52 protein-coding genes (1 of these 52 running past the window's edge) are annotated in these 57,671 nt (G+C 42.3%); 44 read left to right on the forward strand and 8 right to left on the reverse strand.

The genetic code is table 11. The annotated features are described in order from the left end of the window. Positions 1–449 precede the first annotated feature (449 nt). The 6 genes from EO126_RS08550 (at position 450) to EO126_RS10980 (ending at position 13,072) form a co-directional block, all read left to right on the forward strand. Positions 450–2,924 carry an ESPR domain-containing protein gene (locus EO126_RS08550; protein WP_127008527.1) on the forward strand — a complete coding sequence of 825 codons (2,475 nt, stop codon included), beginning with the start codon at positions 450–452 and terminating at the stop codon, positions 2,922–2,924. Then, entirely contained in the window at positions 2,899–7,524 is a 4,626-nt protein-coding gene (locus EO126_RS08555; RefSeq protein WP_127008501.1) for a beta strand repeat-containing protein, read from the forward strand. The genes EO126_RS08550 and EO126_RS08555 overlap by 26 nt, the downstream gene beginning before the upstream one ends. Further along, positions 7,521–8,462, forward strand: coding sequence for a YadA-like family protein (locus tag EO126_RS08560; protein ID WP_006556005.1), 942 nt, complete (start codon positions 7,521–7,523; stop codon positions 8,460–8,462). The genes EO126_RS08555 and EO126_RS08560 overlap by 4 nt, the downstream gene beginning before the upstream one ends. Before the next feature lie 628 nt (positions 8,463–9,090). Next, entirely contained in the window at positions 9,091–10,578 is a 1,488-nt protein-coding gene (locus EO126_RS11070) for a YadA-like family protein (protein ID WP_127008503.1), read from the forward strand. 778 nt (positions 10,579–11,356) lie between these two features. Next, entirely contained in the window at positions 11,357–11,821 is a 465-nt protein-coding gene (locus EO126_RS10760) for a hypothetical protein (protein ID WP_225723639.1), read from the forward strand. Further along, on the forward strand, positions 11,822–13,072 hold the full coding sequence (locus EO126_RS10980; RefSeq protein ID WP_006556009.1) for a YadA-like family protein: 1,251 nt from the start codon (positions 11,822–11,824) through the stop codon (positions 13,070–13,072). Between the two features lie 117 nt (positions 13,073–13,189). Here the strand turns inward: EO126_RS10980 and EO126_RS08585 are convergent, their stop codons facing one another. Next, positions 13,190–14,074 (reverse strand): LysR family transcriptional regulator, encoded by an 885-nt coding sequence (locus tag EO126_RS08585; protein ID WP_006556010.1) that lies wholly within the window; start codon positions 14,072–14,074, stop codon positions 13,190–13,192. Between the two features lie 259 nt (positions 14,075–14,333). Between EO126_RS08585 and EO126_RS08590 the strand changes: the two genes are divergently transcribed. Further along, complete coding sequence (locus EO126_RS08590) at positions 14,334–14,816, forward strand: flavodoxin (protein ID WP_006556011.1); 483 nt, start codon at positions 14,334–14,336, stop codon at positions 14,814–14,816. Between the two features lie 132 nt (positions 14,817–14,948). After that, complete coding sequence (locus EO126_RS08595) at positions 14,949–15,434, forward strand: cupin domain-containing protein (RefSeq protein WP_006556012.1); 486 nt, start codon at positions 14,949–14,951, stop codon at positions 15,432–15,434. Between the two features lie 80 nt (positions 15,435–15,514). On the opposite strand, the gene EO126_RS08600 is transcribed toward EO126_RS08595, so the two are convergent. The 3 genes from EO126_RS08600 to ispE form a co-directional block, all read right to left on the reverse strand. After that, positions 15,515–17,017 (reverse strand): DASS family sodium-coupled anion symporter, encoded by a 1,503-nt coding sequence (locus EO126_RS08600; RefSeq protein WP_127008505.1) that lies wholly within the window; start codon positions 17,015–17,017, stop codon positions 15,515–15,517. A gap of 627 nt (positions 17,018–17,644) precedes the next feature. Beyond that, positions 17,645–18,334, reverse strand: coding sequence for a GntR family transcriptional regulator (locus tag EO126_RS08605; RefSeq protein WP_006556014.1), 690 nt, complete (start codon positions 18,332–18,334; stop codon positions 17,645–17,647). Next, positions 18,334–19,218, reverse strand: a complete 885-nt coding sequence (ispE, locus tag EO126_RS08610; protein WP_006556015.1) for a 4-(cytidine 5'-diphospho)-2-C-methyl-D-erythritol kinase — start codon at positions 19,216–19,218, stop codon at positions 18,334–18,336. The genes EO126_RS08605 and ispE overlap by 1 nt, the downstream gene beginning before the upstream one ends. Before the next feature lie 182 nt (positions 19,219–19,400). On the opposite strand from ispE, the gene EO126_RS08615 reads away from it, so the two are divergent. The 20 genes from EO126_RS08615 to EO126_RS08710 all read left to right on the forward strand — a co-directional run bounded on the left by EO126_RS08615 (position 19,401) and on the right by EO126_RS08710 (position 39,177). Beyond that, positions 19,401–20,354 (forward strand): YitT family protein, encoded by a 954-nt coding sequence (locus EO126_RS08615; RefSeq protein WP_006556016.1) that lies wholly within the window; start codon positions 19,401–19,403, stop codon positions 20,352–20,354. Positions 20,355–20,525: 171 nt separating this feature from the next. Next, positions 20,526–21,434 (forward strand): YitT family protein, encoded by a 909-nt coding sequence (locus EO126_RS08620; protein ID WP_127008507.1) that lies wholly within the window; start codon positions 20,526–20,528, stop codon positions 21,432–21,434. 209 nt (positions 21,435–21,643) lie between these two features. Continuing rightward, positions 21,644–23,326 (forward strand): phosphoglucomutase, encoded by a 1,683-nt coding sequence (locus EO126_RS08625; protein ID WP_127008509.1) that lies wholly within the window; start codon positions 21,644–21,646, stop codon positions 23,324–23,326. Between the two features lie 95 nt (positions 23,327–23,421). Further along, on the forward strand, positions 23,422–23,691 hold the full coding sequence (locus EO126_RS08630) for an ACT domain-containing protein (protein WP_006556019.1): 270 nt from the start codon (positions 23,422–23,424) through the stop codon (positions 23,689–23,691). 8 nt (positions 23,692–23,699) lie between these two features. Continuing rightward, complete coding sequence (locus tag EO126_RS08635) at positions 23,700–25,058, forward strand: PFL family protein (protein ID WP_006556020.1); 1,359 nt, start codon at positions 23,700–23,702, stop codon at positions 25,056–25,058. A 24-nt stretch (positions 25,059–25,082) separates the two neighbouring features. Beyond that, on the forward strand, positions 25,083–26,132 hold the full coding sequence (locus EO126_RS08640) for a glycosyltransferase family 4 protein (protein ID WP_006556021.1): 1,050 nt from the start codon (positions 25,083–25,085) through the stop codon (positions 26,130–26,132). An 83-nt stretch (positions 26,133–26,215) separates the two neighbouring features. After that, a complete protein-coding gene (gene wecB, locus EO126_RS08645; RefSeq protein WP_127008511.1) occupies positions 26,216–27,361 on the forward strand; it encodes a non-hydrolyzing UDP-N-acetylglucosamine 2-epimerase in 1,146 nt (381 codons plus the stop codon). A gap of 423 nt (positions 27,362–27,784) precedes the next feature. Beyond that, the gene (locus EO126_RS11225) at positions 27,785–27,991 is read left to right on the forward strand and encodes an AtpZ/AtpI family protein (protein WP_006556023.1); all 207 of its coding nucleotides are present in this window, start codon (positions 27,785–27,787) and stop codon (positions 27,989–27,991) included. Between the two features lie 12 nt (positions 27,992–28,003). Beyond that, a complete protein-coding gene (locus tag EO126_RS08655) occupies positions 28,004–28,390 on the forward strand; it encodes an ATP synthase subunit I (protein WP_127008513.1) in 387 nt (128 codons plus the stop codon). Between the two features lie 65 nt (positions 28,391–28,455). Next, a complete protein-coding gene (gene atpB, locus EO126_RS08660; RefSeq protein ID WP_006556025.1) occupies positions 28,456–29,130 on the forward strand; it encodes a F0F1 ATP synthase subunit A in 675 nt (224 codons plus the stop codon). A gap of 74 nt (positions 29,131–29,204) precedes the next feature. Beyond that, on the forward strand, positions 29,205–29,462 hold the full coding sequence (gene atpE / locus EO126_RS08665) for a F0F1 ATP synthase subunit C (protein WP_006556026.1): 258 nt from the start codon (positions 29,205–29,207) through the stop codon (positions 29,460–29,462). Between the two features lie 73 nt (positions 29,463–29,535). Continuing rightward, on the forward strand, positions 29,536–30,027 hold the full coding sequence (atpF, locus tag EO126_RS08670; RefSeq protein WP_006556027.1) for a F0F1 ATP synthase subunit B: 492 nt from the start codon (positions 29,536–29,538) through the stop codon (positions 30,025–30,027). A 5-nt stretch (positions 30,028–30,032) separates the two neighbouring features. Next, on the forward strand, positions 30,033–30,599 hold the full coding sequence (gene atpH / locus EO126_RS08675; RefSeq protein WP_006556028.1) for an ATP synthase F1 subunit delta: 567 nt from the start codon (positions 30,033–30,035) through the stop codon (positions 30,597–30,599). Between the two features lie 2 nt (positions 30,600–30,601). Continuing rightward, on the forward strand, positions 30,602–32,140 hold the full coding sequence (atpA, locus tag EO126_RS08680) for a F0F1 ATP synthase subunit alpha (protein ID WP_006556029.1): 1,539 nt from the start codon (positions 30,602–30,604) through the stop codon (positions 32,138–32,140). Positions 32,141–32,143: 3 nt separating this feature from the next. Next, complete coding sequence (gene atpG / locus EO126_RS08685) at positions 32,144–33,010, forward strand: ATP synthase F1 subunit gamma (RefSeq protein ID WP_127008515.1); 867 nt, start codon at positions 32,144–32,146, stop codon at positions 33,008–33,010. A gap of 31 nt (positions 33,011–33,041) precedes the next feature. After that, complete coding sequence (gene atpD, locus EO126_RS08690; RefSeq protein ID WP_006556031.1) at positions 33,042–34,466, forward strand: F0F1 ATP synthase subunit beta; 1,425 nt, start codon at positions 33,042–33,044, stop codon at positions 34,464–34,466. A 3-nt stretch (positions 34,467–34,469) separates the two neighbouring features. Next, complete coding sequence (gene atpC / locus EO126_RS08695; protein WP_127008517.1) at positions 34,470–34,883, forward strand: ATP synthase F1 subunit epsilon; 414 nt, start codon at positions 34,470–34,472, stop codon at positions 34,881–34,883. 1,265 nt (positions 34,884–36,148) lie between these two features. Further along, positions 36,149–37,090, forward strand: a complete 942-nt coding sequence (gene metA / locus EO126_RS08700) for a homoserine O-acetyltransferase MetA (RefSeq protein WP_006556033.1) — start codon at positions 36,149–36,151, stop codon at positions 37,088–37,090. Between the two features lie 113 nt (positions 37,091–37,203). Continuing rightward, on the forward strand, positions 37,204–38,475 hold the full coding sequence (locus EO126_RS08705; protein WP_006556034.1) for an O-acetylhomoserine aminocarboxypropyltransferase/cysteine synthase family protein: 1,272 nt from the start codon (positions 37,204–37,206) through the stop codon (positions 38,473–38,475). Between the two features lie 513 nt (positions 38,476–38,988). After that, positions 38,989–39,177, forward strand: a complete 189-nt coding sequence (locus tag EO126_RS08710) for a MerR family DNA-binding transcriptional regulator (RefSeq protein WP_081580042.1) — start codon at positions 38,989–38,991, stop codon at positions 39,175–39,177. Positions 39,178–39,664: 487 nt separating this feature from the next. Here EO126_RS08710 and EO126_RS08715 read toward each other — a convergent pair whose 3' ends face one another. Then, positions 39,665–40,036, reverse strand: coding sequence for a winged helix-turn-helix transcriptional regulator (locus EO126_RS08715; protein WP_006556035.1), 372 nt, complete (start codon positions 40,034–40,036; stop codon positions 39,665–39,667). A gap of 260 nt (positions 40,037–40,296) precedes the next feature. Here EO126_RS08715 and EO126_RS08720 point away from each other — a divergent pair, with 260 nt between their 5' ends. From EO126_RS08720 to EO126_RS08725, 3 genes are all read left to right on the forward strand, one after another. Continuing rightward, positions 40,297–41,202 (forward strand): MFS transporter, encoded by a 906-nt coding sequence (locus tag EO126_RS08720; RefSeq protein WP_006556036.1) that lies wholly within the window; start codon positions 40,297–40,299, stop codon positions 41,200–41,202. After that, entirely contained in the window at positions 41,147–41,413 is a 267-nt protein-coding gene (locus EO126_RS10840; RefSeq protein WP_006556037.1) for an MFS transporter, read from the forward strand. The genes EO126_RS08720 and EO126_RS10840 overlap by 56 nt, the downstream gene beginning before the upstream one ends. A gap of 88 nt (positions 41,414–41,501) precedes the next feature. Continuing rightward, positions 41,502–41,912, forward strand: coding sequence for a flavin reductase (locus tag EO126_RS08725; RefSeq protein WP_006556038.1), 411 nt, complete (start codon positions 41,502–41,504; stop codon positions 41,910–41,912). Between the two features lie 567 nt (positions 41,913–42,479). On the opposite strand, the gene EO126_RS08730 is transcribed toward EO126_RS08725, so the two are convergent. After that, positions 42,480–43,916, reverse strand: a complete 1,437-nt coding sequence (locus EO126_RS08730; protein ID WP_006556039.1) for an aminoacyl-histidine dipeptidase — start codon at positions 43,914–43,916, stop codon at positions 42,480–42,482. Between the two features lie 288 nt (positions 43,917–44,204). Here EO126_RS08730 and EO126_RS08735 point away from each other — a divergent pair, with 288 nt between their 5' ends. Beyond that, the gene (locus EO126_RS08735) at positions 44,205–45,188 is read left to right on the forward strand and encodes an asparaginase (protein WP_006556040.1); all 984 of its coding nucleotides are present in this window, start codon (positions 44,205–44,207) and stop codon (positions 45,186–45,188) included. Positions 45,189–45,258: 70 nt separating this feature from the next. Here EO126_RS08735 and EO126_RS08740 read toward each other — a convergent pair whose 3' ends face one another. Next, positions 45,259–46,047 (reverse strand): adenosylcobinamide amidohydrolase, encoded by a 789-nt coding sequence (locus tag EO126_RS08740; protein WP_006556041.1) that lies wholly within the window; start codon positions 46,045–46,047, stop codon positions 45,259–45,261. 226 nt (positions 46,048–46,273) lie between these two features. Here EO126_RS08740 and EO126_RS08745 point away from each other — a divergent pair, with 226 nt between their 5' ends. The 3 genes from EO126_RS08745 to yfbR all read left to right on the forward strand — a co-directional run bounded on the left by EO126_RS08745 (position 46,274) and on the right by yfbR (position 48,875). After that, on the forward strand, positions 46,274–47,197 hold the full coding sequence (locus tag EO126_RS08745) for a mechanosensitive ion channel family protein (RefSeq protein ID WP_006556042.1): 924 nt from the start codon (positions 46,274–46,276) through the stop codon (positions 47,195–47,197). Between the two features lie 13 nt (positions 47,198–47,210). After that, on the forward strand, positions 47,211–48,173 hold the full coding sequence (locus EO126_RS08750; protein ID WP_006556043.1) for a D-alanyl-D-alanine carboxypeptidase family protein: 963 nt from the start codon (positions 47,211–47,213) through the stop codon (positions 48,171–48,173). Between the two features lie 90 nt (positions 48,174–48,263). Next, entirely contained in the window at positions 48,264–48,875 is a 612-nt protein-coding gene (yfbR, locus tag EO126_RS08755; RefSeq protein WP_006556044.1) for a 5'-deoxynucleotidase, read from the forward strand. On the opposite strand, the gene EO126_RS08760 is transcribed toward yfbR, so the two are convergent. Then, complete coding sequence (locus tag EO126_RS08760) at positions 48,854–49,831, reverse strand: epoxyqueuosine reductase (RefSeq protein WP_006556045.1); 978 nt, start codon at positions 49,829–49,831, stop codon at positions 48,854–48,856. The two genes, yfbR and EO126_RS08760, sit on opposite strands and share 22 nt — an antisense overlap. A 184-nt stretch (positions 49,832–50,015) precedes the next feature. Between EO126_RS08760 and EO126_RS08765 the strand changes: the two genes are divergently transcribed. The 9 genes from EO126_RS08765 to cdaA form a co-directional block, all read left to right on the forward strand. Next, positions 50,016–50,804, forward strand: a complete 789-nt coding sequence (locus tag EO126_RS08765; RefSeq protein ID WP_006556046.1) for an FAD binding domain-containing protein — start codon at positions 50,016–50,018, stop codon at positions 50,802–50,804. Beyond that, a complete protein-coding gene (locus tag EO126_RS08770) occupies positions 50,795–51,250 on the forward strand; it encodes a (2Fe-2S)-binding protein (protein WP_006556047.1) in 456 nt (151 codons plus the stop codon). The genes EO126_RS08765 and EO126_RS08770 overlap by 10 nt, the downstream gene beginning before the upstream one ends. Beyond that, a complete protein-coding gene (locus EO126_RS08775; protein ID WP_127008519.1) occupies positions 51,247–53,559 on the forward strand; it encodes a xanthine dehydrogenase family protein molybdopterin-binding subunit in 2,313 nt (770 codons plus the stop codon). Before EO126_RS08770 ends, EO126_RS08775 begins: the two co-directional genes overlap by 4 nt. A gap of 55 nt (positions 53,560–53,614) precedes the next feature. Beyond that, entirely contained in the window at positions 53,615–54,373 is a 759-nt protein-coding gene (yqeC, locus tag EO126_RS08780; protein ID WP_006556049.1) for a selenium cofactor biosynthesis protein YqeC, read from the forward strand. Between the two features lie 98 nt (positions 54,374–54,471). Continuing rightward, positions 54,472–55,083 carry a nucleotidyltransferase family protein gene (locus EO126_RS08785; RefSeq protein ID WP_006556050.1) on the forward strand — a complete coding sequence of 204 codons (612 nt, stop codon included), beginning with the start codon at positions 54,472–54,474 and terminating at the stop codon, positions 55,081–55,083. Beyond that, the gene (gene yqeB / locus EO126_RS08790; protein ID WP_006556051.1) at positions 55,080–55,886 is read left to right on the forward strand and encodes a selenium-dependent molybdenum cofactor biosynthesis protein YqeB; all 807 of its coding nucleotides are present in this window, start codon (positions 55,080–55,082) and stop codon (positions 55,884–55,886) included. Before EO126_RS08785 ends, yqeB begins: the two co-directional genes overlap by 4 nt. A gap of 14 nt (positions 55,887–55,900) precedes the next feature. Next, positions 55,901–56,617, forward strand: coding sequence for an XdhC family protein (locus EO126_RS08795; protein ID WP_006556052.1), 717 nt, complete (start codon positions 55,901–55,903; stop codon positions 56,615–56,617). Positions 56,618–56,619: 2 nt separating this feature from the next. Beyond that, a complete protein-coding gene (locus EO126_RS08800) occupies positions 56,620–56,934 on the forward strand; it encodes an XdhC family protein (protein ID WP_006556053.1) in 315 nt (104 codons plus the stop codon). Positions 56,935–57,058: 124 nt separating this feature from the next. After that, on the forward strand, positions 57,059–57,671 hold the 5' portion of the coding sequence (cdaA, locus tag EO126_RS08805) for a diadenylate cyclase CdaA (protein ID WP_006556054.1). The gene runs 206 nt beyond the window's last position; the window shows 613 of its 819 coding nt (coding positions 1–613); it begins with the start codon at positions 57,059–57,061; the stop codon falls past the right edge of the window.

A 57,671-nucleotide genomic window follows, 5' to 3' on the forward strand; every position in this document is an offset into this window, starting at 1 on the left:
TTGTAGTTGTATATATAAATAAATTATGACTAAATAGTGTGCTTTTTGAATTATAGGCTCTATAATCTAAGAGGTGTAAAGTATAAATTTAGGGAAAGATATTTGAGATAAATGATAATGGACTGGTTAAATGTTGTTGTATATCTCATAAAAATATCTTGAAAGGGGATGGTAGTAATTGAATATTTATTTATGTACAAATAATAGGATTAACTGACATATATCAACACAGAACATGGGGAATATATGTTGATAATCAAATAAATGGTATTTTTTATATTTTGGGAGAACATTTTTAACAAATATTGGAGGGTTTAATGGGAAGTAATCATCCTAAAAGAGTAGGAAGTGATGTAATTTTAGAATAATTTTGGGAATAATTTTTTTGAAAAATATCGCATGGATCGGAAATTAGGGTCGTGTATAGGCCGGTAAAGGAGTCGCATAGTATGAATAAGGTATTCAAGGTAGTATGGAGTAAAACAAAAGGTATGTATGTGGTCGTATCTGAATTGGCTAAAAGTCATCAGAACGGTACATCAAAGAGGGTAAAAGGGATAGTTTTGTCCGGTTTAGTTGCTGCTTTTTTATTGGGCGCTTTGGGAACAGCGGACGCGAGTTTGATTACCACTGATGAAAGTCAGATGGAGATGAGATATGACCAGACGGATCAAGCTTATAATTCAGTTGGTTGGGATTCCGGTAATGGAGTTCAATATAAACTGTTAGTTCAAGGTGCTACCGATGGTGGCGTTGAAGTTAAAATGGGGAGTTACATGAGTGGTGGTGATAAAAAGGTTACAACTAAACCACAACCTGGGCCTGCCCAAATCGAAAATAAATATCAAGTTTTAAAAATCGGTTTGGACTCTGCTACGCTTAAAAAGATTAATGACTCTAGTAAAAATTCTTCAACTGCTCTCGATGAATTGAAAAAAATGGCAAATCGCGATCTCAGTAATTTATCGGAAGCAGGGGAAAAGAAACTGAACGATCTTGTAAAAGGTATTAAGACCGGCTCGACGGATCTTACTGCAGGCAGTGACAATATTAAAATTGCGGAAAGTGAAAATGCTGATGGTAGCAAATCCTTTAGCGTTGATTTGAATAAAAATGTTGACCTTAGCGCAGATGGCTCTGTTACTGTAGGCGAAACCAAACTGGATAAGTCGGGTTTAGAAACCGGTGAAACCAAAGTTAAAGCTAATGGCATATTGGTTGGCACTACAGCTTTAACTGCCGGTGGCTTGGGCATTGGAAAAACAGTTGTTGCAGCTGACGGTTTGACTGTTGCCGGTGGCCCATCCGTAACTACAGCCGGTATTGATGCAGGCGGTAAAAAAATATCTAATGTTGGTGAAGGTGCTGTTGTTGAAGGTTCTACCGATGCTGTAACCGGTGGTCAGTTATTTGGCGTGCAAAAAGATCTTAATGATTCCATTAAAGGCGCTCAAGATACAGCTAATTCCGCTCTTCAAAGTGTAACCGTAACCGATACTAAAGGCCAAACTTTCGTTGTTAATAAAGACAATGCAGGCTTTGGTATTGTTGGTGCTAAAGACGGCATGGTTGAAAGCACAGTTAGTGGTCAGAATTTGGTAGTTGATTTAACCGATGCAACGAAAGAAAAAATCAACAACGCAGCCGGTAAAGATTTAGGCAACTTGGATGACAAAGGTAAAGAAGTCATCAAGGAAGTTGTTAAGGAATCCGTTAATGTAGACGGTGGTGATAACATCAGTGTTGTTGATGCAACGAATGATGATGGAGTTAAAACATTTACTGTTAACTTGGATAAAAATATTAATCTTGGCACAGACGGTTCCGTTACTGCAGGCGATACCAAACTAGACAAGTCCGGTTTAGAAATTGTTGGTGGTCCATCCGTAACTAAAGATGGCATCGACGCAGGCGGTAAAGTTGTTGGCAACCTTGGTGAAGGTGCTGTAGCTGAAGGTTCCAAAGATGCTGTAACCGGTGGTCAATTATTTGGCGTGCAAAAAGATCTCAATGATTCCATTAAAGGTGCTCAAGATACAGCTAATTCCGCCCTTCAGACTGTAAGCGTTAAAGACGGCGCAGGTAACGTTCTTACCGTAAATAAAGATAATGCAGGTTTCGGTATCATAGGTGCTACCGATGGTATGGTTGAAAGTAAAGTATCCGGTCAGGACTTGGTAGTAGACTTAACAGCTACTACAAAAGAAAAAATCAACAACGCAGCGGGTAAAGACTTAGGCAACTTGGATGACAAAGGTAAAACTGTAATTAAAGAAGTTGTTCAAGAATCCGTTGATGTAATAGGCGGCAATAATATTGAAGTAACTGATGCTGTAAATAATGAAAGTGTTAAAACATTCACTGTTAACATGAAGAACAATGTTGACTTAGGTGCTACTGGATCCTTTAAAGCCGGTGCCACTACAGTTGATGCTAGCGGTTTAACAGCCGGAGCAACTAAAGTTGGTGCTGATGGCGTAAGCGTTGGCGATGCAACGTTAACAGATGATGGTTTATCAGTTGTTGGTGGTCCATCCGTAACTAAAGACGGCATCAATGCAGGCGGTAAAGTTGTTGGTAATCTTGGTGGAGGTGCTGTAGGTGAAGGTTCCAAAGATGCTGTAACCGGTGGCCAATTATTTGGCGTGCAAAAAGATCTTAATGATTCCATTAAAGGCGCTCAAGATACAGCTAATTCCGCTCTTCAAAGTGTAACCGTAACCGATACTAAAGGCCAGACTCTCGTTGTTAATAAAGATAACGCAGGTTTCGGCATTAAAGGTGCTACCGATGGTATGGTTACCAGCGAAGTTTCCGGTCAGGATTTAGTAGTAGACTTAACAGCCGCTACGAAAGAAAAAATCAACAACGCAGCCGGTAAAGACTTAGGTAACTTGGATGATAAAGGCAAAAACCGTTATTAAAGAAGTTGTTCAAAACGCAGTTGATGTAAAAGGCGGTACTAATATTAATGTAGATGCAGCTAATGTTAATGATGTTAAGACATTTACTGTTAACTTAGATAAGAATTTAGATTTGGGCGGCGAAGGCTCCATCACTTTGGGCGATACCATCATCAAATCCGGTGACGTACAAGTTGGTGGTACAACCATTAATAACGGCGGCGTAACTTTGAACTCTAACGGCGAATTCAAAGTTGGTGACACTGTAATCAACGGCAGTACAATTAATGTTGGCGGTACAACCCTTAACCAAGGTGGTTTGACAATTAAAAACGGTCCTACTATTAACGTTGGCGGTATCAACATGGGCGGTACTAAGATTACCAACGTAGCTAATGCCACTGAAGAAGGCGACGTAGTAACTTACAACCAGTTACAAGAAGTGAAAAACATTGCGACTGAAAGTTCCGAATTGGCTAACAGTGCACTTCAAACCGTAGCTGTTAAAGGTAACGACGGTCAGACAATCACTATCAGTAAAGGTCAGGCAAACCTTGGTATCGTAGGTGCTACCGATGGTATGGTTGAAAGCAAAGTATCCGGTCAGGACTTGGTAGTAGACTTAACAGCTGCTACGAAAGAAAAAATTAACAATGCAGCCGGTAAAGATTTAGGTAACTTGGATGACAAAGGTAAAGAAGTTATCAAAGAAGTTGTTCAGAAATCCGTTGACGTAAAAGGTGGTACTAATATCGAAGTAGCCAGCGAAACTGGTGCAGATGATGTTAAGACTTTCACTGTTAACATGAAGAACAATGTTGACTTAGGTGCTACCGGATCTATTAAAGCCGGTGCTACCACAGTTGATGCTAATGGCTTAACTGCCGGTACAACTACAGTTTCCGCTGATGGCTTAGCAATTGTTGGTGGTCCATCCGTAACTAAAGACGGCATCAATGCGGGCGGCAAAGTGGTATCTAACCTTGGTGAAGGTTCCGTGACTGAAGGCTCCAAAGATGCTGTAACCGGTGGTCAGTTATTCGCAGTAAAAACTGATGTTGATGGCGTAAAAGGCCGTGTAGATACAATCAATAATAACCTTGAAAAAGTTACTAATAATTTAGAAAAAGTGACTGAAACTGCAGGCAGTGCTCTTCAAACAGTAACTGTAGCAGATACTAATGGTAAAGAACTCACTATCGATAAAGACCGTGCAGGCTTCGGCATTAAAGGTGCTACCGATGGCATGGTTACCAGTGAAGTATCCGGCCAAGACTTGGTAGTAGACTTAACAGCGGAAACTAAAGAAAAAATCAACAACGCAGCCGGTAAAGATTTAGGCAACTTAGATGACAAAGGTAAAGAAGTCATCAAAGAAGTTGTTCAGAAGTCCGTTGACGTAAAAGGTGGTACAAACATCGAAGTAACCAGCGAAACCGGTGCTGATGATGTTAAGACATTCACCGTTAACATGAAGAACAATGTTGACTTAGGCGATAAGGGATCGATTAAAGCCGGTGCCACTACAGTTGACGCTAACGGTTTAACCATTGCTGATGGCCCATCCGTAACTAAAGGCGGTATCAATGCTGGTGGTAAAGTAGTATCTAACCTTGGTGAAGGCTCCGTGGCTAAAGACTCCACTGATGCAGTAACCGGTGGTCAATTATACGGTGTGAAAACTGAATTAGATGACAAAGTAAACACTGTTACTAATGAAGTTAATACAATCAAGACTGATGTAGGCACATTGAAGACTGAAATGACAACAGTTAAAACTGATGTTGGCACAATCCGTACAGACGTAAATACCTTGACTGATCGTGTAACTACAGTTGAAAATACAGCCGGCAGTGCTCTTCAGACCGTAACTGTAAAAGACAGCGAAGGTAATAAACTTACTGTTAATAAAGAAAATGCAGGCTTCGGTATCGTAGGTGTTACTGACGGTATGGTTGCAAGCAGGGTAGCCGGTCAGGACTTAGTTGTGGATTTAACAGCCGCTACGAAAGAAAAAATCAACAACGCAGCCGGTAAAGACTTAGGTAACTTGGATGATAAAGGCAAAACCGTTATTAAAGAAGTTGTTCAAAACGCAGTTGATGTAAAAGGCGGTACTAATATTAATGTAGATGCAGCTAATGTTAATGATGTTAAGACATTTACTGTTAACTTAGATAAGAATTTAGATTTGGGCGGCGAAGGCTCCATCACTTTGGGCGATACCATCATCAAATCCGGTGACGTACAAGTTGGTGGTACAACCATTAATAACGGCGGCGTAACTTTGAACTCTAACGGCGAATTCAAAGTTGGTGACACTGTAATCAACGGCAGTACAATTAATTTTGGCGGTACAACCCTTAACCAAGGTGGTTTGACAATTAAAAACGGCCCTTCCATCAATGTAGGCGGTATCAACATGGGCGGTACTAAGATTACCAACGTAGCTAATGCCACTGAAGAAGGCGATGTAGTAACTTACAATCAGTTACAAGAAGTGAAAAATATCGCAACTGAAGGTTCCAAATTGGCTGACAGTGCACTTCAAACTGTATCGGTTAAAGGCAACGACGGCCAAGTAATCACAATCAGCAAAGGTCAAGCAAGCCTCGGTATCGTAGGTGCAACTGACGGCATGGTTGAAAGCAAAGTTAATAGTAATGATTTGGTGGTTGATTTGACAGCGGCTACGAAAGAAAAGATTAACAATGCAGCCGGTAAAGACTTAGGCAACTTGGATGACAAAGGTAAAGAAGTCATCAAAGAAGTAAGCCAGCATGCTGTTGATGTAGTAGGCGGTAGCAATATCACAGTTGATACTGAAAAAGTTGATGATGTTAAGACATTCACCGTTAACTTGAATAAAGACTTGAACTTAGGCGGCGAAGGCTCCATCACTTTAGGTGATACTGTAATTAAATCCGGTGACGTTAACATTGGTGGCACAACCATTAACCAAGGCGGTGTAACCTTAGTTCCTACCGGTGAATTCAAAGTTGGTGACACTGTTATCAACGGTGGTTCCATTAATGTAGCCGGCACAACAATCACCGAAGGTGGTATTATGGTTAACCCTCAGGGCAACATCGTTCTTGGTGATACTACAATCTCCAATGGTGGTTTCACAATTAAAAACGGTCCAACCATCAACGTTGGTGGTATCAATATGGGCGGTACTAAGATTACGAACGTAGCTAACGGTACTCAAAAAGGCGATGTAGTAACTTATAACCAGTTACAAGAAGTGAAAAATATTGCTACTGAAGGCTCTGAATTAGCTAACTCCGCATTACCAACTATTTCCATTAATGACGGTAACGGTGGTGTGATTACGGTTAATAAAGGTCAGGCAGGCTTTGGTGTTACCGGTAAATCCGGCGGCATGGTTGAAAGCAAAGTTGATGGTCAAAACTTGGTAGTAGACTTAACAGCCGCTACTAAAGAAAAGATTAACAACGCAGCTGATAAAGACTTATCTAACTTAAGCAATAAAGGTAAAGAAGTTATTAAAGAAACCAGCCAGAATGCAGTTAATGTAACGGGCGGTAACAACATTACGGTAAATCCTTCCGACGTTAACGGTGTTAAGACATTCGATGTTAACTTGAATAACCAAATCGACCTTGGTGCTACGGGCTCCGTAAAAGCAGGCAACACAACGGTAGATAACAATGGTGTAAGCGTAGGATCCAGCACATTGACTGGCGACGGTTTAGCTGTAGGCAATACTAAAGTAAGCGACAGCGGTCTTGCTGTTGGCGATACTAAGGTAAGCGGTAGTGGCCTCACAGTTGGTGATGTAGCAGTAAACGGCAGCGGCTTATCCATTACCGGTGGCCCTTCTGTAACTAAAGACGGCATCGATGCAGGCAATAAAGTAATTTATAACATTGCTGATGGTGTAAAAGCTGGCGACGCTGTGAATAAAGGCCAGTTGGATAAAGTAGACACTAAAGTTAATGACTTGAGTGGTAGAGTTGATGGCCTTGATAAAGGCCGTAAAGACTTAGGTACTAAAGTTGACGGTTTAGGTCAAGACGTTAAAGACCTCGGCACTAAAGTGGGCAACTTGGATACTAAGGTAGGTAATTTAGATACTAAAGTTGGCAACCTTGATACTAAGGTAGATAAATTGGATAAGACTGTTAAAGGTTTTGATGGTCGCATAACTGAAGTTGAAAAAACTGCCGGCAGTGCTTTACAGGGCATCACGGTAGGTACTGACACTAATAGTCATGATGAAGGCGTTAAACTTACTAAAAAACAGAATCGCCTCGATATTGTTGGAGCAACAGATCAAAAAGGTGATAAATCAATCGTTACATCTGTTTCGGGCAATAAAGTTAATATTGATTTAGCTGATGGCGTAAAAGACAAAATTAATAACGCAGCTACCAAGAATATGGATAATTTGTCGGATACAGGTAAAGCGAATGTTAGAGGTTTGGTTAGTGCTGTTGGTGATAATGCAGTTGTAGTTGATACAGATGTAAATGATGCCGGTGTAAAAACATTTACAGTTGGCTTGACTGAAGATGCACAGAAGATGTTAACCCGACATGTAGGATGGCGTCCAAAGATAATGCTAAGACAAGTAAAGATGAATCATCTAAGATGATGGCAAGAAGCGCCGCTCGTTCGGCCGGTTATGATTGGCGAGATGCTATTGAGGGGGAAGAAAATCAGTATGATGAATATTTGGATACCAGTGATGAATTCAAGATTACTGATAAAGGTGTCTTGGATTTAGCTGATGATGTTCATATTGCCTCTTCTTTGACAATTGGTGAAACATCTATGACTACTGATGGGGTTTATGTAGGTGGTACAACTTCCTTAACTAATGATGCCTTAACAGTTCAGGATTCCGCTTTAACAAATGATACCCTCGTTCTTGGTGGCACAACTTTGGCAACACATAACAGCGAAACAGGCTTAATCACTTTGGATAATGTAGCTCAAGGTACAATCTCCGAAGATTTGCATCAAGCAATTACCGGCGCTCAGTTGTATCCTATTAAAACACAGGTTGACAACAATACAGCTGCAATCGGTGTAATCGGTGAAGTAGTAAATGCTCAAGGTCAAGCAATCCAAGGCTTATCCTCTGAAATTCAAAGCGTACGTAACGAATCCGCTGAAGGCGATGCAATGACAGCTTCCTTAGCAGCATTGAATCCACTTCCATACGCTGAAGGCGAACGCGGACAGATTATGGCTGGTGTTGGTACTTATAAAGGCAAACAAGCTATGGCAGTAGGTTATGCGTATGCTCCGAACAGCGATCAGCAATACACCGTAGGTCTCTCCTATGGTCAAGGCGGTAAAGCTATGGCTAATATGGGTGCTACATTCCGTATCGGTTCCGGTGAAACAACTAAACCTGGTAGCTCTGTAGCAGCAGTTCAAAGTAAGGTTCAAGCTTTAGAAGCTCAGAATAAAACACAACAAGCTAAATTCGATGAAGAATTGGCAACTAAACAGAGCCAGATTGATGCTCAGAACGATCGCATCGCTAAACTCGAAGCTTTAGTTCAGCAGTTGGTTCAACGTTAATTGGATTGTTTAGTAGTGAATTACAACGTATTGTCAAATTACAGAAAATTTTGTTGGCGATGTAGTTACAATTGAATAAAGTGCAAGTAAACAAAACGTGTGATATAGAGAGATAAGACTCTTTGTATCACACGGTTTTGTGTATGAAGATAAAAAATGATTTATAGCAGAAATAATCAATTAAATGGTGTTTTTTACAAGTGTACATTATGAAAAAATATGAATGAGAAAAATGAAGAAAGTTCATGAAAAAATTAATTAATCGATTAGTAAACGATTCGTGTTATTTCATTTTTAGCATTAATAGAATTTATTATTTGATGAAAATAAAATAATACTTTAAGAGTTTAGATTTTATCTGTGTTGTTGATTTGCAGTGATAAAAAAGGTTATGAAATGAAATTATTCAATATGTTAAAATCTAATAAACAAGAGGTTTTTGGCTGGTTGACATGATTGCTGAATGAATTATATAATATGTTTATATAAAAAAGAAATCCAATTATTTAGATATAAACATATAATTTTAATGTGAAAATCTTATTTTGAGTTTGTAAAATTAATGATGGAAAACGTCTTAATTTATATTTTAAATTTATAATAATAAAGTAGTTTGGAGGCGTACTGAATGAATAAAGTTTTTAAAATTGTTTGGAGTAAAACAAAAGGATGCTATGTTGTCGCATCAGAATTTGCAAAATCTCATCAAAGTGGTGCAACTCGAGCATCCCGCAAAGTAATGGCAACCTTGTTGTTGAGCAGTATGGTATTAATGCAACACTCCGTATATGCCAGCTATATTACGGCTGATAAGGGGTTTATGGATGGGAAAAACTCCGTAGGGTTTGATACCGGTAATGTAAGTTCATATCGTTTATTATTACGTGGTATTAACGGGATTACCACTACGTTAACTACATATGATACTAATGCTGAAGATGGTGTTGGTACCGGAAAGGCAATGACGGATTCAAAAAAACAAGTATTGACAATCGGGTTAAGTACTGAATCACAAGAAAAATTAGATCAAGCTGCATCATCAGCGGCATCTTCTGCAAGCAGTGCTGAAAGCTCTGCATCTAGTGCAACAGCTGCTGATAGTAGTGCAACTAATGCATCATCGAGTGCAACAGCTGCCGATAGTAGTGCATCCAGTGCATCATCAAGTGCAATTGCCGCCGATAGTAGTGCAAGTAATGCTGAATCTAGTGCAACAGCAGCCGATAGTAGTGCATCCAGTGCGGCATCGAGTGCGACAGCGGCTGATAGCAGTGCTCAAATAGCAGTTGATGCAGCTTCTACGGCAACAAGTGCGGCTTCTACTGCTAATAGTATTTTAGATACATTAAATCAGGGCGGTATTGCCGGCGGTACAATTAATGGTGAAGGTGCTTTAGCAACCGGTAAAAATTCACAAGCTATTGGTGATTATACATCGGCATATGGTACAAATGCAGCAGCAACTGCAGATAATGCAACAGCTATTGGTGCTAACTCTCAAGCAACTGCTGAAAATTCGGTAGCTTTAGGTGCTAATTCGGTAGCATCCGAAGCGAATACCGTATCTATTGGTTCTGTTGGTAATGAACGTAGATTAACTAATGTAGCTGATGGTGTTAACGATACAGATGCAGTTAATATGCGTCAATTAAATGCGGTGTCTAATAAAGTCGGCGAAGTTCAAAATGAAGTTAAAAATGTTGGTGCATTAAGTGCAGCCTTGAGTGGTTTGAAACCAATTCAATATGATCCAGCTGAACCGACTCAGATTATGGCGGCCCTGGGAACTTATCGTGGTCATAATGCTATGGCATTGGGTGTTGCTCATTATGTAAATGATTCGACTATGTTTAATGCGGGTCTTGCTTATGGTAACGACGATTCTAAAGTAATGGCTAATGCTGGTGTGACATGGAAGTTTGGTACTTCTTCACAAAAAGAAGCTGCAACAAATCAGCAGTTGGCTGGTAAGGAAGCACAACAGAGGATTAATCAATTGACATCGGCTAATCAGGCACAAGCTACTCAAATCCAAAATCAGCAGGCTGAATTAAATGCTCAGAACGATCGCATTGCTAAATTGGAAGCTTTAGTACAACAGTTGGTTCAAAAATAATCTCACTATATTATGTTAATAGTTTTTAATTATAGAGGATTTCCGGACTATAAAATCTCATAATGTGAAGAAAATTTTCTGCGAAGTCCTCTGTATAAGGACAACTGAATAGTGTTAAAAAACTAAGTGAAAAGTCATGACAGTTGGTTTGAAAATATGCACGAAAAATGTGTATTTTCGAGCCATGTCATGGCTTTTTTTATTTGTTTAACAATTCGGGTAAAAACGTGTATAAACATTATAAAGTTTTTTTCTAAATGACAAAAATTAATTGAGAAAAACTAAAAAAGATGGTATTGAAAATCGCTGATTATATATGCACAGATTTAGATATGACGATAAATGGCTAACTGATAATGTTAATGTTGATTTCAAAAAGTTGATTAAAAATTCATGAATTAGCATGAAATTTATGCAATTATGAAATGATTTGCCTATTGTTAAGATAGGATTAATATGTTATTCTGAAAATGCAGTGAAATGAAATAATTCGATTTATAAATTTAAAATTTATGATGAAGTTATGACTGAAAATTAGTCTATAATTCATAATATTTTTGATTATATGTTTTTATTTATTGGGAAATTAGTGTGAAGTTATTATTCGAGTGAGTAAGGAGAAAACAAATGAAAAAAGATTAAGTGTAGGTAAACGTTTAGCGGTAATGGGAACAGTGCTCGCAGTATGGGGGCAAAATCCTTTGGTTTCTAAACTTTAGCTATCGGTGGTGTTTCTGAAGCTCACGATTCCAATACAATTGCAGTAGGTCTTTCTGCTATTGCTCAAGGTCATTACTCTGTAGCTATGGGGCAACAGGCTCGTACTTTTTCCGATAATGCATTAGCAATTGGTCACTATGCAGAATCTTACGGGGAAGAATCAACAGCTATCGGTTATTTCTCGCGTGTTGGTGGATCTAATAATATCGCCTTGGGTAATATAACTCGTTTGCAAGGTGTAGATAATTCTGTTGCACTAGGTTCAAATGCACGTTCTGTACTTAGCAATTCCGTAGCCATCGGTAATAACTCTGCGGCTCTTATTGATTCAACTTTTGATATGCCAGCAGAATATTCTAATGAACGGTTTAGCGCAGAGCAAGGAGTGGTATCTGTAGGTAATATTTACTATACAGTAACAGATACTAAAACCGGAAAAATTCGAGAATACAAAGCTAATACTCGACGTATTATTAATGTAGCCGGTGGTCGCGCAGATACTGATGCAGTCAACGTAGCTTAGTTGAAAGCAGCTCTTAAAGATATCACTATTGAAGCGGCTGAGGGGATTACTGTAAATCGTGTTGATAATAAATTTACAATTGGTTTAAATGTTGTGGGATCCGATACGCCAACTGACGTGGTAACTGTAACACCGCCTCCATATGATCCAAATTCTACAACGACAACACCATCTGCTGATACAGAAACTACTCCTGGTGAAAGTGCTTCTGGAGATACAGGCACAACAACTCCAACAACGCCTGAAGAAGGTTATCCCAAATCCGGTGACCAGGTAATAATTGGTGTTGAAACTAAACCAATTGGTATTGTTGATAATGAAGGTAATAAGACAGCTGTTACTCCTGGTAGCGAGTTCAGTGTAGTCGGTGCCGATAATATCACAACGACTGCAAGCGTGGTAACGAATGAAACCAAAAATGAAGACGGAACTACAACTATCACTAAAACACCTAAGTTGGAAGTAGCTTTGAACAAAGATTTGAAAGACTTGAACAGTGTAAGCACAGGGAATACAGTTCTTGCCGATGGTTTAACGGGTAAAGATAGTGCTGGTAAAGATGCGGTTGTAATTCAGAGTAACAATATTAATATGGGTGGCAATGTGATTCAAAACGTTGCTGAAGGCGTAAACACAACTGATGCGGTTAATGTAGGTCAGCTCAAAAACGAAACTCGCGTATCTGCTGATGGCGCTTTCATCAAAAAAGACAACACAGCAGCTCAGAAAATTACAGCTTTGGATAATCAGGTTCAAGCTAACAGCGAAAGCATTAGTTCCATCAATGATAGCATCACTAACCTCAACGGTGGTGTATCCAACTTGAGCAATCAAGTAAGCAAATTGGACAATCGTCTTGATCGTGTAGGTGCCGGTGCAGCCGCTTTAGCAGCTTTACACCCACAGGACTTCGATCCAAGTGCAAAATGGGACTTCGCAGCCGGTTATGGTAATTACAAAGGAGCTAATGCAGTAGCCTTGGGTGCGTTCTACCGTCCGACTAATGACTTGATGTTCTCCGTTGGTACCAGCATGGGGGGCGGTGAAAACATGTTCAACGCCGGCGTAAGCATTAAATTCGGTAGCAGCAATGAGTACTCCAATTACTCCAAGTCTGCATTAGCCGAAGTTGTTTCCAACCAGGATTCTACGATTGAAAACTTGAATAACCGTGTGGCTAAACAGGAACAGGAAAACCAAGAATTGCGTGCACAGATTCAAGAAATCTTGAACCAGTTGGCTAGCAAATAATAATTGAATAATAATCATTTACTATAGGTTTCGTTCTATAAACTTAGGTTTTAATTGGAGACCTTGTAGTAAGTGTAAAAAGAACTCCTAGTCCGTTTGGACTGGGAGTTCTTTTATTTATTCCGCACTGAAGAAATTTTTCAATTCTTCAAGAAACCTTGTTGCCGTTGGTGAGAATAGTCGATGCGAGTGAGTCACTAGGTACCATTTATTCTCTAAGGTAGGCACGATAGGGCGATAGGTAAGGGTAGGATGATGCGGTGGTAAAAGGCAGCTCAAGGTAACCGCGTAGCCTAAGCCTTGTTCGACCAAAAACAGCATATTGTTGATTAAATTATAGGTGGCCATGATGTTCAAATTGGAACGGCTGGTGCCGAACAGTTCGTAGTCGGTAGGACTGGCAAAGCCTTGACGGGATAAAATTAACGGCAACTTTTTAAGTTCCTCTTTTTGGAGTTCGGTCTTTTGGGCCAACGAGTCGTCTTGACGCATAAGAAGTACGCTTTTATCGCTGCGGCCGATGTAATAGTAATCATAGCCTTCACGGAAATTAGGCTCTACCACGAGGCCTATATCTAATAAGCCCTTATCGAGCCTGTCCATAACAACGGTGTGATCGCCTGAATATAAGTGTAGATGAATTTGTGGATATATTTGTTGCAAGTTTTTGAAACATTGAGTGATATCACTCATGTGGTGAGTTTCTCCGCAACCGAAGTAAATATTGCCGTTTAAAAGTTCTGCATCTTTTTTTAGAGCCCCTTCGGTAGCACTCACTAGATCTACGATTTCACGGGCCCGTTGTTGCAGATAACGTCCTTCTTCGGTGAGGGTTATTTTACGTTTACCGCGGATAAAGAGCGTTTTGCCCAATTGGTCTTCTAAATCCTTCATCTGTTTAGACAAGGTAGATTGCGTAATATGTAATGTTTCGGCGGCTTTACTGATAGTTTCTTCCTGAGCGATAGTTAAGAAATAGACGAGCAAACGTGTTTCTATCATGAGAGGCTCTTTTCGTGTTTTTTTTCAGAAAAAGAAAAGTATATCCTTATTTTACTATTCCTAAAAACGATGGTAAATAAGAACTAATAACTGTTAGTCATAAAGTTAAGAATACGATACAATGAAGACAGCTCAAGAAAGGGTTTGAGAAAAGAGGGTCAGAAAACAGTTCGCGAAAAATGTTTGAGAAAAGGATTAAAGAAGCGCGTGTGCCGAATGTAGCGTATTAAGTAATAGTATATAAAGGAGATGTTTTACTATGAGTAAATCATTGGTTGCTTATTTTAGTGTTACCGGTACGACTAAACTGGTAGCACAAAATTTAGCAGAGGCGATTGGTGCGGATCTATATGAAATTAAGCCGGAAGTTGCCTATAAGACAGCGGATTTGGATTGGACGAATAAACAAAGTCGTTCTTCGGTAGAAATGGCGGATATGTCATCTCGTCCGGCTATTCAAAAACCGTTGCCTGATATGAAATATTCTGTTTTATATGTAGGTTTTCCAATCTGGTGGTATCGTGTACCGTCGATTATTAACACATTCTTAGAAAGTTTTGATTTAACCGATGTGGTGGTTATTCCGTTTGCTACGTCCGGCGGCAGTGCCATGGGTAAAACTAATGAAGCTTTGAGCCCATCTTGCGTTGGTGCCGTATTAAAAGAAGGGCATCGTTTTTCGGTGCATACATCAAATGATGAATTAAAACAGTGGTCTGAATCTTTTAATTTAGGTAATTAAGCGAGAAAAATTGTCGAGAGAGGGGTAAAATATTAGAATCGTATAAAGTATATGAGTCGTATGAAGCAAATACGTAAGATGGCAGTTTTGGGACTGCTTTGTATGAGTTTACAAGTAGGAGGAATGAGCGTAATGGCAAATAATATACAAGAATTAACAAATAAAGAAGTACAGACAGTAGCAGTTGATAAACAGGCAGATGTGAAAGACTTAAATAGTATTTCTGCATTTCCGGTAGGCGAGTTTAATAAAGACTATGCGCAATATTTTAGCGGTAAAAGTTGGTTGGCTCCGTTAAATAACGAAGAAGTGGGCATTCATAATGTAACATTTGAACCAACCAGTCGTAATGATTGGCATGTTCATCATGGTGCCGGTCAGATTCTCGTGGTAGTCGGCGGTAAAGGTTGGTATCAAGAAGCCGGTAAACCGGCTCAAGCATTGGCAACCGGTGATGTGGTGTACATTGCGCCTGAAATCAAACACTGGCATGGAGCTACAGCAGACAGCTACTTCTCCCATTTAGCTATGACGGTGCATAAAGAAGGTGTATCGGTTACTTGGATGGAACCGGTTACTGATGCCGAATATAAAGACCTTAAATGGGAACATAAATAAATTCCGGATGCTAAAAACCCCGTTCCGAAATCTCGGAACGGGGTTTTGTTGTTTGTTATGGAATTAAATGAGCTTGTGGTTTATACGAACCCAATCCAATGCCAATAAGTGGCTGCGTAAACGAGTAACATGATGTAGCCGATGATAGTGATCGGAATACCTGTTTTCATGAACGTTTTTACTTCGAAGGTACCGGAACTGTAAGAAACCATGCCCTGAGGGGAGTTAACCGGTAAGATGAAACCGAAGCAGATGGAGAATTGAGCGATTACCGTAAGACCTATAGGGTTGATACCCGGCATATTAACAGCTGTTACGATAGAGATTACGATCGGAATCATGGCCGAAGATAACGCGGTGGCCGAAGCGAAACCTAAGTGGATCATAATCAAGAAGAGGGTAATCGTTGCTAAGAGAGCGAATATGGTCAATGTTTCGAGGGCGAACATGTGAATAAACGCATTGGCGAGCCAAGTAGCGGCTTTGGTTTTTAAAAGTGCGGTACCAAGGCTGATGCCGGCGCCGAACATAACGATGGAACCCCAGTCAATACGGCTTTGTGCGTATTTCCAGTCGATAATACCGATACCCGGCATTAAGAACAAGGCGATAGCAACAACAGTAGTAGTCGTTGTATCGTATTTGTGCAAGTGACCGCCGGTAGCCCAGAAACCGAGCAAGATAACGGAAAGAACGAGTAATTTCTTTTCGTTAAAAGTCATAGGTCCCAAGTTTTGGAGATGTTGCTGTAATTCTTTTTGAGAACCTTCTAAGTCATGTTCGTCCGGTTTTAAGAGCCACATGGATAAGAAGTAGTAAATTACAACCATCACCAAGGAGTAAGGGGCAGCAGCGAGTAACCAATCAATCCAAGATACTGAAGTGTTGAGTTGCGTGGAAATGAAGCCTACGGCAACCAAGTTTTGGGCAGCTGCTGTTTGTACCATGATATTCCAAAGTGTATCCGCCTGGGTGGCCCCGATAACGAGGAGGGCAGCCAGTTTACTTTGGCGATTAATGCCTAAGCTGTCTAAAATACCGAGAATAATCGGAATTAAGCAGGCTAAACGTGCAGTAGCGCTCGGTACGAAGAACGATAAGATAAAACCGGTGAAAATAACGCCGATATAAATACGGCTGGTTTTAGTACCGATACGTGATAATACGTTTAACGCAATGCGGCGATCGAGCCCTGTTTTAGTCATGGCCACGGAAATAAACATGGCGGCCGCAACTAAGGCCCAAGCCGGTGTGGAATAACCGGAAATGGCAATTTTTAATGCATTACTGGTGCCAAGAATCTTGGTCGGTGCATCGATATTAGGTGCTGTACCCAATAAAACGGCGGTGAGTGCAGTCAACATCGTAGCACTTACCGGATACGATACGGCACTGCTGATCCAGAGAACGATGGCGAAGAACAAGATGCCTATCATTCGGTGACCGGCCGTCGATAAATCACTTGGCGTCGGTAAACATAAAATACCGATCAATACTGCAAAACTAAGAATAAGTCCGATTAATTTGCTCTTTGGATAACCTGCAGTTGGCAGCGTTGCCGCGGGGGTTGTCTGTGTAGCCATGATTCATCATCTCCTTTTGGATAGAGTTTATTTTGATTAATAATAAACCCGGACAATAAATTTAATAAAGAAAAAACAATAAAAATAATAAAAAGGAAAATAAGGACGAATTACTCATAAAATAAGTGTCACAAAACAAATCGGACTGATGTTTTGCGATGAATTCCGAGTAATTAAAACTCTCTTTTTTCTTTTGTAAAACAACACGCTGTCTATTGATTAAACAGTATGTTATTACTTAAAAGAATTCGACAATACAATGTGAATTCCTTTATCGAATCGTTTGAATTTGAACGAAAATACACGAAATGTAAAAAACCTCCTATAAAAGGAGGTTTTTAATTATAGTATTTGGTTGATAAAAGGTAAGCTCTTATTATATGCTGACTCTGAATGGAAGGTTAAAAATTAATTATAAATAAATTGCATAATTAATATAATAAACGGGTATAATTGGTTGTTATCGCATATTAATTGTTTTTGATTTTACGCGCATTTGTAACGAACAAAATGTGTAAGTATATGACCTTTGTGAACAGAAAATTCTGATTGTCCTTTGTTTGTCTGTATATTCCTTTACATATTGCATACAACATATAACATCATGAATACACGATATGTCAAAAATTATTGCTTATCGATGTTCATACCTTTTAAGAGGGCTTGTTCGGAATGTTCCATGTGGAGACGGGCAATTTCGCGAGCTTGGGCCGGATTGCGTTCAGCAATGGCTTCCACGAGCAAGCGATGCTCTTCCCAAGTTTTAACCAAACGTCCTGGCTGATTCATGGACATGGTACGGAAACGTAAGGTTTGTTCGCGCAAATTATGGATAATTTCCACTAAACGTTCGTTGCGTGAAGCTTTATACAATACTTCATGGAAGTTAACATCCGCTTCGACCACTTTGTCCATATTTTTTTCTTCCATAAAGGTGCCGATTTCTACCAACATGCGTTCTAAAAATTCGATTTCATCCGGCGTGATGCGTTCAGCAGCTAATTGAGCAGCCAATTCTTCGAGTGCAGAACGAATCTCGAATACTTGGGTTACATCTTTCAACGAAATATCGGCCACATAAGTGCCGCGATGAGGAATCATAACAACAAAGCCTTCCAGTTCCAATTTGCGGATAGCTTCGCGCACCGGTGTGCGGCTAACGCCTAATTCTTCGGCTAATGGCACTTCCATTAATCGTTCGCCCGGTTTGAAAACGCCGTCGCGAATAGCTTGGCGCAAGGTTTCACATACAACTTCACGAAGCGGTTTGTAAGAGTTTAATACGATTGGTTGTAAACGTCCTAGATCTTTGTTCATTAGGCTAAAGCCTCCTTGCCGTGGGTTTTAGTAATTAAGGAAAGCCAATTGTGGCCGGCTGCTTTGATTTCTTCTTGCAACGTCAATGCTTCTCGAGCTGCATCGAGGTAAACGACCATGGTTGGACCGCTACCGGTCATGATGGTGGTATAGCCGCGGTCGGTGAAAAACTTCTTGCAACTTTGAAGTTCCGGATGAAGCGGGAATATCAGTTCTTCAAAGGTATTGCCACTTACTTTCATAGCCTCTTTGATGTCGCCGGTGTGAATCGCTTTTTCAACTTCATCGATAGTGGTACTGTCGAATTGGGACTCATTGTTAAAACGGCTGTAAGCGGCTGTGGTGGATATAGATAATTCCGGCTTTACTACGAGTAACCAATGCGGTTTACCGGTCGGTAAATAGCTTAATTCTTCGCCGCGTCCTTTGCCGCGAGCGGTGCCGCCTCTCATGAGAAACGGTACATCGGAGCCTAAACCGTTGGCTAAAGTCATGAGCTCGTCATCGGTAAGACGTAAGTCCCAGAATTTATTGAGTCCGAGAAGCATTGCGGCTGCATCGGAACTGCCTCCGCCGAGACCGGCTGCGGGCGGTACACGTTTTAATAAGTGAATGGCGCCGCCGGTAGTGCAACCCGTATAGGTTTGCACGGCTCGTAAAGCTTTCATAGCTAAGTTTGTTTCGTCATAGGCCATCATGTCGTTCATGTACTGCGGTAATTCCGGTGCGGAACCGGAGAAAACAACCGAATGATGTTTGGCAAAATAAATGGAGTCTCCCAAGTAAATGGATTGAAAAATAGTATCGATATTGTGATACCCGTCATCGCGCTTATTGAGAATAGCTAAACCGATATTAATTTTGCTGAAGCTGAGTTGCTCCATGGATATCCTCCTTTATGTGATGAATGGATAGATTACTTGCTTTTATCGGCTAATTATCTAGTTGAAATTATAAGTTGGTTAGGTTAAGATGAACATAGATATATTATACCTTAATAGCTTCTATATTTAACTATAAATTATACGCTATTAACGGACAAATTTCAATTTTTCTAGGAGGAACTATGCAGTTCAAGTGGGGTCAAACCGTAAACGCCTTAGTTATGACGACCATCGGTTCATTAATTTTTGCTATAGGTCTTGATGCTTTTATTGTACCACATAAGTTGGTATCGGGGAGTTTAAGCGGTATCGCGTTAATGCTTTTCTATGTAACGGGGATTCAGGTCGGTACCTTGAACCTCTTACTTAATATACCTATTTTGTGGGCTGCGTATCGCTGGTTGGGACGTTGGCATGTAATGATTACCATCTTCGGCACGGCGGTCATTTCCTTCCTGATTAATGCTTTTGAATTCATGGCCGATTATCAATTGACGCACGATCCGCTGATCGGTTCGTTATTGGGCGGTATTTTATGCGGCCTCGGGCTCGGTATCGTCTATCGTTCCGGCGGTAATACGGGTGGCCTTGATCCTATTGCCATGATTATTCGTAAATATTACGGTCTTCAGATGGGCAGTATTATTTTTGGCATTAACTTTATCATCTTAGTGGTAGCAGCTATAGTTATCAGTGTGGAAGCAGCGGCGATTACGCTTGTAAGTATTTATGTTCAAGCCATGGTTACTAATAAAGTGGTTGTCGGTTTTAATCAGCGTAAAGCTATTTTTATTATTTCCACTTGTCCGTATAAAATATGTGATGTAATTATTCATCAAATCGGTCGTGGTGCTACCATTTTAAATGGCGAAGGAGCTTATACACATCAACATAAGCAAGTTATCTTGGTTGTAGTCGGTTTGATGCAGGTAGCAAAGTTGAAAGAAGCCGTGCAAAAAGAAGATCCGTCGGCATTCATGATTTTGTCCGATGCTGCCGAAGTTATCGGTCAAGGCTTTACCATGCCGTTGGCAACGCCTAAAACGGTAAATGCGGCTATCGAGCGTTCTATTCAAAATGGACCTATCAGTGATTCCATACCGGAACAGCCGAATAGCACCAATGCTGGTAAATAATCAAGTTATACATATTTGTGGCAAAATATGTAAGGTTAAGATGTCTGAATGACAAAGGCATAAGACGAGAGAATTTGGGACGAAAAATACACTGTAAGTAGGGTATTTTTGAGAAAAATTGATGTGTGGTGAGGTATTTTTACATTCATATAGAAAAAATAGGGGGGCAACATGGAAAAAGATTGGCGTTCAACTATTAAAGTAATGATTCTTGTTACTGTCGGTACAATGTTGTTTGCATTTGGTATTAATGCATTTATTGTACCTCATAAATTGGTAAGTGGCGGCATCAGTGGGATAGCGTTGATATTGTATTATTTAACGGGGATTCAAGTAGGTACTTTGAACTTGATTTTGAATATTCCTGTCTTGTATGCGGCCTATCGCTGGCTCGGTCGTTGGCATCTGGGGATGACCATCTTCGGAACGGTTGTTTCGTCACTTTTAATCAATATGTTTAGCTTTATGCAGGATTTTCACTTAACGACTACGCCGTTGGTAGGTGCGATTCTGGGCGGGATTTTTTCCGGTCTCGGCATGGGGACGGTGTATCGTTCCGGCGGTAATACGGGTGGTCTCGATCCGATTGCTTTGATTATTCGGAAATATTACGGTCTCCAAATGGGCAGTGTTTCCTTGGGGATTAACAGTGTGATTCTGTTTATTGCCAGTTTTATCATCAGTGTAGAAGCAGCGGCCATTACTCTGGTAAGTATTTATATCGGTGCAATGATTACGAACCGCGTAGTTGTCGGTTTTAGTCAGCGTAAAGCGGTGTTTATTATTTCCTATAAGCCATATAAAATCTGCGATTTGATTTTGTATAAATTCGGTCGCGGCGCCACCATTTTGAATGGTGAAGGTGCTTATACACACCAGCATAAGCAGGTTATTTTGGTTGTAGTGAGTCTGATGCAGGTGGCTAAATTAAAAGAAGCGGTACAAAAAGAAGATCCTACAGCCTTTTTTATGGTCACGGATGTGGCTGAAGTTATCGGTCGAGGGTTTTCCATTAAATCGACGGCGGCTACTCAACAAGCGATTGAACGTGTTCGCGCAAGAGTCGAAATGAATGATTAAAAACTTTAAAATGCAATGTTAGTTATAAGTTTTGAATGATACTTTTAGCAGTTGAAAATACTTTTAGTAGTTAAAGATGCTTTTGGCAGTTAAAGGCGTTTTTGACAGTTGAGGTATTTTTGATAGTTAAAGCTATTTTGGGTAATTAAAGATATTCCCCTAATAAAGGGTGTTATATACTATATTAAAAATAATTGGAGGCTGCACTTATGGCACATGAATTAGCAGGTAAATTGGTTCGCCCGGAAGATTTGATTAACTTAGAGGCGGTGATTGAGGCCTATTATAATAAAAAGCCGGATTATGAAAAGAAGGAACAGCGCATTTCCTTCGGAACATCCGGTCATCGCGGCAAATCTTTAGCAGGCAGTTTTAACGAACTTCATGTGGCGGCTATTGCCCAGGCTATTTGTGACGGACGTAAAGAATTTGGGGCTACCTGTGTATGCTTTGTCGGCCATGATACACATGCCCTGTCGGAACCGGCGTTGGAAACCGTGCTTGAAGTATTGGCAGCGAACGGTGTTGTAGCAGCGGTAGATGGTGAAAACGGCTTCGTACCGACGCCTAGTATTTCTCGTGCCATTATTCGCTACAATGAAATTATTGATAAAGAAGAGAAAATCGCTTTTGTACCGGACTTTTTAAAAGCAAAAGTCGGCCATGGCAAAGCGGACGGCATTATTATTACGCCGTCTCATAATCCTCCGGATCAAGGCGGCATTAAATATAATCCGATTAACGGTGGGCCGGCTGATACGACGGTGACGAAATGGATTGAAAATAAAGCCAATGAATATTTGAAAAATAACGGCGAAGGTATTCGTCGTGTTGCCATTGACGAAATTGACTCCGGTTTACAGTGGGAATACGATTACAAAGGTCTGTATGTCAAAGAGTTGGCCTATGTGATTGACATGGATGCTATTCGCAAAGCTAAACCTAAAGTGCTTATCAATGCCTTGGGCGGCAGCGGTATGGAATACTGGGAAGCTATCAGTGAGGAGTACGGACTCGATTTAGATATTATTAACAATGAATACGATCCGACCTTCAGCTTTATGCCATATGACCATGACGGCGTAGTTCGTATGGACTGCTCGTCGGAATATGCCATGGCTGATGTTATTGCTAATATCGGTAACTATGATTTGGCCGTTGGTAATGATCCCGACTATGACCGTTACGGGATTGTGACGCAGGATGGTCTCATGGCTCCTAATCATTTCCTCGTGGCTGCCGGTGCTTACTTGTTCTTAAATCGCAGCTGGCAGGGCAAAGGCTTCGGTAAAACCGCAGTGGTTACTCGAATAGTTGATAAATTCTGTAATGACAACGGCATTAAAACGTATGAAGTGCCGGTAGGCTTTAAATATTTTTCATCCTTGTTGTTTGACGGTACCATAGGTATCGGCGGTGAAGAAAGTGCGGGCGCATCCTTCCTCAAAAAAGACGGCACCGTTTGGACGACCGATAAAGACGGCATAATTATGGGCTTATTGGCTATGGAAATGTTTGCGGTTACGAATGGCTTAACGCCGGATGTACTGTACACATTCCTTACCAAACGTTACGGTGAGCCTGAATTCGCGCGTGTTGATACACCTTGCAGTAAAGCGGCCAAAGAACGCTTGAGCCAATTACAACCGAGTGATGTAACAACTAAAGAATTGGCCGGTGAAACCATTGAAGATGTACGCACCACGTCACTTTACGGTGATTATGCTATCGGCGGCTTGCGTATTACGACGGCTAACAGCTTCTTGGTAGCACGTCCGTCGGGTACCGAAGATTTATACAAAGTGTATGCAGAAACATTCCAAGGCAAAGAAGCGTTGGCAGAACTTTTGAAAGCCGGCCAAGCTTTGGTGGATGAAGTAACGTCCCGTTAGCACTATATGGTATTGCACCGCGAATTGTGGTATAATATAACATCATTGAAATTAGAGAGTACTGATAATGTAGGTATAAGGGAAAGGTGAATCGCATGAAAGTAGTTGTAACCGTAGTAGGGGTAGACCGAGTAGGTATTATTGCGCGTGTAGCTACCGTATTGGCTGAGAACTATGTAAATATCGTATCGATTAATCAGACAATTTTGGACGGCATGTTCAATATGATCATGATGTGTGAAGCTAAAGATCAAACTGCTTTGCCAAAGGTTCAGGCAGCTTTGACGGCTGAAGGGGAAGCTTTGGGCGTTCAGATTCAGGCACAACATGCGGATATCTTTCTCAGCATGCATCGTATAGGGTAGGTGATGATATGTTAAGTATTGAAAATATCCTCGAAACCAACCAGATGATTCATGACAATAAGTTGGATGTTCGTACGATTACTATGGGCATCAGTTTGTTGGGGTGCACGGCCGTTGACGGCAACACCCTTTGTGATCGTATTTATGATCATATTACGCAAGAAGCCGAAAATTTAGTAGCCACCGGTGAAGCGATTGAACGTGAATACGGTGTGCCGATTATTAATAAACGCGTATCTGTTACACCGATTTCGCTCGTAGCGGCCGGCAGTGATTTGACGAATTATGTACCGGTAGCCAAAGCTTTGGATAAAGCAGCCAAAGCAGTGGGCGTTAACTTTATCGGCGGGTTTTCCGCTTTGGTAAGTAAAGGTTATACAGATGGTGACCGTCGTTTAATCGCATCCATTCCGGAAGCATTGGCGACGACTGATTTAGTGTGCAGTTCTGTAGGTATCGGTTCCACTAAAGCAGGCATCAACATGGATGCTGTAGCGGAAATGGGCCGTATTGTTAAACAAACCGCCGAGCTTACAGCTGACCGTGATGCTTTCGGTTGTGCTAAGCTTGTTATTTTTTGTAATCCTGTCGAAGACAATCCGTTTATGGCAGGGGCGTTCCATGGTGTCACGGAAGGTAATACGATGATTAGCGTTGGTGTCAGCGGACCGGGAGTTGTTAAGCACGCTTTGGAAGCTGTGCGCGGACGTCCTTTTGACGAAGTGGCCGAAACGATTAAACGTACAGCCTTCAAGATTACACGCGTGGGTCAATTAGTGGCTCAGGAAGCGTCACGGCGTTTGGGTAAGCAGTTTGGGATTATCGATTTATCTTTGGCTCCTACGCCTGCCGTTGGTGATTCGGTTGCGCATGTCTTGGAAGAAATGGGTATTACCTCCTGTGGGGCTCATGGTACTACGGCGGCTTTGGCATTGTTGAATGATGCTGTTAAAAAAGGTGGCCTTATGGCCTCGTCTCATGTAGGCGGTCTCAGCGGTGCCTTTATTCCGGTAAGTGAAGATAAGGGCATGATTGATGCTGTCTCGGTTGGCAGTTTAAGTTTAGAAAAATTAGAAGCCATGACTTGTGTTTGCTCTGTAGGTCTTGATATGATTGCAGTACCGGGCGATACATCGGCAGCGACCATTTCGGCAATTATTGCCGATGAAGCGGCTATTGGCATGATTAATAATAAAACGACGGCTGTTCGTTTGATTCCGGTTCCCGGCAAAACTGTCGGCGAAATGGTTGAATTCGGCGGCCTCTTGGGCTATTGCCCAATCATTGAAGTAAGTCCGTTTGGGGCGGAAGAGTTTATCCAGCGCGGTGGACGAATTCCGGCACCTGTACGCAGTCTTACGAACTAAGGACGAGCACGAGGAGGTGCGGTAATGACGGTGTACGTGTGGGCGTTCGTGGTGGCGTTGGTCATTACGTTTGCGATTACACCGCTGATTAAAAGGTTGGCGATTAATATTGGGGCTATGGATAAGCCGGATGCACGTAAGGTGCATCACGGCTCAATTCCCCGCTTAGGTGGCTTGGCCATCTTTATAGGCTATATTATATCGGTTCTTTATACCGTTAAAGATTTACAGGCTGTAATGGGGCTCTTGCTGGGTTCGGTTGTGCTTGTAGGTGTCGGTATATGGGACGATGTAAAACAAATCGGCCCAAAAACAAAATTAACAGGTCAAATTTTAGCGGCAGTTGTAGTCGTGGCCTTTGGTAACCAGGTTGAGTTTATTACCAATCCTTGGGGACATGTGTTCTACTTAGGCTTTTTGTCGATACCGCTTACTATCTTTTGGATTGTCGGTTTTACGAATATCGTAAACCTCATAGACGGTTTGGATGGTTTGGCAGCCGGCATTTCTTTGATTTCAAGCCTGACCATTTTTACCATTTTGTGGCAAATGGGGCAGGTTGACTTGGCGTGCGTTGCTTTGGCTTTGGCCGGTGCGGCGCTCGGCTTTTTGCGTTATAATTTTAACCCTGCCAAAATCTTTATGGGGGATACGGGTAGTATGTTGTTGGGCTATACAATGGCCACAATTTCCGTTATGGGTGCTGTTAAAACGGCGGCCACTATTTCGTTGGTAGTACCGGTAATTGTATTAGGCCTGCCTATTTTAGATACTACCTTTGCCATCATTCGCCGTAAGATCAACGGCCGGCCGGTGTTTAAACCGGATAAAGGTCATATGCATCATCGCCTGTTGGCACTCGGTTTGTCACAAAAACAAGCCGTGTTGTTGATGTATGCCGTTACGGCGTTGTTGGGCTATGTAGCTATTTTGTTGGCAAAAGTAAATATATTGGTCGGCATTTTTATAGTGTTGGCTATTTTGTGTGTTTGCGTGTTTATTGCAACTAAATTGGGAATGATTGCTAAAGATGAAGTCATTGCCGAGGAAAATAGAGCAGCAAATAGACATTAATACAGGTGCGCTTGTACGATTGTACAAGCGCCTTCATAGCATACAGGGTATGTAGGCTGGCTAATTATGGGAGGTATTATTAAATGTTAAAAGTAATGACGATTTTTGGGACTCGCCCTGAAGCGATTAAGATGGCACCGGTAGTTAAGGCTTTAGAAGCGGCTCCGGATATGGAAGCTATTGTAACGGTAACGGCACAACATCGCGAAATGCTTGACCAGGTATTGGATTTATTCGCGATTACGCCGGATTATGATTTGAATATCATGAGCCAGGGCCAAACGCTGTATGACGTGACAACCAGAGCCTTGGAAGGGCTAAAGGATGTACTTAAAGAAGCTAAACCTGATGTAGTACTTGTTCATGGGGATACAACGACTACGTTTGCGGGGGCCTTAGCCGCTTTTTATCAAGAAATTCCGGTAGGTCATGTGGAAGCCGGTTTGCGTACAGGTAATATTTACTCTCCGTTTCCTGAAGAAATGAACCGTAAATTGACGGGTTCTTTGGCAACCTATCATTTTGCGCCGACTTCAAGTGCCGAAAAAAATCTGATGAAAGAAAATATCGGATCCGCCCATTTATATGTAACCGGTAATACGGTTATCGATGCACTTCAAACTACGGTTAAGGACAACTATCAGTTTGAAGAAACATTGCTGAATAATTTAGACTATAAAGGTCGTCGCATTGTGCTCGTAACAACTCATCGTCGTGAAAATTTAGGCGAACCGATGCGCCATGTGTATAAAGCAATTCGCCGCTTGGTAGAGGCTTTTGATGATATTGAAGTGGTATTCCCGGTGCATAAGAATCCGAAAGTTCGCAGTATCGTTAAAGAAGAGTTGGGCGATGTGGAACGTGTTCATTTAATCGATCCGCTCGAGTATGAACCGTTTGCCAATTTGATGGCTCGTTCCTATTTGTTGATGACCGACTCCGGTGGGATTCAGGAAGAAGCCCCGGCTTTGGGCAAACCTGTATTGGTACTTCGTAACACAACAGAACGTCCGGAAGCGGTAACGGCCGGTACGGTACGTCTCGTAGGGACCGATGAAAATACGGTATATGATACGGCTTATCGTTTGTTGGCCGATAAAGAAGCCTTTGATGTTATGGCTAATTCTGTAAATCCGTACGGTGACGGCATTGCATCGAATCGTATTGTAGAAGCTTTACGCTATGAATTTTTACATAGCGGTAAAAAGCCGAGCCGTTTCGGTTATTAATTGATAGTATTTAGGTAGTAAATAGCTGATATTATGAATACCCTCAGTTATATATATCAGCTAATGTGTCTACCCGAATCGTGTACATTTTTTTACTAAGAACTTTGAAAAATGCCCTTTGTATTCGTAAAAAGTATATACAACATTCTTAAATATAATAAAAAGATTGATGTAAATTTATTATTAATTTTGAAAAATACTTTGAAAGTCAGCTTGTAAACCATATTCTCTAAAATTGAAATATATTAATTATTTTGATGATAAGAATATTGGATAAAAGTATACTTGTTATAGGTATATTGGCTAAACGTATGACAAAATGTTATAATTTAGTGAAAGTTGAATTTTGTTATAATAAAGAAGTTAGAGATTAGTAGTATTCATAGTTTCCCCGTTTTAACCATCACAAAGAAGGTGATTCCAATGAAGCGACTCGATCCAACCACAATAAAAGCACTGAATGTGGCCTTATCGGCAGGTTTCTCCCTGTTGGTCAGCATTCTGGGCTGTCTGGCGATAGGCCGTGGCTTAGACTATCTGTTTGGTATGTCACCATGGTTTACGCTAATAGGAGGGGTAGTAGGAGGTTTAGGCGGTCTGTACTCCTTGTATCTTCGGGTTGTGTCGTGAGGGGGCTTACTCGTGGAGGTACTCGTGGATTTTATAAAACGTATGAGTTGTTACCTTGTCGTGGTAACTGTAGCATCTACATTATTATTAGAAGTCTTTGATTACGAGAGATACATATTAGGCTGGGTTTGGGGATGTTCTGTTAATTTACTGTATTTATTGATTTTAGGTTTATGGGGTTATAAACTTCGCCATAAAAAACTACGTACTATTGAAAAAGCAACTAAGCTGGGTACTTTGATTCGTATCACACTGGTGGCCATCGGTACATTATTGGCCGTTTATTTGTTTGAAAACTTTCCGTTTGTACCATATATACTGGGATTGTTGCTATGGCGTCCGCTAACGATTTACGAACGCATCCGGTTTAACCAGGCAGACAGACCCGATGTGATTTAATGTGTATTAAACTAAATTTCGATAGAGTAATGGGGTAGCAATTTAGGCGAAAGGAGGTGAACCTTATGGAATTACATACCGGGACTCATGACGTCGTTCACATGTGGGGCATGGCTTTTAATATGGATACTATCTATATGACTTGGGTAGTGTTTGCCATTATTATAGTTGTTGCCTTTTTTGCTACACGGCAAGTCAATATGGTTCCATCAGGCGTACAAAATGTAGTCGAGTTTATTTTAGAAACAATTGGGGGTCAGCTAAAGGGTCCTTTAGGTAAACACTTTAGTAAGGTAAGTTCGCTACTATTTACTTTCTTTATTTTTATCTTAGTAAGTAATGAATTGGGGCTGATACCAAGTCCTCATATTTTGACATCGCCTACTAACGATTTGAACACGACATTGGGTCTGGCGCTGGCCAGCTCGGTGAGTATTTGGGTTATTGGGGCAAAGTTGAAAGGTCCCTCTTACTTCAAGCATTTCTTTCAACCGTTTGCCGTATTTGTTATCTTCCACATCATGGAAGAAATCTCTAAGCCGGTGACGCTCAGTTTTCGTCTATTCGGCAACATTGTAGCAGGTGAAATTGTATTAGAGTTGTTAAACGGTTTGGCACCGTATTTGACACCAATTATTTGGCTCGTATTCAGCTTATTTGTAGGTGTTATTCAGGCCTTCGTTTTTACAATTCTCGTGACGTCATACTTGGGTATGGCAATCAGCGATGAGGAACATTAATCACCACGGTATTACCAACCATTATTTTGAGTATCTCAGGTTGTATTCGTAACATTTTCTAGGAGGATTTTATTATGGAAAAAGCAATTTTGTTGTCAGTAAGTGTATTTAGTGCTTGTTTAGCAGCAGGTTTGGCAGCGATAGCAGCAGCTATTGGTGACGCGATGGCAGTTCGTAAAGCATTTGAAGGTATGACTCGTCAGCCTGAAATGGCCGGTAAAATTATGACTAATTTATTTATTTCCATCGGTTTGATCGAATCTATTCCTATCATTGCTACCGTTATCGCCATCGTACTTGTATTTACTGATGTTATCGTTGGTAAATTATAATTCGGTTCTTTATTAAATTGAACAGACATAAGAAGGCAAGTTATAATTCCAAGTTTAAGAGGGGGTTACGCCGTTGGTAGAAATAAACGGTACATTGCTGGTTCAATTTATAAATTTCTTTATTTTAGTTGCTATTTTAGCAAAATTTGCGTTTAAACCTTTAGTCGGTGTGATGGAAGCCCGTCGCAAGAAGATTGAAGGCGATTTGGCGAATGCACAGGCTACTTTGGATTCTGCGGAAGCTACCAAAAAAGAGTATGAAGCACAATTAGCCAATGCTCGTAAAGAAGCTCAAGCGATTGTTGAAAAGGCAGCCCAGTTGGCTGAACGGAATACGCAGGCTCAAATTAAGGAATTAAAAGAACAGCTAGTACGTGAAAAAGAAGAAGCTCGTAACGAAATTGCCCGTGAACAAGCTAAAGCAATGGAAAAAATGCGTGAAGATATGATTACACTTTCCATGGCTATTGCCGGCAAAATTGTTGCTAAGAATATGGATAGTCAGGTTAATGTGGACCTTGTTAAAGAAGCCATTGAAAAGCTTGACAGTAAAGCATTAGGGTGATTGGTATGAGCGTAGACATTGTAACAGATAAATACAGTACCGCTATCTTTGAATTGGCGCAGGAACAGCAAATTCTGGAACAAATGGAAACGGATCTTTCCTATGTAAAAGAAGTTATGGATACGCAGCCTGAATTAGGCACCTTATTGTTGTACCCGGCCCTCGATGCAGAGGCAAAATGCAATGTTTTGGCCAAAATATTCGGTGAAGCCATTAATACGATGGCCCTTAACACCTTATTTGTTATGGTCAAACGCGGACGCATACGGTATATTCAGTCTGCCATTGCGGAGTTTATTAACAAAGCACGGGAAGCACGTGGCATTTTCTCAGCCACTGTTACAGTGAGCGAAGCAATGCCGGACGAAATTTATACGCAGTTGGCCGATAAATTAAAAGCGATTACGGGTAAGCAGTATATTTTTACAATCAAAGTGGATCCAAAAATTTTGGGTGGTTTTATCATCCAAATCGGAGATACGCGTATTGATGCAAGTTTAATGCGTCGTATGGAGGATTTAAAGAAATATTTGCTTAAGTCCGATACAACAGAGATTGGGGTGAATGGTTAAGTATGAAAATGAAGCCTGAAGAAATTACTGCCATAATTAAACAGCAGATTCAGGACTATGATGTAGAACTTAACGTTGATGATGTGGGTACCGTACTTGAAGTAGGTGACGGTATTGCGCATATTTACGGTCTTGAAAAGGCCATGGCAGGTGAATTATTAGAATTACCTCATGGTGTTTATGGGATGGTACAGAACCTCGAATTAGATAACGTAGGGGCTGTATTATTAGGTAATGATTTCCTTATTAAAGAAGGGGACCAGGTACGCCGCACAGGTCGTATCATGCAGGTTCCTGTAGGTGAACAGCTTATCGGTCGTGTAGTAAATGCTTTGGGCCAGCCGATTGACGGCAAAGGCGCCATTACAGCAGAAACCTATCGACCTATCGAATATCCGGCACCGGGCATTGCGGATCGTAAATCCGTATTCCAACCGTTGCAGACCGGTTTGAAAGCAATCGACGCCATGGTACCGATTGGTCGAGGCCAACGTGAACTTATTATCGGTGACCGCGGTACCGGTAAATCGGCGATTGCCATCGATACGATCTTGAATCAAAAAGGTCAGGATGTAATTTGTATCTACGTAGCTATCGGTCAGAAAGAATCTACCGTTGCACGTGTTGTACAGAAATTACAGGAAGCCGGCGCTATGGACTACACTATCGTAGTATCGGCCGGTGCATCTGAAGGCGCTCCTATGCAGTATATCGCTCCGTATGCGGGTGTTGCTATGGGCGAACATTTCATGTATCAAGGTAAACATGTACTTTGCGTATATGATGATTTGTCCAAACAGGCAGCGGCATATCGTGCCATGAGTTTGTTACTTCGTCGTCCGCCGGGACGTGAAGCATATCCTGGTGACGTATTCTATTTACATTCTCGTTTGTTAGAACGAGCTGCTAAATTATCTGATGAATTGGGTGGCGGTTCCATTACGGCTTTGCCGATTATTGAAACCCAGGCCGGCGACGTATCGGCTTACATCCCTACGAACGTAATTTCCATTACGGACGGTCAGATTTTCCTTGGCACCGATATGTTCTACTCCGGGATTCGTCCGGCTGTTGACGTAGGTTTGTCCGTATCGCGTGTAGGCGGTAGTGCACAGATTAAAGCGATGAAACAAGTTGCCGGTAAATTACGTCTTGATTTGGCTCAATATCGTGAATTAGCAGCGTTTGCGCAGTTCGGTTCCGACCTCGATAAATCGACAAAAGCACAGCTTGATCGCGGTGAACGTTTAACAGAAATGTTAAAACAGCCTCAGTATTCACCACTCAAAGTTGAAGAACAAGTAGTTTGTTTGTATGCCGGTATCAACGGTTATTTTGCTTCTATCGAAGTAGCCGATGTACCTGAATTCCAAAATGAATTATTACGCTATGTTCACAGCAACTACAGTGAAATTTTGACCAATATTCAAACATCCAGAATATTAGACAAAGATACGGAAGAACTTTTGAAAAAAGCGATTAATGAATGCATTGAATCTTTCGGTACTTCCCATCACTTGATTACTTCTGAGGAGGCGTAGGCGATGAGCAGTGCACAGGATTTACGTAAGCGCATTAAGAGTGTTACTAATACGCAGCAGATTACCAAAGCCATGAAAATGGTAGCATCTGCTCGATTGCGCCGTGCACAGGCCAAAGCAAAATCTACGGAACCATATGCAAAAAAGTTAGGTCAAATCCTCACGAATGTATCCGCTACATTAGATGCTGAGGTGTTGGCGTCCTATCCGTTAACAATGGTACGCGATGTGTCGCGAACTTGTTACATCTTGATTGGCGCCGATAAAGGCTTAGCTGGTGCTTATACCAGTAACTTGATTAAATATTTTGCGCATGAAACACATGAAAAAGCATCTGATACGTATGAAACGATTACCGTAGGCCGCAAACCGACGGAATATCTGCAGTATCATCAGTATCCGGTGACACATTCTCATGTAGGGTTTTCCGATAAACCGGATTACAGTCATGCCAAACAAATTGTACAAGAAGCATCTAAGCTGTTTTTAGATGGCGAAGTTGATGAAGTTATTTTGATTTATACTCATTTCGTAAACTCTTTGACGCAGAATGTGACCAGCGTAAAATTATTGCCGGTTATCACAGAACCGCATCATGAGGGCGAACTTAACGAATTGTATATTTACGAACCTTCAGAAAAAGCCATTTATGATCAATTGTTGCCTAAATATTTGGAAATTACTGTGTATAACGCTTTATTGCAAGCTTCCGCCAGTGAGCTTGGTGCTCGCATGACGGCTATGACTTCTGCAACAGATAATGCAGGAGATTTAATCAGCACACTTAATTTGGAATACAATAAATTACGACAAGCCGGCATTACCAATGAAATTTCTGAAATTGTCGGTGGCGCTAATGCCTTGCAATAGGTATAACTACAAAGGAGGAGAGACCTCTTAAATGAGTAATAATATAGGTAAAGTTGTACAGGTCATCGGACCGGTAGTCGACGTTCTCTTCACGGCGGGAGAGCTTCCGGCTATTTACAACGCAATTCATATTAAAAAAACAAGCGAATCCGGCAAGGAAGAAGTGATTGTAGTTGAAGTAATGCAACACTTGGGGGACGACACTGTACGTGCCGTTGCCATGAGTTCTACGGATGGCCTGACTCGCGGTATGGAAGCAGTGGACACAGGTGCCGCTATTTCCGTTCCGGTCGGTGATGGCGTGCTTGGCCGTATTTTTAACGTACTCGGTGAAACGGTTGACCATGATGATACGCCTGTTAAAGCGTCTGAAATGTGGCCAATCCACCGTCCGGCTCCTAAATTTGATGATTTGGCACCGGAAACTACCATCTTGGAAACAGGGATTAAAGTCGTTGACTTAATCGCTCCATATGTAAAAGGTGGTAAAATCGGTTTGTTCGGTGGTGCCGGTGTAGGTAAAACCGTATTAATCATGGAGTTAATCCATAATATCGCAACAGAACACGGCGGTTATTCCGTATTCTCCGGCGTAGGGGAACGTACTCGTGAAGGTAATGACCTTTGGAACGAAATGAAGGAATCCGGCGTTATTTCCAAAACTGCTTTGGTATACGGTCAGATGAATGAACCGCCTGGAGCACGTATGCGTGTTGCTTTAACCGGCCTTACCATGGCTGAATATTTCCGTGACGTACAGAAACAGGACGTGCTCTTATTCGTAGATAACATTTTCCGTTTCATTCAGGCCGGCTCGGAAGTATCCGCGTTGCTCGGTCGTATGCCGTCGGCCGTAGGTTATCAACCTACCTTGGCCAATGACGTTGGGGCTTTGCAAGAACGTATTACATCGACTAAAGAAGGTTCCATTACGTCCGTACAGGCCGTATATGTACCTGCCGATGACTTGACTGACCCGGCTCCGGCTGCTACCTTCGCACATTTGGATGCGACGACAGTATTGTCGCGTTCCATTGCTGAAATCGGTATTTATCCGGCTGTGGATCCACTCGATTCCACCAGCCGTATCTTGGATCCGTTAGTTTTGGGCGAAGAACATTATAAAATCGCCCGCGGCGTACAGGAAGTATTGCAAAAATATAAAGATTTACAGGATATCATTGCAATCCTCGGTATGGAAGAATTATCGGAAGAAGATAAATTGACGGTTGCCCGTGCCCGTAAAATTCAACGTTTCCTCAGCCAGCCATTCTTCGTAGCGGAAGTATTTACCGGTTCACCGGGCAAATATGTACCACTTAAAGAAACCTTGCGTGGCTTCAAAGAAATTTTGGAAGGTAAACATGATGATTTACCGGAAAACGCGTTCTATATGGTAGGCACCATTGATGAAGCAGTTGCTAAAGGAAAGGAATTGACGGAGAAGGGGGAATAGTTCATGAGTAGCGGCAAGACCATGCATCTGGATGTAATTACCCCTGACAAGACGGCCTTTTCGGGTGATGTCAATTTTGTTGTCGTGCGTACTGAAATGGGCGAACTCGGTATCTTACCACGCCACGCCGATTTAGTGGTTGCCTTGGAAATTGCACCGTTGCGTGTAGATTTACCGGACGGCACTCGTCATTTTATGGCCAACTTCGGCGGTTTTTTGGAAATCAAAGACAATGTGATTACCGTTGTAACACCGAATTGCGAATTGCCTGAAGAAATTGACGTAGAACGTGCTAAACGGGCTAAGGCACGTGCGGAAGAACGTCTCGCATCTAAGAATGCAGAGATTGATTTTCATCGTGCTGAGTTGGCTTTACAACGATCGCTGTTACGTCTTGATGTAAAAAATAAAGCGTAAGCGATTACAAATTACTAAAAATGCAAATATAATTGCAAGCACAATTTAGGGACTGCTACGGCAGTCCCTTTTTTGATGTTTGAAGAAATTTTTTTTGATGTATGGAGCAATCTTTTTTTGATGTATGGAGCAATCTTTTTTTGATGTATGGAGTAATCTATTTTTTTATGTTTGGAGCCATCTATTTTTGATAATTGGATCGTTTTTTATTTTAATAAAAAAATTGAATTATAATGCTATGTATTGAATCGTTTGCCAGAGAAATTTAATTCAGAATGCGTAATAGGAGTAGACTAGTTTATAGTTGTTGATTAATGTTTGCTATAGTTCCGGACTATAACAAGCTGTGCTTTTGAGATTATTCATAAGTATCGGGATTACAGTTAAATTGTAATTTTTTCGCCAAAATTATACTATAAATCGAGTTAGCTTCATAATTTTCGAAATAACTCAAAGTGTCCACTGTCAAAAGAATGACGTAAAACTCTTGTTGACAGCTTTTTGAATGATTGGTATAGTAGTCACATCGATAACGACAGCAAGTCATCGATAGCCTACATTAACATACAGAATCGACGATGAAGAGATAAGTAATCGCAGAGCGTTGGCACAGAGAGTCCCGTAAGGTGGAAGGGGATGCAAAAGAATGCGAGGAAAATGGTCTTGGAGTATCCGAGGTGGAATGCGTAAGCTTTAGTCTCGGCGGATGCAACCGTTATAATGCCACGGTATAACCTTACGAATAGAGTCATATAGTTAAGATACTTTAAGAATAAGTACGACATAATTTTATTTTGTAAGACGTACCGGCTGAGGGCAGAGCCGTGAGGCTTTGCTAAATCAAGGTGGTAACATGTTATAGACGTCCTTGTTCACAGCGGTGAATAGAGGATGTTTTTTTTTACCGATTTTTATGGCATAGTAATACTAATCAACTTGCTGATAGCAAACTGAAAGTAGTATATGTTAATGGCATTAACCACCGTAAACGAACAACAGAGTTGAGAGGCTGTTGCTCGGAGGGGCAGTGAGTTAATAAAATGATAGGCACTAAGCAATGAGTTTTACAATGTTTGAGAAAAAAGAGAGACTTTGGGGATTCGGTTTTGAAAGTTTTCTATAAAGAAAGGATTTGAGTATAGGAACTTAGAGATTCAGATTTGAGAAAGACGAGCAGTTTAGTAAGAGGGGTTAGAGTGTTAATCATTAAGATTTGAGAAAGATGAGAAAAGAGAGTACGGGCTTGGGGGAAGGAGTGATGCAAAATGCCCATAACGGTAGTGAAAGACTTGCCGGCCATTGCTAAACTGGCAGAAGAAAATATCTTCGTCATGGACACGGTAAGAGCTGAAACACAAGATATTCGGCCGCTACAAATATTAATCGTTAATCTGATGCCGACGAAAGAAGTAACGGAAACACAGATTTTAAGAGCATTAAGCAATACGCCGTTGCAACTGGACATTACCTTACTACATATGGCGAGTCACAAGGCAGCACACACATCAGAACATCACCTCAGTTCGTTTTATCGGACTTTCGATGAAATCAAAGACAAGTTTTATGACGGTATGATTATCACCGGCGCACCAATTGAATTGATGCCGTTTGAAGAAGTGAATTACTGGCAGGAACTGACCGAGATTATGGATTGGAGTGAAAATCATGTATACTCCACGCTCTACATCTGCTGGGGAGCGCAAGCCGGTTTGTATTATCACTTCGGTATCGACAAAGAATTGTTGCCGACGAAGCTGTTCGGGGTTTTTGAAAACGAAGTCCTTAACAAAAGGCCAATGCTGCTTCGCGGTATGGATGAGATTTTCTACATGCCCCATTCAAGGCACACGACCGTGTCGGTTGATGAGATAAAAGCAAATCCGAATTTGGAGATTTTAGCTGCTTCTGAAAAAGCCGGCGCAGCCATAGTTCGCAGCCTCGATAACAAACACATCTTTGTGTTCGGCCATTCCGAGTACGATCGAGATACCTTGCAGCGGGAATATGAACGGGATAAAAACTTGGGACTCGATATTGACGTTCCTGAAAATTACTATCCTGACGATGATCCGACGAAAGCACCTATCGTGCGTTGGCGGTCAACAGGGACGCTGATTTTTACCAATTGGCTGAACTATTACGTATACCAGGAAACACCGTATATTATTGAACAGATTCAAAAAATGAAACAACAACGAAATTGTTAGTTACAGACATGGCGTAAAGAGAGAGATGCTAAGAGCTGTCAAATATAAAATAAAGAGAGATTAGGGATTGTCGGCGTGAGAAACCGACAGAGAGAAAAAGGAGAGATTTTATTATGAGCAAACAGTACAAATTCGAAACCATCCAATTACATGAAGGTCAAGTTATCGACGAAACAGGTGCCCGTGCGGTGCCGATTCACCAAACTACAAGCTATGTATTTAAAGATGCACAACAGGCAGCTGATCGCTTTGCCCTTCGCGATCCGGGTGCTATCTATTCCCGCCTAGGGACACCGACTAACGACGTTCTTGAAAAACGCGTAGCGGCTTTAGAAGGTGGTGCCGGTGCCTTATCCGTAGGTTCCGGTTCGGCAGCTATTACTTACGCGATTGAAAACGTAGCCGGTACCGGCGATAACATTATCGCAGCCTCCACTTTATACGGTGGTACCTATAATTTGTTCAGCTCCACTTTGCCTCGTTTTGGCATTACGACTAAATTCGTTGATCCTGATGATTTGAGTGCTTTTGAAAAAGCTATCGATGACCGCACTAAAGCGATTTATGTGGAAACCATCGGTAATCCGAACATCAACCTTGTGGATATTCAAGCTGTGGCGGATATTGCCCATAAACACGGCATCATCCTTATTGTAGATAATACTTTCGGTACCCCATACCTTATTCGCCCGATTGAGCATGGTGCCGACGTGGTAGTGCATTCCGCCACTAAATTCTTAGGCGGTCACGGTACAACAATTGCCGGTGTTATCGTTGAAAGCGGTAAATTCGACTATAAAGCCAGCGGTCGTTACCCGGATTTTGTAGCCGGTGACGTTCATTATAACGGTCTTGTATATGCTGATTTACCGATTCCTTTCACTGTAAAAGTTCGTGCTCAGTTGCTCCGTGATACCGGTGCTGCTTTGACACCGCTCGCTGCATGGCTCATTTTACAAGGCATTGAAACCTTGTCCTTACGTGTAGAACGCCATGTTGAAAATACCCGTAAAATCATCGACTTCTTGGCTAACCATCCAAAAGTTGCTTGGGTTAACTATCCGGAATTGAAAGACAGTAAATACAAAGCCTTGGCTGATAAATACTATCCAAAAGGCGTTGGTTCTATCTTCACTTTCGGTATTAAAGGCGGCAAAGCTGAAGGCATTAAATTCGTAGATGCCCTTGAGATTTTCTCCAACTTGGCTAACGTAGGCGATGCGAAATCCCTCGTAATTCATCCGTCCAGCACAACTCATGCACAGCTTAATGAAGCAGAGCAAAAAGCAGCCGGCGTAACTCCGGATATGATTCGTATCTCCGTGGGGATTGAAAACGTGGAGGATTTGATCGATGATTTGGCACAAGCTTTGGAACACGTTTAAGTCGGCGAATTTGAATAAACAAAATAAACCAATTAAGCAAATTACAGCTTTCAATTTAATTAATCCGGCTAAAAATGAATATGCTTTTACGCTGTACTGGTGGTATTAAGCGTTCATTACTTTAATTGCGAAATAACTTCACATTTTGATTTGCAATACAACTTCACTACTTCAACTTACAATACAACTTAAAAATTAAAAGACAAAGCCCTTGCGTGTGAAATTCTGCAAGGGCTTTGTTATGTTATGCTTTGCTTTGCTATGTTGGAGGTTAATTATTTCAGTAATATCTTGCTTCGATTTATAAAATTTGATAAACATCGCTGCTTTATAGGGAATTTTGACAATTTCTATCAAATAACTGAGTATTTAATAATAAATAACTTGACTTGAAGTTAGCTCAAAGGGGTACAATAATTACAGTAAATAAAGTGTCAAACGTATAATATAGAATAAACAAAAATTACAAGGAGATGATACAATGACAATAAAAGAAGTAGCTGAAAATTTGATATTACCACCGATACACTTCGTTATTATGAACGAATCGGCTTGATTCCAAGTGTGCCACGTACCGCTTCGGGTATTCGTGATTTTGACGAAGTAACTATTAATTGGGTTGAATTTGCCCTTTGCTTTAAAAAAGCAGGTGTACCTTTGGATGGCATCGTAGAATATGTAAAACTCGCTTTGTTATCATAGAGCAAATGGCGTTTCTGCAACATTAGTTAAGAACTAGCCGCGAGAATATTTTATTTGCTGGGGAGAAGAGGTATAAAAAAATATGTCCTCTCGCACCGCTGGGTTGCATGCAACAAGGCGATGTTCCGGGGACATATTTTTTATTTGGGAATTATCATATCAATTTAAAACATAGTTCTGTTATATTGCAAGATAAGTAAAATGGTGTTTTTCTTTCTTTCTTTCTTTCTTTTCCTGCGGAAATTATAAAATATTGGGCGTAACCGGAGTATTGCTTAAGAATAGATAATGTATGTAAAGGGTCCCACGTCTTCTGAAGCATCCCTTTTGCTACGTGTAGCCAGGGTGCAAGGAAGGCGTGGGGACCCTTTATTGTTTTAATTAAGATATTTCGGATTACACCAAAGCTTTTTAAATACTTAACTCATATAAAAGATATCCAATGCTTTTATATGGGGATTAGTGATTTCCGGTTACGCTTGATATTTTATAATCTTAGTCCATCATCTTCCGGAGCCGTGACTTCTACGGTTTCGCCTGCGGCGCGACGTGCTTCTATCAATTCGGCACCCCAGTCTGACATTTCGCCTAAAATGCGGCGCAGGCTTTGACCGCGTTCGCTTAGGCTGTATTCTACGCGCGGTGGTTCTTCGTTATATACAGTGCGGGTGATGATGCCCGCATCTTCTAATTCGCGAAGTTGGAGGGTGAGCACACGTTGCGAGATATTAGGCATCAATCGTTTTAATTCGCCGGTGCGCAAGGTGCCGTGACCTAAATGGCAGAGAATGGATACTTTCCATTTACCGGTAATAGCTTCTAACGTAGCCTCAATGGCCAAATGATATAAATTTCGCAAAAAATTTTTCACCTCCAAAATATTGAATATACCTAAATTGTAACATTTTTGTTCCTATAATACAAAAAAGTGCCGTCTTTTCAGTAATGATACTATGCTCTATAATTGCAATTGTTACAAGTTCTGAATACGAATTTGTATGAAAATAAATTAATTTGAGACTACTGCATTGATGTTAAATCTCAAAGTAGTTTTCATGATTTAGTAATATTTTACTAAAAATTAGAGTATAAAAAGTGATGGGAGGATTTTGATATTATATGGATAAAACAAAAATGGCGCTGATTGCGCTGGCAATGATGTTTTTCGGGACGGGCATAACGGAATTTATTCCGGTAGGGCTCTTGCCGATGTTTTCACAAGAATTTGGCGTAAGCTTGTTTGAAGCGGGTTCGACTGTTTCACTTTATGCATTCGGTGTGGCCGTGGGTGGCGTGATTTTGACGTCCTTAACGGCACAAGTAAATTGTAAACGGCTATTGGTATTTGCTGTGGCTTTATTTTTAATCGGCCATGTATTTACCGTGATGGCTACAACCTTTATTTGGTTGTTGATTGGCCGAATCATGGCAGCAGCCGCTCATGGCTTATTTTTTGCCATTGCTTCTTCCGTGGCAGTCAGCTTGGTGGCACCCAATAAAAGTGCCGGTGCGATTGCCTTTATTTTTAGCGGTTTTACAATTGCTACAGCCTTTGCAGTGCCACTGGGAACCTACCTTAGCGAGTTTTTAAGTTGGCGCGTATCATTCTGGGGTGTAGTAGTTGTAGAGGCGTTTACTTTGTGGCTTAATTTGCGATATATTCCTAATAATGCAGGGCATATAACGAGTAAGCCGAGCTGGCATAATCAATGGAAATTGATTACCACACCACAAATCATTTTGCCATTAGTGATTACAGTGTTAGGTTATGGCAGAACGTTTGCTACGTTTACCTATTTGTCGCCGATTTTGCAAAATATTACAAAAATCAGTGCATCCGCGGTTAGCATTGTGCTCATCATGTATGGTGTAATGATTGCTATAGGTAATTACTTGGGTGGCCGTTTCGGAAACGGCCGCTATTATTACGGTAGCAGGCATGGGCTTGTTAGCCTTTATGAGCGTGCCAATGTTACAGGCCAATATTATGTTGTTGGCAAAACGCTATGTGCCAAGTGCCGTTGATTTAGCGTCGTCTTTAAACATTGCCGGTTTTAGTGGCGGCATTATGCTGGGGGCTATTTTAGGCGGTGTAGTTATTGATTTTGTCGGCTTGGCTTATACCCCGTTAGCAGCAGCCTTCATGGTAGGTCTCAGCGTAGTTTTGACTATGGTAGCCATAGCTTGGCAAAAAGCACCGGCAGACACTATCGAGTGCGAAGCTTTAGTTAACTAATCGTTGAAAAATGGTTATAATTCATAAGTTTATGTTTCATTATGTTGATTTCTTTTTTTGTGAAAACATGTGGAAAGGATGGTATATCATGAAAGAAATTCAAGTAAAAGATTTACAGTTAAACCCTATGACACTTATTTCTGACGGCTGGATGTTGATTACGGCAGGCAATGAAAAGAACGGCTTTAACACAATGACTGCCAGTTGGGGGCATTTAGGCGCGATTTGGGGGACCAATAAGGGCTTGCCTACGGCTACCGTTTATATCCGTCCGCATCGCTATACTAAAGAATTCGTTGATCGTGAAGATGAATTTACCTTGTCCTTTTTCAACAATGACTACAAACGCCAGTTGGCTTATTTAGGCACACACTCCGGTCGTGATGAAGACAAAGTGGCAAAAATGGGTTTATCCCCTGGATTCGTAGATAACACAACCTATTTCAAAGAAGCCGATGCTCTGAGAACATCTTTTTTATTGGAGAAACTATCATCTTAATTTAATAGATAGTTTTATAACATCACAGGAGAAGCAAACAACAAGGCAATGTTCCAAGGTCATATTTTTTATCAGAGCGTTTATAAGAGCAAGTGAGCGGTTAGGATATTTCAATTTTAGTCATGTCCTACACACAGTATACTTTGAGTATTATTTTAATAACAGCGTAAAGTAGTTTTCTGTATGATAAGCCCCACCGGAAAAAATATTTCCTCGGAGCAGTGCTTTAGCGTGAAACGATCGCACTGTGAGAGGAAATCTTTTTTCCCTTCTTTTTTTCTCTCTCCCTCCATTTTTGATTACTTAAAGGTTTTTTAGAGCTCTACATAAGAAAAGGGCCGATATTTTCTGAGATGCTGTATGGCAGTAAAATATTGGGTTTGCCCGATTTGCACTATGATGTACTAAAGTAATATAAAAAGCCCCCATGCCTTTTGAAGCATCCCTTTTGCTACGTGTAGCCAGGGTGCAAGGAAGGTATGGGGGCTTTTATTAATTTACGCCATAATAATTCGGGCAAGCCAAATATTTAAGCCTATCAGTTTAAAGAAAGATATCGGCCCTTTCCTATTTGAGCTCTTTCAATAAAACTTTTAAGTAATCAAAAATATGCTCTACTGATGGCAAATGCAATCTTTCTTGAGGGGTATGGGCATGAGTGATCGTAGGCCCGAAGCTGATCATTTGGGTATTTGGCATAACGGCTTTCAAGAGACCGCATTCAAGACCTGCATGGATAGCGGTTACTTTTGGTTTCTGGCCGGTTACTTTTTCATAAATAGCGATAGCCTGTTCTTCTAAAGGACTGCCCGGTTCGTATTCCCAAGCCGGATAGGAGCCGGCGATTTTTGAAGGAAGGCCTAAGGTAGAAGCTAAGAGATGGATTTTCTTGGTTAAGAAGTCCATGGAGCTTTCGGAGAGGCTGCGAATGGAAATCAACAAATGAATGGTATGTTCTGTTTCTTCCACGATAGCGATGTTGTTACTTGTTTCAACAAGGCCTTCCAAGGAATGGTTCATGGCAAAAACGCCGTTTGGCGCGAGGTATAAGAAGGTGAGTAAAGATTCGGCTGTGTCACCACCGTAAACGGTATCAGGTAATTCAGCGTCGCTTACGAGGATGTTAATATTTTCATCTTGAGGGGTGAATTCACCGCGATACGCTTTCATTTTAGCCTGAATCCAAGTAGTAATCGGTTTTACATCGGATTCTTTTACCAAAATGGTTGCGGAACCGACGCGTGGAATGGCGTTATGTTTAGTACCGCCGGTGAAGGAGGCCAATTGATAATTGTATTGAGCGGCCAATTCATATAAAAGACGACCGAGAATTTGGTTGCCGTTGGCGCGTTCTTTATGAATTTCAATGCCGGAGTGACCGCCTAAGAAACCGTCCAAGGTTAATTTCAACGCATGGGTGAATTGGGAGTCACGATTATCGCGAAGCCGAGGAATTTCAACATCTACGCGGCAACCGCCGGCGCAACTGACTACGAATTCGCCTTCTACTTCAGTGTCGATATTGAGTAGATATTGACCGTGAGTCTGACCTTCTTTAATAGCCAAAGCACCGTCCATACCGGTTTCTTCGGATGTAGTGAAAAGACATTCCAACGGACCGTGTTCGATGCTGTCGGAATCGAGGACAGCCAGGGACATGGCAACGGCGATACCGTTATCGGCACCCAAGGTTGTTTCGTTGGCGTGGAGCCATTCGCCTTCTTCAATATGTTCAATCGGATCGGTCAAGAAATCGTGAGTTGAAGCGTCACTTTTTTCACAAACCATATCCATGTGACCTTGCAAAATAATGCTGGGGCGGTTTTCGAAACCCGGCGTAGCCGCTTTACGGATAAGTACGTTATTGGCTTCGTCCTGTTCTACTTCAAGATTACGCGCTTTGGCAAATTCAACAAGCCAGTCGCTGACAGCTTTTTCATTGCCGGAACCACGAGGAATTTGATTCATTGCTTTAAAAAATTCTAATACTTTTTGTGCACTCATAAATACACCCCATTTACTAAATCAGTGTTTACAACTGTATACAACTGTACACGAATAAAAAACTATAACTTTATAGTAACACATTTATGTTGATTTGTGACAAAAATATTCTTAACTATATAGTATAGAAATTCAAAAATCATGATGAAATGTTATTAAAAAAGTTGCACACTACAAAAAGTATTATATCGATTTTAATAGATAAAATTCCGCCTTTGCATAGCCAGTGAAAGGAATTCTTTGTTATAATAGATTTGTAAAAACCTTGAATTAAGAGGAGGGTATGCTATGGCATATACTAAAAAAATTGTTGTTATCGGCACCGGCGGCACCATTGCGGGGCAGAGCGGTTCGGCGGAAGATTTGACCGCTTATCAGGCCGGCGAGCTTGGTATTGATGAAGTGTTGGCTATTGTGCCGGGCGTAGAACATTACGGCCCTTTTGAGAGCAAACAATTATGTAATATCGATAGTTCGGATATGACAATGGCTATATGGATAGATTTGGCACATACCGTACAGGCGGCGGTAGATCGTGATGATGTGGCCGCTGTGGTGATTACTCACGGTACTGATACAATGGAAGAAGGTTCGTATTTTTTACAGTTAACGGTTAAAACGGACAAGCCGATTGTCATGGTTGGTGCTATGCGTCCGGCTACGGCTATCAGTGCGGACGGCCCGCTTAATTTATTGCAGGCCGTGCAGATTGCCAGATCGCCTGAAGCTGTCGGCAAAGGCGTACTCGTTACACTGAACGGAACCATTAATTGTGCTCGTGAGGTAATGAAACGTCACACGACCGGCTCCGATGCATTCGGCAATGATTTTTTCGGTCATATAGGCTTTGTGCAAGACGGTGTGGCACGTTTTTATTATCAATCGCTTCGTAAACATACTTTAAATAGTGAGTTCGCGCCGCTTGCGGTTAAGGAACTGCCGACTGTAGCGTTAGTATATTTGTATGGCGGCATTGATTCCGGTGTATTGCACCATGTACTACAAACAAAGCCCCACGGCTTAGTGCTCGCAGGGCTTGGTCACGGTATATTACCGGAACGTATCCGGCAGTTGGTTGAAAACCTTGATATTCCGGTTGTACGCTCATCGCGCACCGGTAGCGGTATGGTATCTGTCATGCCAAACGACAGTCGTCACGGTTTTATCGCCGGTGATACATTGGCACCTTCAAAGGCGCGTATTCTGTTGACTTTGGCATTGACTAAGACAACCGATCGAGCCGCTTTACAGGAATATTTTTACGAATATTAAGCTTTAAATTTTTAGGCGTATGGGGGTGCATCGTTCTACTGAATAGTAAGCTTCGTCGTTCTAGTGAATATTAAGCTTCGGCGTTAGTTTCTTCATAGGCTTTTAAAGCCTTGTCGTATTCTGCTTTGCGTTCGATATTTTCAAAAGCACGCTTCATGGCAAGACGTACGCATTTGGCTAAGGTATCGCCAAATAACGAGTAAGTACCCGAGTCGGTCAATACTTCGCCGTTGGTATCGATGGTGAGTACGACGCCGTCCGTAGCCGTGCCGGTAGCGTAGGCACCGCTGATGAGGCTTTTAATTTCCGCCTCGCGAAAAGCGGCACTTTTGGCTTCGGTAACGGTAATTAATGCCTTGGTTAGGGCCCCGTCGGTTAAGGCTTTATTGGTAAAAATTAAGAGGTTAATCGTGCCCGGTTGGCGAAATTTACCGTCCTTTTCTTCGTAGTAATAACCGTCGCCGGCACAATGAGCGGTTGCTTCAAAACCGGCGGTAGCAATGGTTTCGACGATAACATCGCCGGCCGTTACTTTGGTATAAACATGGAACTCCATGGTGGCACTGGTAATGAGACCGGTACAGAAATTTAAAGGATAATCTTCCTGTTCAAATTCGGCTTTTAAATAGCCGGCTGAGGAACCGCCCGGCAGTTCTTGTTCGGTTTCTACAAAAAACGGCAAGTTCTGATTACGGATAGCCATAATGTGGTGTAAACCGCCGTTTAACGGACCGGTGCTCAAGCTGTAACGCACGTCATCGAAGGCAACAACGATGGCTGTGTTATGAATATGGACTTGACCGCCGACGGCTAATTCCGACGGCGCTATATATGGATTATTAATAGTTGGTTTTGTCATAGTTGACTCCTGTTTAAGTTTATATCAGATGACACTTGTTTTTTCAGTACCTTAAACTTGCTTTTAGCACATAAAACTTGTTTGTCAGTACGTTAAATCAGCATTTAAATATATAGACACATAGTGTTATCATATATGGTTTTTAACAATTTGTCATCTGTTGTTTTTTTCATAAGAAAAGTAATAAAAAGGTAGTGTAATTTTTAAAAGAAAGAGAGGCGTTTATATGTTAGTAGCCAGTGTACAAGCCGCGGATCCGGTTTCGACCAGTGTTCAAAATGAAGTGGCGGACAGTATGAGTTATGTGGATAGAATTATTAATTTCTTTATTGAGCATGGACCGAGTCTGATTGTGGCACTCCTTATATACATTGTGGGGATGTATCTGGCCCGTTTTATTCGTGATGTGGCCATGCGCATGATGAAGCGTGCCAATTATGATCATACGGTTGTATCTTTTGTGAGTCAGATTATCTATTACGGGTTGCTTGCCATTGTTCTCTTAACGGCGCTTAACTCGGCCGGGTTCCCGACAACGTCTTTATTGGCAGCCTTTGGTGCTTTAGGTTTAGCTATCGGTTTGGCTTTGCAGAGTAATCTGGCCAACTTTGCATCGGGTCTTTTGATCTTGATTTTTAAACCGTTCAGAGCCGGCGATTTGATTACAGTCGGTTCGGTAACGGGGACGGTTCGCAGCATTCAGTTTATGAATACGACTATTGTAACGAAGGAAATGCGCACCGTATTTATTCCAAACTCCATGCTTACATCACAGCAGGTGACGAACAGTACATATCAGGATACACGTGTAGTACCTTTCGTATTTGATATTGGTTATGATAATGACCATCATAAGGCTATTAAGATTATTCGTGAAATTATTGAAAGCGATGAACGTATCGTCAACCGTGAGATGGTTGAAGTAGGTATCATGGAATTCGGCGATAACTCGGTGCGTATTGCGGCGTACCCGGTAGTAGAAAATGCCAACTATATGAAGGTATTCTATGATACTATGTCTTCGGTAAAAGATCATTTTGATGCAGAAAATATTGATATTCCATATCCTCAGCGCGTTGTGCATATTCAGCGCAGCGGTTTAGATGAAAATGCTAAGCCTTTAGGTGATATGAGTCAATATGTAAAATAAGGATTGTTGGATTATGAACTATTGGCAAAAAATGTTAGGCGTTTTTGTAGTGACAGGTGGTTTGGTGGTCGTTGGGGCATTAGGGGCAACGCAGGTTGCGGCGGCCGATCAAGCGGCCGTCAGTCAGACAACCGATGCTAAAGTAAGTCAAACGACGACTCCGGAATTGGCAAGGCAGGCGACTGTGTTTTTAGATGAAACATCTGCGGCGAAGTCGAGTGCGGTTGCCGTACCGAGTTTTGTGGCGGAAGCAGTCGTTCTGATGGATGCCGATACAGGTCGCGTGTTGGTATCGTGTAATGAAAATAAGCGAATGCATCCGGCCAGCACCACTAAAATGGTTACGCTGTTAACGGCCCTTAAATTGCAGGGGACAAGGCTTGATGAATTGGCCACAATCAGTCCGTATGCGGCCTCTATGGAAGAATCTAACTTAGGTGTTAAACCGACGGATCAGTTGCCTTTACAGGCGGTGGCAGAAGGTATGATGGTAGCCAGCGGTAATGATGCGGCCGTAGTAGTGGCTGAAAATGTGAGCGGCAGTGTATATCGCTTTGCGCTGGAGATGAATCAAGTGGCAAAAGAAGCAGGGGCTACGGGCAGTCATTTTTTGAATCCGCATGGTCTTACGGAAGTCGGTCATTATTCGACAGCTCTGGACTTGGCTAAAATTGCGGCTTACGGCATGAATATTCCCATGTTCCGTGATTTTGTAGGCGATGATTTTTACAAGGTTCCTTATGAAAACCGCAAACCGGTTTGGGTTCGCACAACGAATCACTTTATTCGCAGTAAATATGAAGGGGCCAACGGTCTCAAAACAGGCTACACGGAAGCGGCCGGTGAGTGTTTGATTGCCACGGCAACCCGTGACGGGCACACGTTGATTGTGGTTCTCTTAAATGACGATAATCGCTGGGTTGATGCGCCGGCTTTATTGGATTATGGGTTTGCCCGATTGGGTGTAACAAAATAGCATAATCGGGTATTATAAAGGTGTAATAAGACGTTAAACCTTATAAAGCTGTTATAAGGTGTTATAAACAGGTATAGATAAAGGGGTATTATGAAATCAGAATCAGGTAAAACCAGTGCGTTTTTTGCCTTTTTACGACGTTTGCGATTTATTCGTCGTTGGGGCTTGATGCGCAATATGGAACCGGAAAATAACCAGGAACACAGTCTTGATGTGGCATTTATCGTTCACAACTTGGCGTTATTACATAATTTAAACGGCGGTACGGTCGACGTTAATCGTTTGGCCGTAGCCGCCATGTATCATGATGTGAGTGAAATTTTTACCGGCGATATGCCGACTCCGATTAAATATTTTCATCCCACATTGCGTGAATTATATGGTCAAGTGGAACGATTGGCCCAAGAGAAGATGTTGCGTACGTTGCCGACGGAACTGCAAAAGGCCTATGAACCGTATTTGTTGGGCGAACTCGATGAAATAGAGTTAAAATTGCTCAAAGCGGCTGATACGATGGCGGCTTTTATGAAATGTGCCATCGAGAGAAAAGCCGGCAATGAGGAATTCAATGAAGCTTACGACAGTATATTAACAAAGCTCCACGCCATGGAATTACCGGCAGTGGAGCAGTTTTTGACATTATATATGGAACCTATGAGTGCATCGCTTGATACGCTTAATTATTCATCGTTAGATGAATGAGTGGTAAGCGGTGCCACCGGTTTTGCGGCTGAATCGGCCGATGAAGTTATTGCATTTGAGTCTGTGCCGGTGGTGTTTGTTTCGGCTATATAGTTAGCGTTGCGAAGCAGCACAGCTTTACCGCGCCACGCAAAGGCACGGTGGCCGTATTCGGCTTTGAATGTTTTATTGGTGAGTTCCGGCAGTTGCACCGGATTGACATAGGGTTCAACGGTTTGAAACTCCGGAATCGGTGTGGTTGGCACATTACGATTGTGCGGGCACACTTCTTGACAAATATCACAGCCCCAAATGAGGGGAGATTTTTGGATAATCGCTACTTCATCGGGGGGCAAGTCTCTTTTCTTCTGGGTGAGGTAGCTTTTGCATGTTTCAAAACCGAAGTCTTTATGGCCCAGTGATTGACCGGGACAAGATTTAATACAGCGATTGCAACTGAGACAGGTACCTTGCATAGGTTCGTCCGGCGTGAGTTCGCAAGAGGTTAAAAGAGTGCCGATTGAAGTGTAGCTGCCCCAAACCGGATGGATGAGGGACCTGTTTTTGCCAAAAATACCGAGACCTGCAAGATAGGCTATATACCGGTCGGCCATGGGCGATGTATCGCAGTGGATTTCAAATTCCACCGTTTGATCCAGTTCTTGCAGGGCCGCACCGAATCGTTTCAGATAGTCGGGGATGACCAGATGATAGTCGGGCCCCCAAGCGTAACGCGGTAAATTGACCGGCTGATCCGTTTTTATATAGTATGGGAAGAGACAGACAATAGCACTCTTGGGCGTCTGTAATTGTGTATTGGCCGTGAGCCGTTCTTCCAAGGTGCCGTTAATAAACGGACAGGGCTTGTTCGTGTCGATATAGTTGGGCGCATCTTCCGGTAACGGCCATGGGGCGATACCTACGGCGGGAATATTTAATTTTTTTGCTATTTGAAAAATGTCGTTTCGTGTTATCATGATACAGTTATTATGACAAATTTTGTACAAAAAAGCGATGACTTTTTATATATTACGGACGGCGTTCGATTATAATAAAAGTATATCAAGTCGCCATGTATGGTGCATTTAATTTGGCAGTGCATTTATTTTATATAGTGGATAACAGGTGTAGCGAATCTGCATGTAGAGGTAGGAGGACATCATGTTGATGTATCGGCAGTTATTGCAACCGAAGACGGTTGACGAGGCATATGAGATGGCCTTGAAATTTAAGACAGCTCCGTTTTTAGCCGGCGGCTGTTGGATCGGTTTAGGGACGTGGCGTTGGCCTTCAGTGATTGATATGAGTCAGTTGGGCTTAGATTATATTCGTGACGAAGAGAGCTATTATGCTATCGGAGCCATGGCAACCCAAGGCGATGTGGAACGGTTTGAGCCCTTCAAAACCTATGCTAAAGGACTTTTAATCAAAGCAGTACATCCTATTTTGGGTGTTCAGTTTCGTAATATGGCCACCATGGGCGGTTCTGTGGCGGCTCGCTTCGGGTTTTCCGATATTTTGCCGGCTCTATTGGCGTTAAAGGCCGATGTAGTACTTCACAAAAACTGTGTTATGCCTTTAGCTGAATATATGAATTTTAAAGAACGGGATGTACTTGTAGAAATTCGTGTGCCTAAAGAGGTACGACCGGTGGCAATTAGTACTTTGCGTAAATCGACGAGCGATTTTCCGTTTTTGACGGGTTCGCTTCGTAAGGATGAAACGGGCTATCATATGTATATCGGTTGTCGTCCGGCGGCTGCCCGTGAAGCGGTTAAGGCCGGTGAACTGTTGAGCACTAAAGGCGTAGCAGCCATTGATGAAGTGATGGCGACCGCTGCCGCTGAAATTGCGTTTCAGACAAATTCGCATGCGTCGACCGAGTATCGCGCAGCTATGACAAAAGTACTGGTAAAACGCTTGGTGCAGGAGGTAGAGCAGTGGACGTAAGTTTAACAGTAAATGGTAAAAAAATACAGGTGTCGGTTGAACCGGATGAAATGTTATTGACTACGTTACGCGGCCAAGGTTATTTCAGTACGCGACGCGGCTGCGATACGCTTAATTGCGGCCTTTGTACCGTATGGCTCGACGGGAAGACTATTTTGTCCTGTTCGTATCTGACTTATCGGGCGGCCGGCCATGAAGTGACGACGCTCGAGGGCCTTGCCGATGAAGCAGCTCTTTTGGCGGATTGTTTGGCAGCCGAAGGCGCCGATCAATGCGGTTACTGTACCACGGGCATGATGATGAGTGCTATGGCGTTACGCCGTCAAAATCCAAATCCGACCGATGAAGAAATTAAGGATTTTCTCGTAGGCAATTTGTGCCGTTGTACCGGTTATGAATCGCATTTGCGCGGCATTCGTCGTTACTTGCAGGAGGTAGAGGCATGAGTGAAGAACAAAAAGTACGTCAACATGTGGGTAAGTCGTACAAGAAAATTGATGCCGCTACGATTTTGAGCGGCCGTGCCGCTTATACGGAAGATTTTATACCGCCTCATGCACTGGTAATTAAAGTATTGCGCAGCCCGCATCCGATGGCGAAGATTCTTGATATTAACGCTACGGTAGCGTTGAAATTACCGGGCGTTGAAGCGGTTTTTACCTATAAAGATGTGCCGAAGACACGCTTTACTTTAGCCGGTCAGACCTTTCCGGAACCATCCGCCTATGATTCTTTAATTTTAGATCAATATGTGCGGTATGTGGGGGATGCGGTGGCACTCATTGTAGCCAAAGACGAAGCGACCGCTTTGCAAGCCATGAAGGTAATTCGCGTTACTTATGATGTGATGGAACCGGTTCTCGATATGCGCACTGCGTTAGATCATCCGACAGTGATTCATCCGGAAGATGATTTGGATTACAATATGCCGGTCGGCGGCGATCCTAAACGCAATTTGGCTTGTTCGTACAGCCGCGTTGTAGGCGATGTTGAAGGGGAATTGGCAAAGTGCGATTATGTGGTGGAAGATACATATTTTGACCAGGCAACGATTCAAACAGCCATGGAAACATTCCGTACATTCTGCACCATTGACCAATTCGGCCGCCTTGTATGTACCAGTTCGACCCAGATTCCGTTCCATGTACGTCGTCATATTGCTCGAGCCTTGGAAATCCCGGCCACTAAAGTGCGTGTTATTAAACCGCGTATCGGTGGCGGCTTCGGTTCTAAACAAACGGCGTGCACCGAATTGTTCGTAGCGTTTGTAACTTGGACTTTGAAAAAACCGGCTGTTTTAATTTATGACCGTCACGAAGCGAATAACTGCTCAACCAGTCGTCATGCGCGTGAGTGGAAAATTCGGTTGGGGGCTACTAAAGACGGTATCATTCAGGTTATCGACATGGTAGCCGTGTCGGATGCCGGTGCTTACGGTACCCATGCTTTTACGACGTTTACAGCCGGTGAACATAAGTCGGTACCGCTCTATAATAAAGGCAAGGCAGTTCGCTATGAATCGAACATCGTCTACACCAATCATATGGCAGGCGGTGCGTTCCGTGGTTATGGGGCCACGGAAGCCTTGTGGCCGCTTGAATGTGCGGTAACCAAATTGGCTAAAAAAATGGGCGTTGATGAAATCGAATTGCGCCTCAAAAACCTCATCAATGTTGGCGAGCGTTCGCAAGTATACGAACCTGGCGAAGTGCTCGAATCGGGGCTTTTAAAAGAAGCAATTGCCAAAGCCAAGGCTATGGCCCGTTGGGATGAACGGCCGCACAGCTGGCAGATTGATGAAACCCATCGCGGCGGTTTAGGTGTGGCATTGGCGTTCCAAGGATCCGGTGTTGCCAATATCGATACGGCCTCGGTTGAAATTAAATTGCAAGATGACGGTAGTTATACTTTATATACCGGGTCCACCGATATGGGCACCGGCTCCAATACGATTCTCATGCAGATGGCTTGCGAAGTACTTGGCTGTCCGCTTGATCACATGACTTGTTATGAAGCGGATACGGATGTAGTGCCGTTCGATCCGGGTTCTTATGCATCGAGTACTACTTATGTAACAGGAACAGCGGCTAAAATGGCGGCCGAAGATTTACGAGCTAAATTAATTAAGACGTTCGCCACTTATTTGGGAATAAGTGAAGCTGATATTGATTTTGACGGGGTAACTGCCAGAACTAAAGATGGTCAAAAAGCTATGACTACGCAGGAATTGGCACCTAAATTATTGGTAAGCTTCGGACCGGCGGCACAGCAACTTGTGGGGTTTGCCACTTGGGGCAGTCATACCTCACCGCCACCATTTATGATTGGTATTGCGGAAGTCAGTGTCGATACGGAGACGGGTCAGGTAACGCCGCTCGATTATTATGCGGTTGTGGATTGCGGTACGGTGATCAATCCGAAATTAGCCAGAGTTCAAGCCGAAGGCGGTATTGTACAGGGCATCGGTATGGCTTTGACGGAAGAAATAAACTATTCGAGTACGGGTCGCTTAGAAACAAATAACTTAATGCGCTATAAAATCCCAACGCGCCTCGATATGGGACGTCTTCACGTAGATTTTGTAGAATCCCATGAACCGACAGGGGCTTTCGGTGTGAAATCTATTGGCGAAGTAGTCATTAATACTTCCTGCCCGGCTATTCAAGGCGCCATCTTAAATGCATGCGGAGCAGAATTAACTACATTACCTATGATTTCAGAAAAGGTATTTCAGGCCTTGATGGCGAAACAATAAAGGGTAGGTATTTAATTTCGAGCCAGAAGAGTGCTCGCACTGAGGAGGAACGGCCATGATGATTCAAGCTAAACATTGGAATTCGTTGATTGAACCGGGTATAACAGCCATTGTAGGGGCTGGCGGTAAGACAACAGTACTCTCTAAATTGGTAGAATATGCAGGATTAATAGGAGCGCCGACTTTAGTTACGACTACTACCAAACTGTATGAATCTCAGGTAGCTTTATGGAATCCGTATTATGGGACAGATTTTAATGATGCGGAAGAAGCCTGTCACAAAGCTATGCAGCGGGGGCGCTGTGCAGCTTGGTTCAGCAGTGTTGATGGCACTAAAGTAACCTCTTTGAAGCCTCAGGCTATTGATGCGATGCACATGGTACATCCAAATTGGCAAATTTTGGTTGAAGCGGACGGTGCTAAAGAAAAATGGGTAAAGGCACCAAAAACGACGGAACCGATTATCCCATCTCAAACGACTACCACAATTGGCGTAGTCAATTTGCAGATGCTCGGCACCGAACTCACAGAAGAACATGTTCATAATTTAGGCGCCGTTGCCAATATTATGGAGCGCGCCGAAGGTGCTGTGGTAACATCTTCGATGCTGGCTCGTTTGGTATTGCATCCGCAGGGCTTATTCCAATACAGTCAAGGCAAACGGATTTTATTCTGTACTGGTTATGATACGGTGCAACATCGTATCATTGATGCCTTCCTTGATGCGTTATCGGACAGCAAATTCTCCATGATTGTATTGGCTGACGGCTATAAAGCCAGCTGTGAAATTGCTCGCGTTATTCAGTGGCAGTAGCAATCGTTCTCAGTCGCTTTACGTTACGTTCGGTGAATTATGTAGGGGAAATCCGGTAAGAGCCAACGTAGTGAAGCGGACATTGACAGGAATTAGTAATGGATATTGATGTAGTAATTTTGGCGGCCGGTCTCAGCCGCCGTATGGGGACTTCTAAAATATTGTTGCCTTGGCGCGGCCGTACACTTCTGGATGCGGCCTGTGAGGTATACGGCGATTTGGGAGGTAATAAAATTGTAGTTACGGGAGGCGAACAAGCAACCGAAGCGGCACAAATAGCTAATTCATGGGGATTTACGGCTGTTTATAATGAAGCACCGGAAAGAGGGCAAAGTAGTTCCTTGGCCAAGGGCATCGCTGCTTTAGCGAATTCCCCACGGCCGGTACTTTGTGCTGTGGCGGATCAACCCCTTATAACGCAAGAGGCTGTCCGTAAAATGCAAAAGGGCTATAGTGTGCTTAATCAAGATGATAAACTGATTTTGTGTCCGTTATACGGACACAATAAAGAACGGGGAAATCCGGTTATTTTCGGACCCGTATGGAAAGACGCTTTACAACAGTTAGTGGGGGATGAAGGGGGCCGCCGACTTATGCGCGGCGAAGCAAAAGATTTTGTGCAATTTATCGAAATTTCAGAACCTATCGGCGTTGATGTTGATACGCCGTTTGAATATGAACAGTTGTATAATAGGCGAGGAAAAATATGAAACCATTAATACTTATGCGCAGTGGCGGCGATATTGCCTCCGGGTGTGTGTATCGTTTACGACGCGCAGGTTTTCGTGTTGTGATAAATGAATTACCGATTCCAACGATGATTCGTCGCAAGGTGTGTTACGGGGCGGCGGTACATCGCGGGGAAGTTTTATTGGAACGTTACGTGGCACGCCATGTGACATTGGCGGAAGCACAAGGCATATTGGAGCGCGGCGAAGATATAATACCGGTAGTGACAGAAGACTATCGAACTGTTTTAGAGGCAATAAAACCGGATGTGGTGGTGGACGCTATCTTGGCGAAGCGCAATGTCGGTACGCGCAATGATGATGCACCGCTCGTTATCGGTTGCGGCCCGGGTTTTACGGCCGGTGATGATGTGAACGTGGTAGTAGAAACCATGCGCGGTCATACATTAGGCCGTTGTATTTATGAAGGATCCGCCTTACCGAATACGGGGGTACCCGGTAATGTAGGCGGTTATACGTATGAGCGTGTAATGCATTCGCCGTGTGACGGTTTATTCACGGCTCGCCGTCATATCGGCGAAGAAGTGGAAGCCGGTGAAACTATCGGTTTTGTAGACGGTACACCGGTTGTGTCGCAGATTGCCGGCATTTTGCGCGGTGTATTGGCCTCCGGTTTAATGGTAACTAAAGGTTTTAAATTGGCTGATGTGGATGCACGTTGTGAACGCTCCCATTGTTATTCTATTTCCGACAAGGCATTAGCCGTTGCCGGCGGTGTCATGGAGGCCATTTTAGCTTTTATGCACGAAGAAGAGTTATTTTAAATTTTGAGGTTTTTATGAGCTTATATGATGTAATTGAACAGCGTTTGGCACAGGATGAAAAATCAATTATGGTAACCGTGCTGAGCGGTGAACGCCAAGGCGATAAAGTCTTGTATAATGAAAAAGGCGATGTCGTATACGGCAACGCGGTTGACGGTATTTGCATTAATCCGGAACAGCGACCTGAAGTATTGAATTTAGGTGCCATGGAATGCTTTGTGCAACCGGTCGAAAAGGACCCTGAAGTATTGGTGTTGGGCGCCGGTCATGTGAGTCGTTGTATCGCCGATATGCTTCTCTTTATTGGCTGTCATGTTACTGTTGCTGACGATCGGGCGGAATATTTGCGTCCCGATTTTTTCGATGAACGCGTGCGTCGTCAATGCATTGATTTCAATGATTTGGCTTCGCAACTGCCGCTAAAAAATTATAAGGGCATTATCATCGTTACCAGAGCTCATGAATACGACAGTATTTGTCTTAATCAAGTGCGTCATTTGGTCGATTCTGCTTACATGGGTGTTATGGGCAGTCATAAGCGTATTTTTCACGCTTTTGAAGTATTGAAAGAAGAAGGTTGGACACAGCAGGAATTAGATAAAATTTATGCACCTATCGGTTTGTCTTTGGGTGCAGATACACCGGAAGAAATTGCTTTATCTATTGTGAGTGAATACTTGGCAGTAACTCGCGGGCGCAAGGGCGGTTTCTTGTCGGAAGGAAGTAAGTAAGCATGAAACGAGAATTTGTCCGCTATTTGCAGGGACATGAGAGAGATACATTGGCCATTGCCACCATTTTACAAACCCAAGGATCTACGCCTCGTAAGGCGGGAACCACTATGGTAGTACATCCCGACGGTTCCATTTTCGGTACTATCGGCGGCGGTCGGGCAGAAAATGAAATTCGTTTGAGTGCGCTTGATGCACTGAAACATAAAGAGGCTCATCGTCGTATTACCGTTGACTTGAATGATGATGTAGCCGTTAAAGAAGGCATGGTTTGCGGCGGTAATTTGGATGTCTGGATTGAGACTCAGAATGTGTAATTAGCTGTATTTCTTGGTTATCAAATTTACAGCACGCTTAAAATAAGGTAAAATAAAAGAGTACCTGTGCATCAGCGCAGAGTACTCTTTATTTATTTGTGAACCTCCTGAGGAGTGGTTATATATGATGGCACAATTACAGGGTTTAATTGAAACGTTCCGATTCGGCGATTTAGTCGATATTCTATCGGTAGCGGTTTTAATTTACTATTTATATAAACAAATTCGTGATACACGCGCCATGGCACTGTTAAAAGGCCTGATTGTATTGGGGCTTATTAATGTGGCCAGTCGTTTTTTTGATTTACATGTTATCAGCTGGTTGTTGCAACAAGGGATGACCGTCTTATTGGTTGCTTTGCCGGTAGTATTTCAGCCGGAGTTGCGACGTGCGTTGGAACGATTAGGGCGAGGACGACTGTTTTCAAAATCACAGGATGTAAGTGAAGTTGAAATCGATAATTTGGTCAATGAAGTGATGGCATCGGCGAAGGTAATGTCGCGTGATCGCATTGGTGCTTTGATTGTTTTTGAACGTGAAGTAGGGCTTGGTGAAATCATCGATACGGGTATCGAAATCGACGGTAAAGTGTCACGAGAGCTCTTAAATAACATATTTATTCCGAATACACCGCTCCATGACGGGGCCGTCGTTATTCGCGGCAATCGTATTATGGCAGCCGGTTGTTTATTACCGTTAACACAGGATCGCTCTTTGAGTACAGAACTCGGCACGC

It is taken from the genome of Veillonella seminalis, assembly GCF_003992065.1.
Lineage (GTDB): Bacteria > Bacillota > Negativicutes > Veillonellales > Veillonellaceae > Veillonella_A > Veillonella_A seminalis.

Excerpts from the sequence above, each read along its gene's own strand:
- yqeC (WP_006556049.1), top strand. The coding sequence starts at position 53,615 with ATGATGATTCAAGCTAAACATTGGAATTCGTTGATTGAACCGGGTATA.
- yqeB (WP_006556051.1), top strand. The coding sequence starts at position 55,080 with ATGAAACCATTAATACTTATGCGCAGTGGCGGCGATATTGCCTCCGGG.
- EO126_RS10840 (WP_006556037.1), top strand. The coding sequence starts at position 41,147 with ATGTTACAGGCCAATATTATGTTGTTGGCAAAACGCTATGTGCCAAGT.
- atpG (WP_127008515.1), top strand. The coding sequence starts at position 32,144 with ATGAGCAGTGCACAGGATTTACGTAAGCGCATTAAGAGTGTTACTAAT.
- EO126_RS08590 (WP_006556011.1), top strand. The coding sequence starts at position 14,334 with ATGAGTAAATCATTGGTTGCTTATTTTAGTGTTACCGGTACGACTAAA.
- EO126_RS08620 (WP_127008507.1), top strand. The coding sequence starts at position 20,526 with ATGGAAAAAGATTGGCGTTCAACTATTAAAGTAATGATTCTTGTTACT.
- EO126_RS08725 (WP_006556038.1), top strand. The coding sequence starts at position 41,502 with ATGAAAGAAATTCAAGTAAAAGATTTACAGTTAAACCCTATGACACTT.
- ispE (WP_006556015.1), bottom strand. The coding sequence starts at position 19,218 with ATGGAGCAACTCAGCTTCAGCAAAATTAATATCGGTTTAGCTATTCTC.
- yfbR (WP_006556044.1), top strand. The coding sequence starts at position 48,264 with ATGAAATCAGAATCAGGTAAAACCAGTGCGTTTTTTGCCTTTTTACGA.
- EO126_RS08750 (WP_006556043.1), top strand. The coding sequence starts at position 47,211 with ATGAACTATTGGCAAAAAATGTTAGGCGTTTTTGTAGTGACAGGTGGT.
- EO126_RS08595 (WP_006556012.1), top strand. The coding sequence starts at position 14,949 with ATGGCAAATAATATACAAGAATTAACAAATAAAGAAGTACAGACAGTA.
- EO126_RS08745 (WP_006556042.1), top strand. The coding sequence starts at position 46,274 with ATGTTAGTAGCCAGTGTACAAGCCGCGGATCCGGTTTCGACCAGTGTT.
- EO126_RS11070 (WP_127008503.1), top strand. The coding sequence starts at position 9,091 with ATGAATAAAGTTTTTAAAATTGTTTGGAGTAAAACAAAAGGATGCTAT.
- EO126_RS08625 (WP_127008509.1), top strand. The coding sequence starts at position 21,644 with ATGGCACATGAATTAGCAGGTAAATTGGTTCGCCCGGAAGATTTGATT.
- atpB (WP_006556025.1), top strand. The coding sequence starts at position 28,456 with ATGGAATTACATACCGGGACTCATGACGTCGTTCACATGTGGGGCATG.
- EO126_RS08705 (WP_006556034.1), top strand. The coding sequence starts at position 37,204 with ATGAGCAAACAGTACAAATTCGAAACCATCCAATTACATGAAGGTCAA.
- EO126_RS08730 (WP_006556039.1), bottom strand. The coding sequence starts at position 43,916 with ATGAGTGCACAAAAAGTATTAGAATTTTTTAAAGCAATGAATCAAATT.
- EO126_RS11225 (WP_006556023.1), top strand. The coding sequence starts at position 27,785 with ATGAAGCGACTCGATCCAACCACAATAAAAGCACTGAATGTGGCCTTA.
- EO126_RS08630 (WP_006556019.1), top strand. The coding sequence starts at position 23,422 with ATGAAAGTAGTTGTAACCGTAGTAGGGGTAGACCGAGTAGGTATTATT.
- atpD (WP_006556031.1), top strand. The coding sequence starts at position 33,042 with ATGAGTAATAATATAGGTAAAGTTGTACAGGTCATCGGACCGGTAGTC.
- EO126_RS08775 (WP_127008519.1), top strand. The coding sequence starts at position 51,247 with ATGAGTGAAGAACAAAAAGTACGTCAACATGTGGGTAAGTCGTACAAG.
- atpA (WP_006556029.1), top strand. The coding sequence starts at position 30,602 with ATGAAAATGAAGCCTGAAGAAATTACTGCCATAATTAAACAGCAGATT.
- EO126_RS08720 (WP_006556036.1), top strand. The coding sequence starts at position 40,297 with ATGGATAAAACAAAAATGGCGCTGATTGCGCTGGCAATGATGTTTTTC.
- atpH (WP_006556028.1), top strand. The coding sequence starts at position 30,033 with ATGAGCGTAGACATTGTAACAGATAAATACAGTACCGCTATCTTTGAA.
- EO126_RS08795 (WP_006556052.1), top strand. The coding sequence starts at position 55,901 with ATGAGCTTATATGATGTAATTGAACAGCGTTTGGCACAGGATGAAAAA.
- EO126_RS08550 (WP_127008527.1), top strand. The coding sequence starts at position 450 with ATGAATAAGGTATTCAAGGTAGTATGGAGTAAAACAAAAGGTATGTAT.
- EO126_RS08640 (WP_006556021.1), top strand. The coding sequence starts at position 25,083 with ATGACGGTGTACGTGTGGGCGTTCGTGGTGGCGTTGGTCATTACGTTT.
- EO126_RS08785 (WP_006556050.1), top strand. The coding sequence starts at position 54,472 with ATGGATATTGATGTAGTAATTTTGGCGGCCGGTCTCAGCCGCCGTATG.
- EO126_RS08600 (WP_127008505.1), bottom strand. The coding sequence starts at position 17,017 with ATGGCTACACAGACAACCCCCGCGGCAACGCTGCCAACTGCAGGTTAT.
- EO126_RS08615 (WP_006556016.1), top strand. The coding sequence starts at position 19,401 with ATGCAGTTCAAGTGGGGTCAAACCGTAAACGCCTTAGTTATGACGACC.
- EO126_RS08765 (WP_006556046.1), top strand. The coding sequence starts at position 50,016 with ATGTTGATGTATCGGCAGTTATTGCAACCGAAGACGGTTGACGAGGCA.
- EO126_RS08585 (WP_006556010.1), bottom strand. The coding sequence starts at position 14,074 with ATGATAGAAACACGTTTGCTCGTCTATTTCTTAACTATCGCTCAGGAA.
- EO126_RS08635 (WP_006556020.1), top strand. The coding sequence starts at position 23,700 with ATGTTAAGTATTGAAAATATCCTCGAAACCAACCAGATGATTCATGAC.
- wecB (WP_127008511.1), top strand. The coding sequence starts at position 26,216 with ATGTTAAAAGTAATGACGATTTTTGGGACTCGCCCTGAAGCGATTAAG.
- EO126_RS08740 (WP_006556041.1), bottom strand. The coding sequence starts at position 46,047 with ATGACAAAACCAACTATTAATAATCCATATATAGCGCCGTCGGAATTA.
- EO126_RS08555 (WP_127008501.1), top strand. The coding sequence starts at position 2,899 with ATGATAAAGGCAAAAACCGTTATTAAAGAAGTTGTTCAAAACGCAGTT.
- EO126_RS08735 (WP_006556040.1), top strand. The coding sequence starts at position 44,205 with ATGGCATATACTAAAAAAATTGTTGTTATCGGCACCGGCGGCACCATT.
- EO126_RS08760 (WP_006556045.1), bottom strand. The coding sequence starts at position 49,831 with ATGATAACACGAAACGACATTTTTCAAATAGCAAAAAAATTAAATATT.
- atpC (WP_127008517.1), top strand. The coding sequence starts at position 34,470 with ATGAGTAGCGGCAAGACCATGCATCTGGATGTAATTACCCCTGACAAG.
- EO126_RS08560 (WP_006556005.1), top strand. The coding sequence starts at position 7,521 with ATGATGGCAAGAAGCGCCGCTCGTTCGGCCGGTTATGATTGGCGAGAT.
- metA (WP_006556033.1), top strand. The coding sequence starts at position 36,149 with ATGCCCATAACGGTAGTGAAAGACTTGCCGGCCATTGCTAAACTGGCA.
- atpE (WP_006556026.1), top strand. The coding sequence starts at position 29,205 with ATGGAAAAAGCAATTTTGTTGTCAGTAAGTGTATTTAGTGCTTGTTTA.
- EO126_RS08800 (WP_006556053.1), top strand. The coding sequence starts at position 56,620 with ATGAAACGAGAATTTGTCCGCTATTTGCAGGGACATGAGAGAGATACA.
- EO126_RS08605 (WP_006556014.1), bottom strand. The coding sequence starts at position 18,334 with ATGAACAAAGATCTAGGACGTTTACAACCAATCGTATTAAACTCTTAC.